The sequence below is a fragment of the Streptomyces sp. SID8374 genome (assembly GCF_009865135.1).
Lineage (GTDB): Bacteria > Actinomycetota > Actinomycetes > Streptomycetales > Streptomycetaceae > Streptomyces.
This window is the reverse complement of sequence record NZ_WWGH01000001.1, coordinates 3,370,642-3,428,312: the sequence shown is the minus strand read 5'-3', so window position 1 is coordinate 3,428,312 and position 57,671 is coordinate 3,370,642. Positions and strand designations below refer to the sequence as shown.

Sequence of the window (57,671 nt, the reverse complement as noted above, 5' to 3'; positions counted from 1 at the left end):
CGACATCGAGGAACTGGGCGGCAGCGCTGCGCAGGAGGAACGCGAGCGAGTACCAGGCGGCCCGCCTGCCCTGGCTGATGTCGCCGCCGTAGGCGGGGGCAGTAGGGGTGAGGTTGAGCCGGTAGCTGTGAGCCTCGTCGACAGCGGAGACCGGGCCTAGGAAGAAGAAGTCCGTGGGCAGGACGGCGCCCAGGGCCACCTGCTGCTGGTCGCCGGTGTTCATTCCTGTGGCGAGGTACCCGCCCCAGGGGCCCGCTGCGCGGCGCAATGAGAACAGGTCGCCGTTATTGTCGTTGATGATGTACCGCTCGCCCGGTCCGGAGTAGACGTGTGCTTCCTCCCAGGAGGCGAAGCGGAGGGTCAAGAGGTTCGCGGCTGCCCGGGACGAGACCGTGTTCGGAGTCCAGGCGAAGACCCCGTCGAAGTCGCGCGGAGCACTGGCCCGGAACCCGGCGGGTTCCCGCAGGTCAACGACGTCGTAGTCGTCGGCCTCGCAGGTCGGGCAGGTGCCCTCGCTGCTGGACGGCGTCTTCTCGACGTGGTTGCAGACGCGGCACAGGCCCACGACCCGGGGGTGTTCCAGTGGTTCCGCGACGGGCCTCACGCCCCTGGGCAGGGGCTCGAAATCGGTGATGCCGGTGACGGTGTAAACCTTGCCGTCCTTGACCACCTCGCTGCCCGGTGCGAACTGTGAGACGGACATGGCAATGTCACGGTCGATGGTGTTGCCGGGCGGCCACGGAAACCTCTTCTGCGGGACGTCCAGGTAGAGCTGCCGGACGCGGGTCGGGAAGCCGAACATGGGCAGCACGCCCGCATGCGCCAGCCGCTCGCTGAGCTCCTCGGCGCCTGCGGGCATAGCGGCCACCTCGGTGATGCGGCGCAGCAGCCTTTCCCGCCACTGGCTTCCGAGGAGGTCGGCGGACTGGAGCGGGGTGAAGGCGGTGAGGGCCTGTGCCGTCGCGGCCAGAACGCTGCTCTGCTGGTCGAGCCAGTCCCGTACGTCAGGCAGGGCGGCAGCCCAGTCCCTGGCCTTGCCGAACTCGCCGTGCACGCTGCCCGAGCCGCCATGGGTGTCGAGGCTGCGGAACGCGAGGCGCAGAACCTCGGCGGCCATGGCGCGTTCCAGGATCTCCGGACGCTCGAGGGTGAGATAGGGCGGGGGCGTGGGGTCGTTGGTGATGGACGACGGGTTCGCGAAATAGTGCTCGTCGTGGCTGCGTCCCCGGCAGACCGTGAGGGCGGCCGCCACGGGAGAGGAGCGGCGGCCCGCGCGTCCGACCCGCTGCTGGTAGTTGAAGCGGCTCGGCGGCATGTTGGCCATCAGGACTGCGGAGAGCGGCCCGATGTCTACGCCGGCTTCCATCGTGGTGGTGACCGACAGAAGGTCGATCCCGTGCACGAGCGGAACCTCAGGCGGGTCGTTGAGGAAGACCTGCTGAAAGCGGGCCTGGCGTGACTGGGCATCGAGGCGATCGGTCTGCCCCGTCAGCTCGGCGCAGTTCAGGCGGAAGGCGGCGCGGCCGCTGGCGGCCTTCCAGGCGTAGTAGTCGCTCGCCTCGGGGTTTGCGTCGGGCGCCGAATGGATGAGGAGCTGGCTGCGGCACCGCGTGCAGGTTCCGGCGCTCGGCGTGAGGTGACGGCGTCCGCAGTGGGTGCACGTCCAGGAGTGGCCAGGAGAGGGCTGTACAGCCGTCTTCCTCGGGTCGATGAGGTAGTCGCGTACGGTGCCGCTGCCCCAGGCGGCTTCCGCCGCAGCCTGTACGTCGTCGGGATGCATGCCCTGACGTTCGGCGACGCCTGCCCAGAATTCCTTGAGCCGTGGCGGGGGCTTGTCCCTGCCTTCGCGGAGACTGGTGAAGCGGCGAAGTTCGGCGAGGATCCGAAGGCTCGCTCGGCCGAGGCCGTCGCGGTCCGGTGTGGCTGGCGCAGGGGTGACCGAGCCCAGGCCGAGCGACTCGATGTCGCGGCCAGCGCCGGAGAACAAGGCTTCGAGGGTGTTCTCCAGGAGGCCGTCTTCAGAGCTGAGGGCGGCCTGCGCCGCGTCCGAGGTGTTCGCCTGGAGTACGGGAGGCTGCTGCTCCCAGTCGAAGAGCTCGTGCCAGGGCTGGTTCTGGACACGCTGCACACTCGGTTTTGGGCCGGCGGGGTTGACTCCTAGGGAGAGCAGGCGCGTGTTGACGTGCACCTTGGCCAGGGAGTCGAGCGTCGGAGGGGAGGAGAGCCGTTCTCCCGCTGCGGCTGCGGCGTGTTCGTCGCCGTCCATCAGTGCCAGACGCAGGGCACTCAGATCGTTCTTGTTCCGCGTGCGGAGGCGCTCGATGGCGTCGGCAATGTCTGGCGACTGTGCTCCTCCCGCATCACGGACGGCGGCGACGTCCTCGGCGATGGCGGCGGACTTTCCGAGTTCGTCCAGGGCGAGGAGACGGACGAGGTCCTGGTAGTGGCGCAGCTCCATGCCCGCAGAGAGCTTCGCGGCGTCCTGCCGACTGTCGGTGAAGACGATCAGCTTGCGTTCGGCGGGGTCGGTGAACTGCTCAGCCAGCTCGTCCGACAGCACCTGGTTGATCTTCTCAAAACCGGTCCTCATCGTCCGTACGGGCGAGGTCAGCCGTACGGGGTCCGTGATGGGCCTGCGCGTGCGGTCCTTGGCGTAGCGGCGCTCCCAGTCGGCTCCGCAGCAGGGGCTGCGGGTGGGGAAAGGCGGGAGGGAGGAGAGGGCGAGCCTGGACTGGCCGGACTTCTTGTCTGCAGGAGTGCTTACGTGGAAGGTCCAGCCGGTGAAACCGGCTTCCCGGTTGCGCAGGTGTCCGCTGGCCGGATCGTAGACGCTGCGCCGGAAGGCGAAGGTGACACTGCCCTTGTCCGCGCTCCACTCGGCGTCGTCGTCAGCGCGCTGGGGCTTCGTGGACGGCCAATAGACGACGTAGTTGGCCGCCGTGCGCTCCTTGCCCGTCTGGTCGGGAACCCGGGAGAGGTCGGGGCTGTCGGGGAGCAGGACAGAATTGAAGAGATTGCCTCCGGTGGCGTTCTGAGGGGCATAGCCGCCGAACATCGCCTCACCGCAGGACTGGCAGTAGAGCAGCTCCAGGACACGGGCGCCGCAGTCGCAGGACGCGCGCGGGACGGAGTAGATCCTGCCGACGAGTCGTTCGGAGTGCATGAGCAGGGTGGGAACCTCAGGGCACTGGCGGTCAGTGCAGGCCCACATTCCCGCGACGTTGCGGAAGAAGAGGTGGATACGGATCCGGGGCAGACTACTGGCTCCGGCAGCCGCCGCAGCGCGGATGGCGGTCGCCGTGCCGTGCAGGGCCAGGTCGGCTTCCTCCTTGCTGTTGGCAGGGAAGAGCTTCCTGGCTAGGGAGGCGGCGGCCATCGACGGAACGGAGGGCGCGCTCGATCCGGCGCCAAGCGCGCTGGCCAGCGCGTCCGCCGCGCGGGTCGTGGCGAGCAGCTGGGCGGCCTCAACTGGATCGGGTTTCGTACGGGAGTACTCCGCCAGCTGGGCGGCCGCCGCAGAGATGTTCTCGGGGCCCTGGGCGCGGGGCGCGGCCTCTCCGGGGATGAAGTGGAAGGAGCCTTCGTCCGCGGCGAAGAACTCCTGGAGGAAGAGGCGGTCCGTATCGCGGGTCTCGTCCAGCGAGGCGGATGCGGCGAGGATGCGGAGCTTCTCGGGGCGTCGGCTCAGGCCGAGCCGGTGCACGAGATTGCGGATCAGGTACGCGGTCTCGGTGCCCTGCGTCCCGCGGTACATGTGGAGCTCGTCCAACACCAGGGTGAACCGGGCGTCGTCGTACGAGTCCAGCCACTGTTCGGTGCTGCGGAAGAAGTCCTCGTCGCGGCTGCGCTGGAGCATCACGTTGAGCATGGAGTAGTTCGTGATCAAGATGTCGGGGGACGCGTGGTACATGTCCCACCGGCTGCGCATCTCCGCTCCGTCCAGGCGGGGGGCGAAGTAGCGAACGTCCTCCTTGCCACTCTCCTCGGCGGCCTTGCGGGCTCGCTCGCTGCGGGCGGCGGTGGTCTTTAGGTAGGTGCGTAGCTCGTCGACGGCGAAGCGCTGGTCCGGGCCTCCGGTGACGGGGGTGCTGCCGGTGAAGCGCCCGAAGTAGAAGCGGTGGCCCTGCCGGTGCTCTTCAAGCCACTCGCGGACCAGGTCGCTGTCCAGGGCGCGCCTGAGCCTGACGAGCTGGTCGTCGACGAGTGCGTTCATCGGGTAGAGGATCATCGCCCGGACCGCAGGGGCGTGCCCGGTCTCGCCCTCCCGCTGCGGGCGGTAGTCCGTAGAAGCCCGCTCCCACCACCGGTTGAGTACGGCGGGGGCCCCCTTCCAATCCACTGACTCGCGCAGCAGATCGGCCAAAATAGGCAGAAGGAACGCTTCGGTCTTCCCGGATCCGGTGCCCGCAGTGATCACCGCGTTCCGCCCGGCGGCCATCGTGCTCGCCAGAGCCCGTTCCTGGTGGGTGTAGAGCTGCATGCCCTCCTCGAAGAGCCCGCGCTCTGCGAATCCCGCCAGTTCGGCGGGGGCACCGGCGGCCTTGGCCGACTCGGCGATGTTGTGCCCCGTGAGGGCGTACTCGGGCCGGAGCTCGACGAACGGGTCGGCGAAGACACCGCCGGGCTGATCGAGCAGGGCCCGGCGCTCGGCCTGGAGGGCGTCGTCGCGGAGCCGGAAGGCTGTGTCGTAGTAGCGCAGGTAGGCGTCGACCAGGGCTTTGTGGGTGGCGAAGGCGTCCAGGCCGGACAGGGGCATGCTCATGCGGACTCCAGGCGGCGGTGCAGAGTGTGGGCGATGCGCTCGGCGATGAAGAAGGGGACTCCGTCGTAGTGCTCCGTGTTCGCCGTAAGCAGGCTCGCGAGCCCTGTGCATAGGACGGCTGTGCGTTCCTGAGCCAAGGGCAGGGAAGTCTTGCGATCGGCGGTCAGGCGTCCCAGAGCATTGCGTCCTGCCTGCCCCCGAACGGGATGATCAGCCTTCCACCGCAGGGGGAGTACTGACGGACGGAGGGCGTGGTGGATGCCGACCCTGCGGTCGACGCTATGCCAGGTCCGCTCCGGGGGAGGGACGCGGGTATGGAGGCCCGGCGCCGCCTGGCGGGGAGGCTCGCGCAGGAGCGCGTAGCGGTCCATCCGGCCGAACTGCTTGTACTTGTACAGGCCGGGTACGGGCCTGCGGCCGAGGAGACCCACGGGGCGGAACCGGCCGGTGAGGGGATCGAGCAGTTCGGCCACGTTGTCGGGTGCCGGTGGGGCCATCTCCGTCCCCGGGGCGAACGCGCTGAGGGACCGGGAAGCAGACTCAGCCGCGCAAGGGACGACCGTAGCGCTGACACCTGCGGCGAACTCGTGGAGGCGGGACGGCTCCGTGTACTGCAGCCACAGGGCCGCTGGCAGCGGTATACCGGACCGCTCATGCTGTTGCGGCATGGCCACCGCCCCGTGCTTCCTGTAGAAGTCCGGGTCGGCGGGCCGGGCGCCGGTGAGCACGGCGGTCTGGGTGTTCCCGGGCAGGTCGGTGACCTCGCAGGGGTTCGTGCGCCACTGGTCGCCGCGCCAGTTGACGGTGACGATGCCGAGCGCCTCGATGCGGCTGAGCCACTGGGTGACGGGTTTCCTCTCGTGGCCGCTGGCCCATGACGCGTCACGGATGAGCGTGCGAAGGGATCCGGTGCCTTGCTCCGCCATCCAGGAAATGAAGAAGTCCGGCTCAAACACGCGTGAATCCCCCTCGCGGGAACTGACTCAGGGCGGCTTCCCTGTAGTGCTTCCACAAGGTGGCGTGGGGGGACCCTGTCAGGCCGAACAGAGCGATCTTGCTCCAGAAGTCCTTGGCGGCCCGGCTCAGGGTTCCGAAGTCCGGATCCTGTGACCGCAGCAACGTGACGGCAGGTGTTCCGGTCTCGGAAATGACCACCAGCCACACGGCCTCGGGAGGGACGGGTACGCGTGCTGTCCCGCCGCCACCGAGGACCGGGGCGCGATCCTTCCACCACGCGGGCTCCTGCGGACGCCGGATAGTGAGGAAGTGTCCCCGCGCCGTAAGGAAGCGCGCGTCTCCGTCCAGCGGGACCGTAACGCTGCCGGAGGGCGTACCGGAAGCAGAGCCAACCGGATGGCCTGCCTGTGGCTCCGCCCCCTGCTCCAGGTAGAAGTCAGCCTCCGCGCCGCCGGCGGTGAGCACGTGTCGGCCTGGAGCCAAGTCTTTACCGCGCAACACCACCAGGCCGTCGGCGGGGACGAGCAGGGGCTGGCCGTCCAGAGTGACCAGTCCGGGCTCGCGGAACTCCTGGGGGACCATCACATCGGGCTCCCCGCCCAGCAGGAACAACGAACGGTGGTTCCATTCCTTCTGCACGCGCAGTCCGTTGCGCAGGCTCAGTCGGTGGCCCGGGACATGGCGGATGTTCTGAATACCGGATCGTGACAGAGCGGCTGTCAGCACCGACTCGTCGGTGAACTGCAGCTCGGGAGTGATGTGCCAGCCCTGAAGCGGGGCGGCTCCAGGCTGGTACCACCGATGGCCCGTATCAGTCAGGAGCCTCTGAAGCCGACTCTGGCCGGATTTGGTGAACAGGAATGTGTAGGGCTCGAAGACGGTTAGTACGTCCGTATCCGTCCAGCCTCCGGCGACCGGGTCTTCGCGCAGGGCCAGGACATCGCGGCCACGTTCGATCCGTACGGCCGTCTTCGCCCCTCGTGCGGTGAACCCGTGCTGGAGAGCCTGTGCCACAACAGGTATCGCCCCTGAGAGCGCATACGCCTGATCCGAGGCACCCGAAGCGAGTTCCAGCGTTCCGCCGGGGTGCTGGAGGGAGTCGCGGGCCACACCGCCCACGGCCTCCGCGTGCCAGCGCACCTCCCACCCCATGAAGTCCTCTTCGAGCACCACTCGCAGGGACACAGGGAGCAGGCCACCGTCGATACAGCCGTGCGCGGCCGTCCCGTCCCAGCCCTCCAGCAGCGTGGCCAGCAAAGGCTCCAGGAGACGGCTCTCGGTCTGGGAATCAAGCGCCTGGCGAAGCCTCTGGGACAGGCCCTTTGGGTTGATGACGCTCCACCCCTTGAGCTTCTCCAGCAGCCACGCACCGTCCGTCGGCTGCCCGGGGGACACATGGGATGCCTGGAAGAACCGGATCAGGGCCGTGTGATCGGAGGCCCTGACCAGCGCCTGGGACTGGGCGTAGCCAATCTTCCGGGGCGTGGGGTTCTCTTTGATCGTGCTGAGACCACGCCCCCCGGCCTGCTCCCGGAGCCATTCGTCCAGGTAGCCCCACTGGTCAACGACGGCGCTGTAGTAGTTCTCAAGTGGCTTCCGGTGCCGATCTCCGCCCCAGGGGGGCTGGAGCACTTCAGCGAGGCGCGCGTAGTACGCGGGAGCCCCGGCTCCCCGTTCGTTCCGCCGCATGTTTGCAGCTGCCAGGACTGCCGCCGCGAGGAGCGGCAGGCAGGGGGGTGGATCCTCGCGCTTCCCAAGCCTCCAGGTTTGGCAGCGGTCGACGACTGGCGTGTACGGGTTCCCGTGCCAGGCGAGTGCGGAGCTCACTGCGGTGCCGAGCTCTTCGACCTCATCTTCCCCTCGGAGAGTGAGTAGCTCCGCTTTGTCGATGAAGAAAAGGACCGGAGTACCCCTCCGGTGCTCGCCGAAGAACACACTGGCCAGGCGGGCCTGCCACCATTCGAATGCAGCCCAGTAACTCAGAGGGTGATTGCCGGACCGCGCACTCATCGGCCTGCTCCGTGACGGGGGCTGGCCCCAGCGGCTGAACCTGCCGCCCGGCTTCGCGCAGGCAGCACAACAACCTTGCGCACGTGCATGAACAGCCCCCCACCTCACGAAATCATGCTGATGAGCAGACAGCACGCCACATATTTATCATCTCGCAGCTGTCGGTTCATAGTTACCGGGTTTCTGGGTGGGAGGTGACGCCAGGCTGCTTTGTGATTGTTCAAAAGGCCTGCGGATGTCACCGCACCGATGGATGATAGAAGGATTTCCTTAGCTCTGGCTTTCCGGCTCGGCAGTCAGCAAGAAGTCACGCCATCCTTGAGAGGTGCATCCAGTCAACGGCCCGTCACAGCAGCCTGACGTCGACCGACAGGGTCGCCAGGCCCGCAGGGCCGTACAGGTGGAGCACGATGCCCGAGGGCTCTTCGCCCATGGCGATGCCGTGGACCGGGGCGCCGGTCAGGACGGTGTGGACGAGGTGGCCCGTCCTCGGGTCCCAGATCCGGACACCGCTGGCGCCTCCTGAGACGAGCAGCGTGCGGTCGTCGGGTGCGGGCAGGCCGGTCAGGGCGAAGGTGTCCTGGGACTCCCAGGCGGTGATCCGGGTCCGGGTGGCCACGTCCCAGACACCGATGTGTGTCCCGTTCGACATCACCAGGAGCGGGTCGCCATCGCCCTGCAGGATGTACAAGACGCTGCCGTGCCCCCCTCTGTGATCCCAGCGCGGCAGCGCACCGGTACGGCGTCCCGATGCCACTTCGATGAGTACGACCTCCTGGCCGACGCCCGCCACGACGACAACATCGCCGGAGGACGAGGGAGGCAGGGCTCCCAGCAGCTGGACGGGGGATTCGCCGATTTCGGCGCTGAGCGGGACCGTACTCGCGGTGGACTGCTCGGCCTCGGGGTCCAGGACCACTGATGTGAGGTCTCTGATGTGGCCCGTGGCACCCATGGAAACGGACATCGGCAGGCCTGCGGCCGTCCAGGCGACACATGAGGACAGGATGGACCGGGACAGATCCTTCCGACTCGTCATCACCATCTGTCCCGAGATGAGATCCCAAATGGACAGGTCGCCGTTCGGGTCGCTGACTGCCACTCGTGTCCCAGCGGGGACGAGCGGCAGGACCTGACTGACGAGCCCGGTCCCGATGCGCTTCAGGAGGGTTCCCGTCGTGGCGCTGTGGACGTCGAGCCCGCTTCGGGTGGCGAGGACGAGGACATCCCCACCCGTAGCTTCAACGGTGGCGGACAGAAGCGACCTGCATACAGACCACGTGGGGGCACGCCGCCGGTACTGCTCCAACGAGGGTCCCCGGTACACCGACTCCGTCAACCCGTCCTCGTAGAGCGGCCCGTCGAAGCCAGGATCCCAGATCCTGATGCCCTGCGGACCAGCCGACACCACTCGCGGACCGGCGGGATCTTCAAGGACCGCGAGGGCGTCCACGGACCTGATGTCAGCATCGAACGAACGGGCTGAATCCGTGCCGACGCCCTGCAGCACGAGGCGGCCGCGTGCGACGTAGGCGAATGCCGTCCCTTCGGGTCCCGCCACCGCCGTGCTGCCGCCTTCCCGGGTACGCGCCACCAGCTGAGCGGTGAAGGGGTTCCACACTTGCAGGGGTACCAGGGGATTGGGGGACTCGGCGATCAGCAGGTCGTCGTCAGCGTTGTCCGGCCGGGCGACACCCACCACGCCCGACACCTGACCGCCTCCGAAGGAAGGCCCCACTGTCATGCCCGACACCGGGTCCCACAGACGGATTCCGTCCTCGCAGCAGACGGCGACCAGGGCCTCGCCGCTCCTCCGGCGGACCACCGCCGTCAGCCGGAGGAAGGGTGCCCGTCCGCGGTCGTACTCCCGGGTGATGTCGTGCGGGAACCCGGGAGCCTCGAACAGCTTGTTCGCACGCGGCCTCCACACGAAGGCACCGCGGCTGGTCAGGACGCACAGCCTCCACAACGCGGGACCATCTGCCAGGACATGCACGTCATGGGCGCGGGGAAGCGGCGTCTGCGCGATGGGCTGCCCGGAGACCGGGTCGTAGATCCACACATCATGCTGCCCCAGCGTGACCAGGAAGGTGCGCCCGCCGGTCGCCAGGATGGTGCGTAGGCGGTGCACCGGCCCCGTGTCCAGGTCCGCGACATGTTGGCCCGTCCTGGCATCCCAGATCCGGACACCACCGGCCTCTGCCGCGACGGCGACCAGCTGGCGCCCGTCCAGCGTCGGCACCACACATAGGGCGTTCGTCTGCCCCGGCGCGGGCGCCAGTACGTTCACGCGCGCTGCCCACCGCCCCCAAGTCGGCCTCACGGGCAGGCCGCCCAGCGTGCTGGCCCACATTTCGTCCGTCCCGCCGGGTCCCCGTACGCCGCAGTGGAAGGCGATGCTGCCCAAACGCGAGGCGTTGTCGGTGCTGGCATCGGCGTACGGCTCGATCAGGGCCGCCGCCGTCAGGTTCCGCCGCTCAGGATCCCCGGCGGGAAGGGGCAGCGCGAGGCGGGCACGCAGGGTCCCGGAGGTCTCCTGGGCGAGGAGATCTAACGGCACCTCACGGTCGGTCAGGAGGCCACCGGCTGCGGCGTGGTGCAGGAAGTGCCTGCGGACGTACGGATGCGCCAGGTGCGGCCGGGCGCGCTCCACCAGCCCTGCGAGGGCGCGAGTGATGGCGACCTGCGCCGCCGTGTGCGTGCAAGGCCCGTCCACAGTCGCCGCTGGGGCCGGACGCCAGTCGTGGCCGGTCAGCAGTAGGTCGGTCAGCCGCTGGTGCACGGGGCGGTAGACGATACGGGCATCCTCTTCGGCGGTGGCGAGGTAGCCGGTGAGACGGCCGGACCGGAGCGTGCGGATCGCGTGGTCGGCCGCGTCAAGGTCAGCGTAGCCCGGACCGTACGCTGCGGAGGCCAGCGCGGCCGTGACGGCAGGCCAGACCTCCGCCCACGGCAGTCCGGCCCCCGGTGCGAAAGCCGTCGCGCGCAACGCGGTGACCAGCAAGCCAGCGCTGACTCCCGTAGCGGTGGCTACCGCCTGAACATCCTCGCGCAGGAGGCCGATAGTGCCGTCGGCGAGGCGCCTCAGCCAGCCCGCCTCGTCGAGGTTCTGGCGGACCGCAGCCGTCCTCAGCTGGTCGGCGGCGATCCGGGCGTCGAGGAAGGAAGGCGCGACCGCTTCCGCGATGTGGCGTGCTGCCGCCTCGGCGGCCTCCGGCGCCCCGCGATATGGGCTGGACTGCGGGGCGCACAGCAGGGTGGCGGTGTAGACGGCGATGTCAGCGGAGCAGTCGGGGCCGTCAGTACGCAGGATCTGTACGGCCGCGTCCTCCGTGCGCAGTGCGTCGGCCAGCTTTCGGAGCAGATGGTCTGCCCATTCGTCGTGCAGGGCCGTCCCGGACGAGTACAAGGTGGTGGGGGAGCTGCGGACGCCGATCACGAGGCGGACGGCCCGTTCGGTGCCATCGGCGGTGGTCAGCCGGGACAGCGGGACGATGAGGTCGCCTACGCAGGCGAGCGGGTCCTCGGCCTCGTCCAGTGCGTCGATGACGACATTGACGGGGCTGGCGGCGCCGGAGGAAGACCGCTCGGCCAGCAGACGTAGCAGGGTCTGCAAGGGGAGTTCGCGGCCGTCGGGAGCGCCGCCGAGCGCGGAGAGCAGTTCTTCGACCACCACTCGCGCGGTTTTGTTCCGGGCCAGGACGGCGACGTCGACGGCGCCGGGGCACGGTCGCAATCTATCCGGGATGCCCGCCATCACGGCCGTGTACTTCGGGTCGGCCTCGAAGCCCGCGTCGGCCAGGGTCACCAGTCGCGCCAGGAGAGCCGACTTTCCCGAGCCTGCGGCTCCGGTCACCACGAGAACACCAGCGCCCTCGCGGACGAAGTCGACCACGCGCGCCATCGGCTCGGCCCGCCCGCTGAAGTACCATCCGGGATCGTCAGCCCCGGCCCGTCCCGAGGCCCGCTCCAGCCAGAAATCCTCCAGCGAGCCGGAACCCAGCATGAGCTGACGCAGCGCCGGACTCGTCGTACTCTCCAACGGCTTGTAGCGCGGGTTGGGCAGGCAGGCGCTCCGGGCGCGGCCCGGCGAGTGAGGCACGATCCACTCGGCGCTGACCAACTCCTTCTCCACGCCCTCTTCGTTCAGGCCCACCTGGTGCAGGAGCTGCTCCCACTCCGCGAACGACAGGTGGGAGCTGGTGTAGCCGGAGGCCTCGTCCCGCATCCGCTCGCAGGCCAGGGCGACGCGCCGGGTGAAGGAGCCCACCAGAGGCTTCTCGAAGTGGTCGCCGGCGGTGATGACGGCGGTTCCCTTGTGTCTGTGGCGCTCATCGGACAGGTCCTGGAACAGGCTGCCGAGCTCGGCGCGGAGGGTACCGGAGTGGCACGAGTCGACGAGCACCATGACGTGCTCGGACCGGCTGTCCAGGACCGCGCTAATGAGCTCACTCGTGGGGAACGCGGTCGCCAGCAGCCGTTCTTTTTCCGTCTTCGGAAGCATCAGGTAGTGGCGCTGCGCGAGGCGGCGCATCCCGTGGCCGGTGATGTAGACGACTACGGCTTCCTTGTAGCTGGCCGCTGCCAGGTTCTGGCCGTGTAGGAAGGCGCGCAGATCGTCCACGGACCGCAGCGAGTGTTCCGCCCGCACCACCTCGAAGCGCCGGTCGTCCCCGAGTTCAGGATCCGCCAGCCACCCGGTAATCCGTTCCACCTGGGCGGCGATGCCCTCTTTGAAGCCTTCTTGCCCGTCCTCGTAGCCATCGACCGCGATGACAACCAGCCGCCTGCGGACGATGCCGTCCAGTTCTTCCGCGCTCAATCCGTTCCCCCCGCTCGGCGACGTCAGCCTAACCCGGTCTGTACGGACCGTCGCGGGTGCTGGATACGATCAGCCAACTGCCAGTCAGAGGACGGCGAACGGGGGAAGCATGGGCGCGCTACAGATCGTCGGGGTGCACGGAATCAAGCAGGGCTCGGACGCGACGACGGCAGGGTTGAGTGCCAGCTGGCAGGCGACGATCGACGAGACGCTAGCTGCTGCTCCGGCCAGCGGGGCTGAGGTCGGGGCCGTGGTCACCGTCCCGTCTTACCAAGCAATTTTCCCGCAGACACCCACCCGGCATGTACGACTCGGCGGCCCGGGGGCGGGGCTCCTGTCGGATGACAGGCCCATCGATGAGGAGGAAGAGGACTTCATCCTCAGGGCACTGGCCGCCTACGCTCCCTCCGCCGTTGAGGAGGAATCGCCCGAGGCGGGCCTGACCCTCGGGGAAGGCCCACTCACAACCCGGATCGTGCGCCGGATCCAGGCCGTGGACCGGAAGATGGGCAAGGGAGTGACGGGCCGCCTCCTGTGGTTCGTCCGCGAGGCCCACACCTACCTGCACAAGGAGGAGACGGCCGTCCTCGTACGCGCAGCGGTCGCCGAGGCCCTGACCGAGACGGGCGCGCGTATGGTCGTCGCCCACTCCCTGGGCAGTGTTGTGGTCTACGACATGCTCCGTCGCGGTGAGGCACCGTACGTGACCATGCTGGTGACGTGCGGATCCCCGCTGGGCTGGCTGGCCGGCCGCAAGGGCATCCACTCGGAGGGCGAGCCGCTCACGGTCCCCGTCGGCGTGGAGTGGACGAACCTCTACGCCTCGAAGGACTTCGTGACCGGATGCGTCGGCCTGTCCCACCTCGCGGTAAGTGTCACAGACATCGAGGTGAACAACGGCGCGTTCCCGCCCTCCCACGACGTCCACCGCTACCTCGACAAGCCAGCGCTCGCCGAGGCCATTGCCAAGGCAGGTATTGCCTGAACAGGGACTGGCGCAACCGCTGTTCACTGAGCCTCTTTCATCCTGAATAGTTGCAGGTAAGCAGCTTGTGGACGGCTTGGACGATGGTGCCGATGCGGCGGGTGGAGCATCGGGCCCAGCGGAGAATCCGCCAGGACTTCAGCTGGGCGAAGGCGCGTTCGCCGGGAGCTCTGAGCCGGGCGTGGTCGCGGTTGAACTGCTGGTAGTGCTGGGGCTGTTCGCGCCGGTTCTTGTACGGGGTGCGAACGGTGGCGCCGGCGCCCTGGTAGGCACGGTCGGCCAGGACGAGGATCTGCCGGGTCAGGCAGGCCTGGACGATGCTGTGGGCCCGGGCTGCGGTCAGATCATGGGTGCGGCCCGGTGTCGCACGCGAGAACCACAGCGGTGTACCGTCGGGACGGGCGATGACCTGCACGTTCATACCGTGGCGACGATGCTTCATCGAGTAGTACGGCTCGTCGGCCGCGATCCGGTCGATGGGAATCAGCGTGCCGTCAACAATGATGTGGTCGCCTTCACCCGGTGAGCGCTTCATGGAGACCGGGCGTCCAGCCGGCCAGCACGTCCAGCGTCTCGTCGACGTAGCGCCAGGCGGTGGCCTGGGATATCCCGAAACTCGCTCTGAGCTGCGAGAACGTCTCGTTCTTGCGTAGGTGGACCAGGGTGAGAAGTGCCTGCTTGAAGCAGCCAAGCTTGCGCCAGAGGGTGTTACGAGTCTGGCGGTGCTCGTGCAGCAGCCAGGCGACATGCTCGACCAGCTCGTGCGGAACGTCGAGCGTGGCAGGATACGGAACCAACAGGGCCCCTTCGGTCGCCGGTGTGCTGAGTGGAATCACCACGCCAACGACCAGGGGCCCTGCCTCGTCACCGCACCCGCTGACCAGCCCATTTCACCCTCCAGCACAGGATGAAAGATGCTCACTGGAAGGGCAAACCTGACAGTTCGTCATAGTGGCTCGTCCGGTTGGACGACGCCATCCTTCACCCGGGGACCGCGCCCGCCGTCTGCAGGGCGCATCACAGACCTGTTCAACGACCGGCCGCTGTAGCGTCCCGCCGGGCTCCGGAGGCTCGCGACCGCCGGAGCAGTTGCTCAATCTCGCCTGCGGCCCGGGCCGGATCTTCGTGCTCCCAGACTCGGATCACCCTCCACCCCGCTGCGAGCAACTTCTCGTTGGTCTCGGCGTCTCTGGCCCGGTTGCCGTCGATCTTCTCTCGCCAGAAGTCCGCGTTCTTGACCGCCGGGCGGTAGTGGTCGGGGCAGCCATGCCAGAAACAGCCGTCAACGAAGACTGCGATGCGGTCACCAGGAAAGACCAAGTCCGCCTTGCGGCGGATCTCGACGAGCGGCCTGGCATTGACTCGATAGCGCAGTCCGCGCTGATAGAGCAGCTTCCGCAACGCCAGCTCGGGTCCGGTGTCCTTGCTGCGGTTAGCACGCATGGCAGCCCGGACCTCAGGCGAGGAGGCGGTTGACTCGAGCGGGAGTGTCTCCACCGCCAACAGTCCTCTGTCCCCCGCGCGTTGCCACGCCTCCGCCAGATTCTCGCCTCTGGACGCGTGCTCAACCGCAGACGTAGCTCTCCTGAGTCTTGCCATCCTTCGACCAGCGCAGATACGCCCGGATGCGCCGTGTCCGCCGGTACAATCGCAGGCTGATCGAAGCCCGCGCGAGACGGCCGTCTCCTAGCGCGACATTACGTCGGGCGCGCCCTCCGGCCGCGCGGTCCTGCTCCACCGCTGGTGCCACGGCACCGGCGCGCCGCTTGTACGCCCGCTCCGGGGGAAGCTGTTCTTTCCAGTGTCCCCCGGCCCGTTTTTCCTGCATGATCTCAGTGTCCAGCCGCTGAGAGGGCGTCGGCGACGGCATTGGCGAAGAACTCACCGAGAACGACCGGGACGGCGTTGCCGAGCTGGCGCATCTGCTCCCCACGAGGGCCGGAGCCCAGCCATTCATCGGCAAATGTCATCGCCCGAGCCGTCTCCCGAACTGTCATGTAGCGGTGATGATGGGTCCACCCGCCTGGTGATGTGCGATCCGCATAACCAGTGTCGAGCAGCACGACGGACTCTCCACCGGGCACACCGTGCACGCCAGCCTTGACCGTTTTGGCAGGCCTGTCGAGCTCGTTCGGTGTGTGCCCTTGGTAGATACGCGCGCCCGGCCAGCCGATGTGGTCGACGACTCCGATCTCCTTGCCGAAGTCGAACTTCTCGTCGAGACGGGTGAGGTCCACTGGCGGAAGCGCCGGGAGTTTGACATCGGTGCCGTAGCCCTGGATGGCGTCACGCAGCGTGCGCCATGGCCTGATCTTGGGGTCTTCTTCCTTGGTCGGCTTCGGCAGCTTGGCCCGAGCCCACGCACGCGCCCGTTCTTTCGCTCGCGGAGTCACGTCCGAGTGGCGCTGCCAGTACGGTCCGTCCTCATCAAGCATCGAGCGCCACAGAGCGGTATCCGAGAACTGAGGCGTGTTGACGTACTTCTCAAATGCCTCGATATCAACCGGAATGTCGGCACGGAAGGCCACGAGCACGATGCGGTTCCGGATCTGGGGCACCCCGTAGTCCGCCGCGTTCACAGGCACCATCACGACCTTGTAATGGTCGGGATCAGTGTCGTTTTCGGGGAGCCCGCCGATGATGCCCCTCAGGTGCTCATTGTGCGATTCCCAGCTGACCTCGTCGTCCCGCTTCTCGAAGGGGAGCGTCAGCTCGTTCTGGATGTACTGGAAGTAGTCCGCAAAGGAGGGCCGCCGCAGACCGCGAACGTTCTCACAGATGACCGCCTTGGGCCGGATCTCACGGACGGCCTTGAACATGGCCGGGAACATGTTGCGCTTGTCCTCGTCACCCTTGGCGACGCCGCCGGCACTGAACGGCTGGCACGGCGGACCGCCGGCGAGGACATCCACCTTCCCCTGGAATGCCGTCATGTCAAGGTCCCGGACATCCCCGGGGTAAAGCGGCGCGGGCCGCCCGGGACTGGGAGGCTCGAGCTTCGCATCCTCGACCCGCTCGACCCCGTCCGCGCCCAGCGTCTTCCGGGCGCTCGCCACGAGCGTCTCGCACGCGCGCTTGTTGAACTCGTTGAACAGGAGCGGGCGGAAGCCCGCCTGGTGGACCGCCATGGCAAGGCCACCCCCGCCCGCGAACAGCTCAACACTCGTCCGCAGCTTCTTCGTCTTTTTGGGCTGGTCAACCATGGGAGAACCATACCGCGGAGTTGGTGATCATGGGGCTGTTTCACTCGAATGAGTCGCCAGGGAGTGAGCAAGACCATAGGGTTCGTGGTGATCCATGACCCCAAAGGAGCAGGGTAAATATCTTTCGGCGCTGAAGGCTGCCAGCCCGATTCGCAGCCGCGCCAGAACAGCGACGGCCCCTCCGGCACAGACACACCCTTGTAGATCAGGAAGCCATGCCCTCCGAGTACACGCCCGCTTCGTTCGACCCGCTGTCGACCGAACAAATCGCGAACACCGTCTGCGAGACCTTCGAGCGCCAGCCTCTGGTTTCCATGACTACGGAGATCCCGAGGTTCGAGGGGTCCGGGCTGTACGCGCTCTACTACCGTGGGGTCGACGTAGCCCTGTACCTGCCCCTAGCGGGCCTTCAGATCCCCGTGTACGTAGGGCAAGCAACCACCAACAGCGCCACCGGTGCAAGGGTCCGGGAGCGGTTTCCTCTCCATAGCCGCCTCAAGCAGCACCGGATCTCGATCATCGAAGGCGGCCTGCCCATCGATGAGTTCCGATTCCGGGCGCTGCTGCTACCGGACGTGCACGCGAATCTGGGTGAAAACGGCCTGCGCGTCGGCTACCAGCCTGTGTGGAACAGCATCCTCACCGGTTTCGGCAGCAAGGAACAAGGGGCGACGACCCGGCAGAGCCGGAAGAGTAAGTGGGACACAGTGCATGATGGGCGTCGGCGCACCCACGGGGGCGTCGTCCATGACGTCGAAGCCCTCGTCTTGGCGGTCAAGGCACACATCGAGCGGCGGGTCGACGGATACGACGCTCTTCCGTGGTTGCACCCGAGCACCGAGACGTTCCTGGACCGCGACGCCCCCTGAGAGCGGCGCCCTTCGACGGTGATCAACGGCTGAGTTGGTCTCCGAGCCATGAGGCCGTACTGGATGACCTCGCCCACGATGCCCCAGAGAAGGTCGCCCAGCTCGTGCCACCATCGCGGCTGTATCTGGCTGCTGTCCCCAGACTGCCCCCACACATCTGCGGGGTACGCCAGCTGCGGCGTCGGGCCGACGCACCCCGCAGCAGGACATCACCCGACGCCCTTCAGGCGTGGCGGCAAGGAGCCCCGGGTCGAGCGGCGCGTCGCCCCGGATTCCTCCCCCCTGCCCAGGGGCCCTACGAGTGCCGCGAATTCGAGGCTCGGCAACATCGTGTGATCACTGGGCCACCGACCAGGCGCTCGGTGTTGGACGCGTCTCACGAGGTGGGGCAGAAAATCGAACCGAGCTCTCTAGGCTCGATGCTTAGCACAGCGGTCGCCATGGCGGTGAGGGGCTCTCAGCCCCCAGGTGAACGAAGAGCCTCATCGCCACCATGCTCCTTCCTGACTGTCCAGATCAGGGGGGAACCGCCCTTGATTGTCAGTGCCGTGGTGTAAGCCTTGGTTGAGCTGACAGATACCCGCTGGATCATGCTGGCGAATTTATCGAGGAGGAACACTTTGTCGACCGACGCCGAGCGGGCGCCCCTTGAGGAGATCGACCTCACGCCCTCGCCGCAGTTGCTGGAGGCGTTGGGGGACATCCCCTACAAGCCCTGGCAGTGCATGGCCGAGCTGATCGACAACTCTTTCGACGACTTCCTGACCGACCCGGACCTCACACGCGGGGAGCCGCGGGAGGTATGGATCACCCTTCCGAAGCCGACCGACGAGGACCTCTTCGTCGGTGTGATCGACAACGGCCGCGGCATGAGCCGCGAGATGCTCCAGAACGCGCTCCGAGCCGGCTACAGCGGCAAGCGCCGCTACGGCAGCCTGGGGCTGTTCGGCATGGGCTTCAACATCGCCACCGCGCGGCTTGGGAATCTGACCCAGGTACGGACGACCCGCGCGGGAGACCCCGACTGGCTGGTTGTGGAGATCGACCTGCGGCGGCTCGCTCGCAATGACAGCTACAAGTCGCTTCTTCGCCGTGAGCCGAAGGACGATCCCGCGCTGCACGGCACGGAGGTCGTCGTCCGCCGTCTCCGGGACGAGATCGCCGAAGACCTCAAGCGCCCGCGCCGGCACGCGGCGATCCGCGCCGACCTCGGACGCGTGTACTCCTACCTGCTCCGCAGTGAGAACCCCGTGCCCGGAGTCCCCGACGGCCCCATGGCTGGGCGCGGCTTCAAGCTCAAGGTCAACGGCAAGAACGTGTCACCCCGGCTCCCCTGCGTATGGTCGACATCACGAACAGTCACCAGGCAGGGCCGCGAGATCCCGGCGATCAAACCCGTGGACGTCCGTCTGGCGCCCGCCCTCGCCTGCATGGACTGTGGTCACTGGCAGAACCCGGACCTCGAGTTCGACCGTTGCGTTCAGTGCGAGAGCGAAGACCTGCAGCTGCGCGAGCGACGTATCCACGGCTGGATCGGCGTCCAGCGGTACCTTCACGAGAGCGACTTCGGCATCGACTTCCTTCGCAACGGCAGGAAGATCCGGGTCGGGGACCGCTCTTTGTTCTCGTGGGAGAATCCGGACGACGGCACCCTCGTCCCGGAGTACCCGGTGGAGGTTCCGGCCAACCAGGGACGCATCGTAGGCGAGATCCACCTCGACCATGTTCCGGTGGGCTATCAGAAGCTGGACTTCAACCGTGAGAGCCGCGAGTGGCGGTACGCGGTGACAGCCCTGCGAGGTGAGGGCCCGATGCGCCCGAAGAAGGCCGCCGCGCTTGGCTACCCGCCAAACACCTCCCACCTCGGCGAGATCTTCAAGGGGTATCAGGAGAACCGCCCCGGCGCGGATTGCCTCATCCCTGGCGACGGAAGCAAGGCGACGCACGAGGCGGCCCGCGACTGGGGCGCGAAGTTCCACGCTGGCCAGGCCGAGTACCTCTCGGACGAGATCTGGTTCACGGCCGTACTCGCCCACGACGAGGCTCGCGATAACGGTGGCCGAGCACCGAGCCCGTCCCCCGGCGCCACAAGGCCTCGCGGCTCGTTGTCCGGGCGCCCGGGCTTGACTCCTCTGGGCGCTGGGGGCCAGACGGATGCCGACAGTGAGGTGCAGCCCGTCCCTCCCGTGGCTGAGCCTGAGCCACAACCGGTGGAGACGGAGGAGCAGCGGTTCGCCCGGTACCGTGCTGACTCGACCCGGCTGTTCGACCTCGCGGGCGAGGTGAGCCTTCCTCGCTTGGGGCGGCGGATCGTGACGGTCTTTGATACCCACGTGCCCCTCCTTGATGATCAGGAACGTCAGGTTCCTTCCCTGGCCCGGATGGGGCGCGGAACCAGTCTTGAGGTCTACGTCTACAGCGAGCACCCTGTGTTCCGGGAGTACGGGCGCGACCCGCGCGACTACGCGCTGGTGGAGATCGCGCAGACGCTACACGCCTTCGAACCCGATGGGCAGAAGGTGACGGCGGTCCTCGCTGACGTCACCCGGCAGTTTCCGGACCAGCGGGTCACCGAGGCCGCGCTGCGTGAGAGGGCCGAGGCCATGACCGGCCGAGTCCGGGGCCTGATGGAGCCGATCGTCCCGCTGAAGGCAGCCGAGTTGTGGGCTGCCCTCCCTGAGGACGCTCGCCTCCGTGCCGAGCGTGAAGCGGGTCGGGCCGACGCCTCCCTCGACTGGCCGACGGTGGTCAAGGAGGGCGCGTTCGTGGCGTACCTCGACACGGCCGGCATCGCGACGCTCGTACGAGTTTTCCCGGGCGATTTCCTCGACGGCGCGGTGTTCAAGACCTCCTGGGTCGGCTGGTCGGACAACGAGATCAAGGACCGCCAGGTCGCGCAGGCTGTGCGACCGCTTGAGGTCGTGAGTGAGTTCCTGGCCGAACCGGGGACGAAGACCCGGCTGGAGCTGGCGCTGGCCAGGATCACCTTCGACATGCTCGACCACAACATCGTCCGCTCGGAGTGAATCTGTGACGATCTCCTTCATGGCCCCGGATTTCCTTCGCGCCCTTGGGCCGTCAGGATTCACTCGCCAGGTGGAGCGCCTCGCGCTCCACCTGGGTTTCACCGACGTGGTCAACATCGACGGGTCCTACGACCAAGGAGGGGACATCCTCGCGCTCCGGGAGGGAAAGCGCTGGGTCTTCCAGGCGAAGTGGAAGGCGGGGGCGGCCGTGCCGTCCGGCGCGATCGACGAGGTGCTCCACGCCAAGGCTTACTACGGCGCGGACCACGCCGTAGTCGTGACGAACAGCCGCTTCGGACCTACCACCCGCAAGCGCCGCGAGAGTCTCGCGGCAGCCGGGATGCGCGTGGAGCTGTGGTCTGGTCACGAACTCATGGACTTGTACGCGGACGACGGGTTCGCTGCCCGGCGCCTTCCTCCCCATACCCTGCGGGCTTACCAGGAGCAGGCGCTCCAGGCCGTCCTCGCCGACCTCGACAGCTCGGACCGCGCACTGCTCGTGCTGGCCACCGGCCTGGGGAAGACGGTGGTCGGCGGCGAGGTGATCGCTCACCATCTCAGTCAGAATCCCCGCGACAAGGTCCTGGTCGTCGCCCCGGCCAAGGACCTGGTGGACCAGTTGGAACGCGCGCTCTGGCAGCACCTGCCCAAGGACGTCCGCACGCAACTCCTGACCGGAGATCACCGCCCCGACGACCTGCGAGGGGTGACGTGCGCCACTGTGGCGAGCGCCCTCGGTTACGCGCGGGCCGGCTACAGGCCCGCTCTGGTGATGGTCGATGAGGCCCACCACGTGGCCGAGGACGGGCAGCTCGCCGAACTGCTCGACGTCCTCTCTGCCAGCCGCCAATTCGGAGTGACGGCGACGCCGTGGCGGGGCGACCGCTTCGACATTCGCCATCGGTTCGGCGAGCCGAGCTTCACTCTCGGTATCGAGGACGGCATGCGACTCGGCTACCTGTCCGAAGTGCGGTACAGGCTCTACGCCGACAGCATCGACTGGGACTTCGTCCGCTCAGCCAGCGAGCACAGCTACTCAATCAAGGACCTGAACGCTCGCCTCTTCCTACCCGAACGGGACGAGGCCGTCCGCGAACAACTCATGGCCGTCTGGGAGCGAACACCCCAGCCGCGTGCGATCGTGTTCTGCCGCACCGTCGAGCACGCCGAGCAGATGGCCGCCCTGCTCGGAGAAGTCCCCCAGTGGCGCGGAGCGCTCGCGGTCCACGCTCGACTGGACCGGCGCGAGCGGCAGGCGCGGCTGATGCGCTTCCGCAGCGGGCAGACGCCGATCCTCACGGCGGTCGACATCCTTAACGAGGGAGTCGACGTTCCAGACGTCAACGTCCTCTGCTTCGCGCGAGTCACGCACAGCCGTAGGATCTTCGTGCAACAGCTTGGGAGAGGCTTGAGGTTGCGCACCGGGAAGACGCACGTGGAGGTTCTGGACTTCGTCAGCGACATCCGTCGCGTTGCGGCCATCATGAACATTCGCCAACAGGTCGCGGACGACGAGCTGGAAATCCTGCGGCTGACGCAGCGCGGCACCAGCTTCGAGTTCGCGGACCAGCGCGCCGAGAGCCTGATGCGTGAATGGATCAAGGACGCGGCCAGCCTGGAGACCGCGCTCGACGAGAGTCGTTTGCAGTTCCCCAACCCCGCCGTTTTTGGAGGTTAAACCCGGATGAGCGAGATCGACGAGGAGATCCGAGGGGAGGTCCTCTCCGAGGTCTATCGCCAGATCGAGGAACTCGACTGGGACGGGCTGTCCTCACGTGAGCGCTCAAGGTGTTACGAACGATGGGTCAATGACCCATTGATCGGTGACAAGCTGGCCCGATTCATTCCCCGGGAGAAGGTCCGGGTGTGGATCAAGGACGGGCCGGTGAAGGAACTACCCCGGGTCCGCAACGGCATCGGCCCCAATGCGAAGTACGCTTCCCGCCGTTACCCGACGGCCGATCAGATCGCCCAGCAGGTTCTCGGCCTGGACTGGCGCGCCAACCTCGACACGCTAGGGATCAAGCCCACCCAGTGTGTCGTCAAAGGGCCCGGCTCCGACGAGCGGCTCATGATGTGGGCACCACTTCAGAACCTCCAGGACCTCGTCTGGGCCGGGATCAACGCCAAGGTGGACGATCGCCCTGAGCCTCTCCTCATCATCGGGCTGGCTCAAGGGCAGCGACTCAGCGAAGGGGAGCAGGCAAGGCACCGCCATGTCGCAGGGGTAGCAGGGCTTGAGCTGATACACACCACACTGAGGCTGACGCGCGTCTCTCCACACTGACCTTTCTCGGCAGTGCTTCACCGCGCTAGCGAGCAGGACATGTGCGCTGATCAAGCACAGGAGGGCACCGACAGCGGTCCCATCGCAGGCTCAAGGAGAAGGGTTCCGAGGCCGCCGACTCAGGGCGAACGTCCCTGGACACTCCCACCGAGGACGGCGCGAATCCTGGCTCTTGCCAAGCGCTCGGCAGGTATCGGCGTCGGTGAAGTTGAACGCCAGGGTGCTGTTTAGGAGACCCGGCCCGTATTCACCGACTCGTCCGCATCGAGCAGAAACTGCGTGCCTAGTCCGCCGCTCGGACCACGGGGTCCCAAGGCTGCACCGCTGATGTCCACGACTGTCGGGATCGGATCGTCACTACTTGAGGAATCTTGTAGCGGACTGCACGAGCGCGATCGTAGGGACCCCACAACAACCGCCACCCAGTGCACCTCTGCTTACACGGCTGGCCAGGAGCCGTTCAGCACGGTGGCCGCACGCTCGGCCACCAAACGGCCACCGCACCGCCCCAAACTGGTCGAGGTGAAGCCGCAGGAAGCAGCAAAAGGCCGGGTCACAGACTTACAAGAAGAAATCACCACGGGCTGCCGACCTTGTGCCTACGCATTGCAATGCGTAGGCACAAGGTGCTCGATTGGCCCGCATTCCAAGGTCAAGGAAACGAAGAAACCGCAGGCCAGAGGTCTGGCCTGCGGTTTACCTTGGAGCCGCCTTCGGGATTCGAACCCGAGACCTACGCATTACGAGTGCGTTGCTCTGGCCAACTGAGCTAAGGCGGCGTGCCCTGCTCGCACTATGGTGCGATCAGCAGCGGGCACAAGTCTACACAGTTTCCGGGGGTGCTCCGTACACGGCACCTCCGGAGGTGTTTGCGCTGGTCAGTGGGGGTCAGGTGCACTTCTTGCCGTTGGTGGGCGGGGTGCCCTCCAGGAGGTATGTGTTGATCGCCGTGTCGATGCAGTCGCTGCCCCGGCCGTACGCCGTGTGGCCGTCGCCGTCGTAGGTGAGCAGGGTGCCGGAGGAGAGCTGGGCGGCGAGGGCCTGGGCCCACTTGTACGGGGTGGCCGGGTCGCGGGTGGTGCCGACCACCACGATCGGGGTGGCGCCCTTCGCCTCGGTGCGGTGGGGGGTGCCCGTGGGCTTGGTGGGCCAGTACGTGCAGTTCAGGGAGGCCCAGGCGAAGCCCTTGCCGAAGACCGGGGAGGCCTTCTCGAAGTCGGGGACCGCCTTCTCCACCGCGTCGGGGCCGTCGAAGGCGGGCGGGAGGTCGAGGCAGTTCACGGCGGCGTTGGCGAACATCAGGTTCGCGTACTTGCCGTCCGGCTCGCGCTCGTAGTAGCTGTCCGCCAGTGAGAGGAGGCCCGAGCCGTCGCTGCGCTGGGCGCCCTCCAGCGCCTCGCGGAGCTGGGGCCAGGCCGCCTCGTCGTACATCGCCGCGATCACCCCGGTCGTGGCCAGGGACTCGCCGAGCTTGCGCTCGTCATCGCCCGTTGGGACGGGCTTCGCGTCCAGGTCCTGGAAGAGCTGCTTCAGCGCGGTCGCCGCGTCTGCCGTGGACGTGGTGCCCAGCGGGCAGTCCGGCTGCTTGACGCAGTCGGCGGCGAAGGACTGGAACGCCCCCTCGAAGCCCGCCGTCTGGTCGCGGTTCATGTCGATCGCCGGGAGGGAGGGGTCCATCGCGCCGTCCAGGACCAGGCGGCCGGCCCGCCGGGGGAAGAGGTCCGCGTACGTGGCGCCCAGGAACGTCCCGTACGACGCACCCACGTAGTTCAGCTTCTCGTCGCCCAGCAGGGAGCGCAGGACGTCCATGTCGCGGGCCGTGTCCACGGTGGAGACGTACGGGAGGATCTCGCCCGAGCGCTTCTCGCAGCCCGCCGCGAACTTCTCGAAGGCGGCCGTGAGCTTTTCGACCTCGGCTTCGTCATCCGGTGTCTGGTCGACCTGGGTGAAGGCGTCCATCTCCTTGCCCGTCAGGCACTCGACCGGTTCGCTGCGGGCCACGCCGCGCGGATCGATGGCCACCATGTCGTAGCGGGCCCGCACCTGGGCCGGGTAGCCGAGTGCCGCGTACCCCTGGAGATAGCCGATCGCGGAGCCGCCGGGGCCGCCCGGGTTCACCAGGAGCGAGCCGATCCGCTTGCCGGGGCCCGTGGCCTTCTTGCGGGAGACGGCCAGGTCGATGTCGCCGTCATCCGGCTTGTCGTAGTCCCGCGGTGCCTTCATCGTCGTGCACTCGAACCCCTCCACCCCGCAGTCGCGCCAGCTCAGCTTCTGCGTGTAGTACGCCGACAGCCCCTCCGGTGCCGCCGTGCCGGTGGCGGATGCGCTCGGCGACGAGCCGCCGCCGCTACAGCCGGAGGCGAGCAGGCCGGCAGTGCCGAGCCCGATGGCGAAGGTGCGGAGCAGGCGCCTGGTATCCATCCCGGGAGCGTATCCGGCGGGTGACGAGTCGTACGATTCCCGGCTCATTCGGGTGAACGGCGGTGGCCGGGAGCGGGACCGTATCGACCCCTAAGCGAGCGCCGCGGGGATTAGGGGTTGTTGGGCTTCCGGGCGCGGAGGATCATCGGCCCGGAGAGCCGGAGCCGCCCTTCGGGTCTCCGGGTTCAGTCGGCGCACGAAGGGTTTCACTGGAGATGTCGGACGGTGCGGGCACCAAGGACAAGTGGATCTGCCGATTCCATGACGCGCCACAGGCCCGCGTCCGGCTGGTCTGTCTTCCCCACGCCGGTGGATCGGCGAGCTTCTTCTTCAACACCTCCCGGGCGCTCTCGCCGGAGATCGAGGTGCTCGCCGTGCAGTATCCGGGCCGGATGGACCGGTACGCGGAACCGCTCGTCGACGACATGTCCCGCCTCGCGGACCTGGTGACCGACTCCCTGCTGCCCCTCACCGGCCGTCCGCTCGCGCTGTTCGGGCACAGCATGGGGGCCAGCCTCTCCTTCGAGGTGGCCCGCCGGCTGGAGCGGCGCGGTGTGCCGCCGTTCGCCCTGGTCGTCTCCGGGCGTCCCGCACCCCACCGGCTGCGGGAGGGCAGGCTCCACCTCGGCAGCGACGAGCAGCTGATCGCGGAGATCGCCCGGCTCAACGGCACGGTGCCCGCCTTCCTCGACGACGCGGAGCTGCTGGACATGTGGCTGCCGGTGATCCGTACGGACTACCAGGTCATCGAGAAGTACCGCTACGAGCCCGGCCCGCCGCTCACCGTGCCCATCACCGCGCATGTGGGGCTGAGCGATCCCAAGGCGCCGATCGAGGACGTACGGGCGTGGGAGGAGCACACGACCGGGGCGTTCGCGCTGCACACCCACCCGGGAGGCCACTTCTACCTGGGCGGTCCCGATTCCCCGCTGTTCCCGCACCTGGCCCGGCTCCCGGAGGCCGTGCCGGCCGTCCCGGCCGACCGGCCGGCGCCGCACCACGGATAGCCGGGCGCCGGTCCGCGAGGACGTTCGCGAGAATTTCCGGCGAAGGGGCGATTCTGCCCTTGGCTCGGCCGGTGGTGTCGGTGGTTTTCTCTGTGTTCATCTGCGTTCATTTACGGTGCGGCCGAGGGATTGGGTATTAATCCTGGGGCCGTTTCGGCCTACGCAGCCGGGGTATCGGAGGAATTCCCCCGGCCGTCGCCGCATAGGCGGTGAACAGTGCGGTGCCGGGTCCGCCTAAGGGGCCGTGCGGGGTGGGGCGGCCGGGGTGAACAGTGCGGTCGCGTCCGGGGTGGAGTGGTCGAGGATGCCCGCCCGGGTCAGCCTCACCCCGGCCTGGAAGCGGCTCGTGGCGTCCGTCGTCTCCATGATCTCCGCTATGTGTCTTCGGCAGGTGCGGACGGACATGCCGAGGCGTCGGGCGACCATCTCGTCCTTGTGGCCGAGGGCCATGAGCCGGACGATCGCCGCCTTCAGGTCGTCGATGACCGGCGCGGCGTCCTCGGTCGCGGGGAGGAAGGGCGTCGCGGCGGTCCACAGCCGCTCGAACGCCCCGCAGGCGAACGCCACCATGGTCGGGTCCCGGATCAGGGCCGCCTTGCCGCTGCACTCGCCGGTCGCCGGGTCCGGTGCCTCGGGCAGGAACACGGTCTCCTGGTCGTAGGCGACGAGCGGTGCGGTCAGCTCGGCGTCCGTGCGCACCTGGGCGCCGTGCCGGCTGAGTTCGCGGACCAGGGCCCTGGTGACGGTGTCGCCGCGCGCCGCGTGCTGGTAGAGCACCCGCATGCGTACACCGCGCTCCAGCAGGCTCAGCGCGGCCAGCCGGGCCGCCGGGAGGGTGGCCGCCGGGCGGGCCCCGCCGGGCTGGATGAGCAGCAGCTCCCGCTGGCAGTGGGCGTTCATCTCCTCCAGCCGGACGCGGAGTACGGCGGGGTCGGTGACCGTCTCGACCTGGGGGGTTCCCGCCGTGGCCGGACCGATCCGCCGGCTCGCCAGGCTGCGGGGCGCTGCCGCAGGTGCCGGAGGTGCCGGCGGGGCTGCCGCGGACGGCTGGGGCGTCTCCCGCTCGCGCAGGGGGGTGGTGGCCTCGGCGGGCCGCCTCGGCGAGAGGGCGGGGGAGCCGGGGGAGGACGTACGGGCACCCCGGGTCAGCCGGGTCAGCTTGTCGAGGCTGACGGGCACCAACTGGTCGGTCCCGAAGGCCGGTTCGAGCAGGCCCAGCACGCTGAGCACACGCTCCGCGCCGACCGACTCCTCGGGGCTGAGCCCGAGGTCCTTCGCCACTTCGCCGCGCCGGAAGCGGACCCTGCGCATGGCGGAACAGGGGAAAGAAGTGCTGTCGTGCCCGGTGATCGGATATTCGCCGTTCTGTTGCGCCCCCGTGGCTGCCGGCATCCGCTCGCTCCCTCGAGTGCCTGTGGGTTGTCGTCGGCAACATTAGCCCATCGAGATTTCTCAGTAGTCGTCTCGTTTCTTAATTCTTCGAGACGGGGCAGAGACTGGTGACGGCGGGCCCCGGAGAATAGGGAATTCCCCGGCAATACCCTGGCGCTACTCCTGGCGGTGGAGTGACGGGCAGATTACTGTCGGTTGCGCAACGGCTATGGTAAAGGATTTCTATAATCGGAATTTTGCCCATATCGCGGCACGATGATAATTCGCCGGAGGGGATCTGGGAAGCCCGTCGGGTGCGGGCTGCCTGGGAAATCGTCGAAAGCCATCGAATTTTTGCAATCCCCTTGACTTTTTTGCTTTTCCTTGACCGCTGCGAGTGGTCAGGCCACGTCCATCGCCGACGCGGTCAACTGGAGGTCCACCGGAAGGTCCTGACGCCGAGTGATGTTGAGCTTGCGGTACACCCGGGTGAGGTGCTGTTCGACCGTGCTGACGGTGATGTGCAGCCGCAGCGAGATCTCCCGGTTGGTGTATCCGCTCGCGGCGAGTGTCGCCACCCGGCGCTCGGAGTCGCTGAGCTTGGCGTCGGCGTCGGGCCGCTCGGATCTGTCGACCCCCTCGGATCTCTCGACCCGTTCGGTGTGCAGGGACAGCGGGTGCGGCCGGTGTGCCGTCCGGTCCTCCGGGCCGAGTTCGGGGACGATCTCGGCACACAGCGGCTCCGCCCCGCAGTCCCGCGCCAGGTTCAGCGCACGCCGGGTCACGGCGCTCGCCCGGACGGTCTCGCCCAGGGCACGCAGGACGCGGCCGAGGTCGGCCATCGTACGGGCGAGCTCCAGCAGGTCCCCGGAGCGGCCGAGTTCGTCGGCCGCCTCCCCGAGAAGTGCGGGCTGCTGCCTGGGATCGGAGATCAGCGCGCGTAGACGGAGCGAAATGCCGCGCACCCAGGGGCGTTTGGCGTCGGGCATGGCCAGCTGCTGCCGGATGAGCTGCTCGGCCTGGCGGGTGTCGCCGAGCCGGATCAGCGCCTCCGCCGCGTCCGAGCGCCACGGCAGCAGGGTGGGGCGGTCCATCCCCCAGTGCTGGGCCAGCCGGCCCGCTTCGAGGAAGTCGGCCAGTGCGGCGTGGAGTTGGTGGTTCGCCGCGTGGTACAGGCCCCGGGCCCGCAGATAGAACAGGCCGTGCACGCTTCTCAGCAGCGTGTCGGCGACCGGCTGCTGGAGCTGGCGGGCGACGGACGCGTGCTTGCCCATCAGGGTCCGCGCCCGGATCAGGGTCGCCGTCGGGCCGCCCGCGAACGCGCTGTTGCCGCGCTCGGGGAGGTGGGCCAGTGCGCTCAGCGCGTGCCCCTCCGCCGCCTGGAGGTCGCCGAGGCGCAGCAGGACGTCCGCCCGCAGCGCGGTGAACAGGGCCTGCCAGGCCGGGGCGCCGTGACGTTCCGCCGCCTCGATCAGCTGCCGACACCGGTGTGCGGCCAGCTTCGGCTGACGGGAGTGGGTGAGGACCCGTACGGCCTGCACGATCGGGTCGAGGGTCGCCTCGGAGAGGGCGGTCGTCTCCAGGAACCGGTCGGCGACCGCGGTCTCGACGCGGCTCTCCGTCTCGGGCAGGTCCCAGGTGTGCGCCCGCGGAGGCCGCTCCTCGCTCCGCGGCGAGGGGATGGACGGGGCGCCGGACGGGCTCCGGTCGAGTACGTCCGTGCCGGGGGTGCCGTTGGCGGTGCGCGGGGCCTCGGCGCCGTACCCGGCCGTGGCGTGGACGACCCGGGAGCGCAGCTCGGCCGCCTCCGCGATGCGGCCCTGGCCCACCAGCAGGGTCGTGACGGGCGTCAGGCACTCGGCCGGCAGCAGTCCGGAGCGCAGCGCTTCGAGCGGGGCGGACAGGTGCCGCTCCGCCGTGCCGGGGTCGACCCGCCAGGTGATCGCGGCGAGCCGGGTCTTGATCTCGGCCCGCCGGCGCTCCTCGTGGCTCAGTTCGTGGGCGAGTTCGAGCGCGGCGGTGGCGTGCGCCGCCTCCTCGTCCATGAGCAGGTGCTCGGCCGCCGCGCGCAGCACGTCCACGGCCCAGTCGGCGCCGTCGAGGGACGCGCCGTGCCGGGCCGCGGCGATCAGGTGCCTGGCCACGGTGGGGACGGTCCGGCCGCCGCCCCCGTGCAGGAGCTCCGCGCTGCGCAGGTGCAGCCCGGCCAGCACGTGCGGCGGGGTGTGGTCCAGCACGGTGGCCTCGGCCGCCGGGTGCCGGAAGCGGTGTCCCCGCAGGATGCCGGAGGCCGCGAGCGAGGCGACCGCCCTGGCGACGGTGAACGCCGGGGCGTCGATGAGCTGCCCGGTCCGCTCGGGTGTGTAGGAGTCGCCGAGTACGGCGAGGGCCGCGCCCAGTGACGTAGCGTGCGGGCCGCTGAGCCGCAGGCAGGTGAGGACGGCCTGGCTGAACAGGCCGCCGGGCGCCGGAAGCACCGTACCGCCGTCGAGGTCCGCCGGGTCGGCCGAGCGGTGCTCCTCCAGCAGGGCGCGGAGCAGCAGCGGGTTGCCGCCGCTGATGGCGTGCAGTTCGTTCGCGAGCCCTTCGCTCCCTCCGGGCCAGGAGGTGTCGGCCAGTACGTCGGCCGTGCCCGCCGGGCTCAGCCGCCGCAGCAGCACCCGCTGGACGTTGCTGCGGCGCAGCAGTTCGGTCTCGAAGGCGGCGTCCTGCCGGTCGTCGCGCAACGGTGTGGTGAGCACGAGCAGCAGCCGTGCCGAGCGCAGATGGCGGACGATGTGCTGGAGGTAGCAGAGCGAGGCGACGTCGGCGTGGTGCAGGTCGTCGACGGCGATCACCACCGGTGTGGTGGCGCTGAGCCGGTGCAGCGCCGCCTGGAACTCCCGCATCGCCCCGACCCGGGGCCGCCCCTCCGGCGCGACCGTCACTTCGGGGAGCGCGCCGTCCGGCGCGTCCCCGGCGAGCTGCCGGACGAGGCCGAGCGGCAGCTCCCGTTCGGCGCTGGAGCCGAAGCCGCGGAGCACCAACGCCCCGGCGTCGTCGGCCCATTCGGTGACGGTGTCGATCAGTTCACTCTTGCCGCACCCCGCAGCTCCCTCGATGAGGACGATGCCCGCTGTTCCGGCGACACAATCCGCCAGCGCCGAGCGCAGCGTCCTTGATTCCGGATCCCTTTCGACCAGTACCACTTTGTCCCCCGGCACTTCCTGGACAGATCCTGCTGACCGGCCTTCCTCCGCCGTTGGCGTCGTTGTCCGCGGCGGGGCGACCGTGTGGCGTACGTGGAACGCATCTGCGTACATCACTACTCCCGGGAGTTTGGCGCATCATCGGCCGATCCTCTAGTGGTCACTAGTTGCACCGCACCGAACAATCCGCCTCCCGCCGCGATGAGCAGGCACAACTCACGTACGGTGGGCCGGGCTCCGTTGTCGCGGCGTGGGCCGTGGCCGGAAATCGAGGGTCTGGGGGGCGGCGGGCGCGAGCCCTAAGATGGCCGCCACGACCGCGAGACGAGGGGGTGGTGCCGTGGGTCACCGTGAGGATTTGCTGGAGGGTGCCAAGCGCTGCCTGCTGGAGAAGGGGTTCGCGCGGACGAGCGCCCGGGACATCGTGGCGGCGTCGGGGACGAACCTCGCGTCCATCGGCTACCACTACGGTTCGAAGGACGCCCTGCTCACCGAGGCGTACGTCCAGGCGATCCAGGACTGGGGCGACGAGTTCGGTCCCGGCACGGCCATCAGCGCCGACCTGGAGTCGATGCCCGCCACCATCGAGAGGTTCGAGATGGTGTGGAACCGGATCATCGAGTTGTTCCCGGCGCGCAAGCCGCTGTGGGCGCTGAACGTCGAGGTCGCGGTGCACGCCGCGGTGCTTCCCGAGGTACGGGAGGGCCTGGCCAGGGTGCAGCCGCGGGGCTGGTCGGCGCTGGTGGCGTTGTTCCACGGGGTCGACGAGAGCGAGATCGACGAGGAGACGGCGGCCACGGTCGGCAGCTTCTACGCGGCGCTGCTCAACGGGGTGATGACACTCTGGCTCTTCTCGCCGGAGACGGCGCCCTCGGGCCGGGATCTCGCCGACGCGATGCGGGCCACGCTCCACCTGCACGGCGGTGACGCTGTCGGCCTGCGCGGCAGTGACGCCGCCGTGAAGTGACGGCGGGGGCCGCGCGCCGCGTGGCCCCCCGGGTGGAACGGCCGAACGGCCGTGCTCCGCGCGTACGTTGACGTACGCCGCGAGCTTCTACGGCTCGTCGCGGACCAGCCCGGCGTCGCGCAGTTCGCTCACCCAGATGTCCATGTCGCTGCGGGTGTTCTCGGGGGCGGTGCCCCACAGCTCGGCCAGCATCCTGGACGCCTCGCCCACATGGCCGTCGTGCTGGCGCAGGGCGATCCACATGGCCGCCGCCACCGGGCTGCACCGGAACGTCGTGTCTCTCGCCTCGGTGAGGAGCACCAGACAGCCGTCCTCGGCGACCTGCGTCGTCACGCCGTGCTCGGGTCGAACCGGCACTGTGTCCTCCGTGGTCGATAGCCGATCAGCGACGGCCGGAGCCGGTGTGCGCGCATGACCGTGTACGTAGCGATTACGTGGAAGGGGATGGGGCGCTTCGCTGGGCCCGGGTGCCGATGACCGGGGTCTCGTGCCGTGGTTAGACGAAAGTATAGTACGGACGTATAGGTTCCGGGGGGCCTTGTCGAAACGGAACGAGGCAAGTCACCCCGGAGGTAATTCCCCTCCCTCGCAACGCCGTTGGGGCGGCCCCCGAACCCGCTGCTCAGCGCGCGGGGGAGAGCGCGGCGAGATGGCCGCGCAGCACGTCGAGGACCGCGGCGGCGTGCTCGTCCAGGTAGAAGTGGCCGCCGGGGAACACCCGCAGGGCGAAGGGGCCCGTGGTGTGCTCCCGCCACGCCTGCGCCTCGTCGAGGGTGACGTAGGGGTCCTCGTCGCCGAGCAGCGTGAACACCGGGGCCGTCAGCGGCGGTCCGGGACGGTAGCGGTACGTCTCCGCCGCCCGGTAGTCGCCGCGTACGGCGGGCAGGATCATCCGCAGGATCTCGGGGTCGCGGAGCACGGCGGAGGCCGTTCCGTTCAGACCGGTGAGGTCGGCGACGAGCCGGTCGTCGTCCGCGGTGTGCGCGGACTCGTCCCTGACCCGGGAGGGCGCGCGGCGGCCCGAGGCGAACAGGGCGGTCGGCGCGCGGCCCGCGCGCTCCAGCCGACGGGCCACCTCGAAGGCGACCATGGCCCCCATGCTGTGCCCGAACAGCGTCAGCGGCACGTCGGACCAGGGGAGCAGTTCGGCCGTGATCAGGTCGGCCAGCGTCTCGATGTCCTCGACGCACGGCTCCGACCGGCGGTCCTGGCGGCCGGGGTACTGCACGGCCAGGACGTCCGCCGCCGGTGCCAGCGACCCCGACAGGGGGAAGTAGTACGTCGCCGAGCCTCCCGCGTGCGGGAAGCAGACGAGCCGGGCCGGCGCCCGGGGCACGGGGTGGAACCTGCGTATCCAGGGGCTGTTCTCTCGGATGCCCGCCGTCATCTCTCCTCGGCTCTCTTCACTCGTCCCGCCGGCCGGCCGACCGGTTCTGGGCCCGGTGGCCCGGTCGTACCAGGTCGCCGCCCGGTTGTTCCGTGCCCGATTGAATCCGCCGCCCGGTGGTCGCCGCCTCCCCTAAGTCCGGCCGCGGACCCCTAAGGTCGGCCGCCCGTCCCCGGACCGGCACGGCCGCCGTGCGGTCCACGGGCGGCGGCGGCGCCCCGACCCTTAGGGGCCGTACGGGGCACCGCGCGGCGGAGCCGAACTCCGTGGACGGTCGCGGCGCCGCGCGGGCCCGGGGGCCTCGATGCCCGGTCGACCACCGGAGTGTGAAGGGATTTCCGCCACGGAACCTTAGGGGTTTTGGCACGGGTGGGACAGCCCGCAGCCTGTGTGGGCCGGTCCAGGGCCGGAAGCGGACCTCTCCTACGGGAGGGCCGGCGGGTCTCCCCGACGGGGAGGTCCCGAGCAGCGCCGACGTGCTGAAGGGCAGGAAGCCGGATGTCGACCGAACTTCGGACGGGCAGTGCGCTGGTCTTTCCCGGAATGGGTCCGTTGCCGTTCCGGGAGGCGGCCAGGTTCATGCTCGTCAACCCGGTGGCCCGCCGCCTGGTCGCGCAGGCCGACGACGTACTCGGCTACTCGCTGATCGATCGGTACCGCGATGCCGAGGGCGACTACTCGGAGTACGCGCAGGTCGCGTTCTTCCTCAACTGCCTGGCGCTCGCCGAGTGGGCCGAGGACGTCTACGAGATGGCGCCCGGACTCTGCGCCGGCCCCAGCTTCGGCGGGAAGGCCGCGGCCGTGCACACCGGCGTGCTCGGCTTCCCGGACGCGGTGCTGCTGACCGCGCGCTGGGCCCGGCTCCTGGAGGAGTGGTTCGCCGAGCACCACCGCGACATCGTGACCCACTCCTTCACCCGCGTCCCGCCCGACGTGCTGGAGAAGATCCTCGGGGAACTCGACGAGCACGGCGAGTGGTCCGAGATCGCCTGCCACGTCGACGAGGACTTCACCATGGTCTCGCTGCGCGAAGGCAGGCTGGAGTGGCTGGAGAAGCGGGTGCGCTCCGTCGGCGGACTCCCGCTCTACACGATGCGCCCGCCGCAGCACGCGAGCCTCTTCGCCCCCCTGCGCGAGCGCGCCGAGGCGGAGCTGTTCGACGGGCTCACCTTCGCCGACCCCCGGCTGCCGATCGTCGCCGACCAGGACGGGTCGCTGCTGACCACCGGTGCGCAGGTGCGCACCATGCTCCTGGACTGCGTCACCCGCCAGGTCCGCTGGCCCGACGTCGTCGCGTCGCTGCGGCTGCGCGGCGTACGGCGGCTCTATGTCGCGGGTCCCGACAGCCTGTTCGGCCGGGTCCCCGTCACCACACGGAACTTCGAGGTCGTCGCGCTCAGCCCGCGGCTGGCGCTCCAGCCCCGGCGCAGGCAGCTCGCTGCGTAGCGCCGCTCCTCCGGTCCCGCACCGGAACTCCGGTGGGACGCGCCCTCGGCCGGCGCCGCGTCCCGGACACGCCCCACGGGTCGGCCGCGAACTGTCGAAGGCGAGAGGTACCCATGACCATCCTGGACCGGGACGAACTGAACTTCAGCTATCTGCATCTGACGGGTTCCGCCTGGCAGGAGCCTGTACGCCACACCCTCGAGGAGCGTCTCTCCGGGCTGGCCGAGAACGGCTGCACCGCCATGGGCATGAGCATCGAGGAGCTGGACGCCCTGGTCGCCGAGCACTCGGCGGACAAGATCCGCGGCCTTCTCGACGAGTACGGTGTCCGGTTCAGCGAGCTGGAGGTCCTGTTCGGCTGGAACTCCGGCCCGGACGAGATCGCCGCCGCCCTGGAGGGCGAGAAGCACTTCTTCTCCCGCGCCCTGGAGTTCGGCATCCCGCTGGTCAAGTCCTGCGCCGTCTACCCGCCGGGTACGGACATGCCGGCGGTCGGCGTCCTCGCCGAGCGCTTCGGTGCCCTCTGCGACCGGGCCGCCGCCCAGGGCCTCGATGTCGCGCTGGAGTCCATCGCCGTCCTGCCCGGCTTCACCTACAAGGTGGCCGCCGATGTCGTCCGCGGTGCCGACCGCTCCAACGGCCGTCTCCTCATCGACATGTGGCACCTGTTCCGCGACCCGGACGGCCCGGCGGCGATCGAGGAGCTGACCGCCGCGCAGATCGCCGGGGTCGAGTTCGGCGACGGCCCGCTGGCCGCGTCGGAGGACATCATGGACGAGGTGCTCAACCGCCGGCGGCTGCCCGGCGACGGCGAGTTCGACATCACGGGGCTGCTGCACACCCTGGTCGCCAAGGGCGTCGACCTCACCCCGTCGGTGGAGATCCTCTCGACGGAGCTGCGCGGTCTGACCGTCGCCGAGAACGTCGCCCGCACCCGCGCCGCCGTCCGCGCCGCCGTCGAGGCCGCGCGCGCCGCGCTCTAGGGGCGGACGGCAGTTTGCCGACAGGCCCTGGGCCTCGAACGAGAGCCCCCTCACCGCCACCGAACTCCGCCAGAGAGCTGAAGAGAGGCAACCCCATGTCGGATACCGCCGCCGAGGCATGCCCCGTACGGCAGCCCCGCCTGTTCCCGCTGGAGCGGACCGGCTGTCCGCTGGACCCCGCGCCGGAGTACGCCGAACTGCGGGAGAAGGAGCCCGTGCCGTGGGTCAAGCTGCGGTTCAACGGCCGTGAGGCCTGGCTGCTCACCCGCTACGACGACGTACGGCAGATGCTCAAGGACCCCCGCTTCAGCTCCGACATGGCGGACCCCGGCTACCCGCTCCAGTTCCACTTCCCGATGGAGCTGCTGGGCAAGGTCAAGCCGGCGCTGCTGCACATGGACCCGCCGGAGCACACCGCGCACCGCATGATGCTGATGCCGGAGCTGAGCGTGAAGCGCGTCGAGGCGATGCGCCCGCGCACCCAGGAGATCGTCGACGAGTGCATCGACGCCATGCTGGAGCACGGCGGCCCCGTGGACCTGGTGTCCATGCTGTCGATGCCGGTGCCCTCGCTCGCCATGTGCGAACTGGTCGGTGTGCCCGTCGAGTACGTCGACCTCTTCCACCGCTGGGTGACGCTGCTGGTCACCCAGGGCAGCGCGGAGGAGCACGCCTCGGCCAACGCCGAGGTCGAGATGCTGCTGTACAAGCTCATCGCCGAGCGCCAGGAGAACCCCGGCGACGACCTGATCAGCAGCCTGCTCCAGCGCAACGAGAAGGAGGGCGAACTGGAGCCCGCCGACATCAGCGCACTGGTCCGGGCCATGATCGCCGCCGGTCACGAGTCGACCGTCAACGGCATCTCGATCGGCTCCCTCGTCCTGCTCCACCACCCCGAGCAGGCCGACTGGCTCCGTGCGCACCCGGAGATGTCCGGCCAGGCGGTCGACGAGCTCTCCCGCTACTCCTCCATCTCCGACCACGGCACCGTCCGGGTCGCCCTGGAGGACGTGGAGATCGGCGGCCAGCTGATCCGCAAGGGCGAGGGCGTCATCTGCTCCCTGTCCGCCGCCAACCACGACCCGGCGGTCTTCGAGGAGCCCAACAAGCTGGACCTGACCCGCCGCGAGTCGCGCCGCAACGTCGCGTTCGGCTTCGGCAGGCACCAGTGCGCCGGGCAGATGCTCGTCCGGATGCAGCTGGAGGTCGTCTTCACGACCCTGCTGCGCCGCATCCCGACCCTGCGGCTCGACGCCGAACTCGACGAGCTGCCCTTCAAGGCGAAGGCGCTCATCGACGGCCTCCACGAACTCCCGGTGACCTGGTAAAGGAGCGGTTCCATGCGTGTGATCGTCGACAAAGAGCGCTGTGTGGCGGCGGGAGCGTGTGTCATCACCTCTCCCGCCGTGTTCGACCAGGACGACGAGGACGGCAAGGTGGTGCTCCTGATCGGGACACCGGACGAGAAGCTGCGCGACGAGGTCGTGGAGTCCGTCAACGTCTGCCCCGTCGCCGCGCTCAGCATCGCCGAGTAGCGCGGACCCCCGCGCACCCGGACCACCGACCGGGCGTCCGGCCGCCGGCCACCGAGCAGTACCCCCACGGGATCAGGAACCCCCGCCACGATCCCGTGGGACCGGCCCGCGCCGGACGCCCCCTTCTTCGGCAGCTGCCGCGCGGCGGCGCGACCGCCGCGCGCCGTCCTCACCCGAAAGCGATGTTGGACACGTGGAGAATCCGAACAGAACCGACTCGGGAGCGCCGCTCGGGAAGGGCGCGACGGTCCATTCCCTGCTCGACGAGGCCGTCGCCGAGGTGCCGGACCGCCAGTGCCTGCGCGACAGCCGCACCCGGCTGACGTACCGTCAAATACATTCCCTCAGCCACGCCTTCGCGGCCTGGCTGGACCGCGCGGGCGTACGCGCGGGTGACCGCCTCCTCGTCCAGCTGGCGAGCGGCCACGAGCTGGTCGCCATGATGTACGGGGCCTCCCGGGCCGGTGTTGTCCTCGTCCCCGTCAACCCGGCGATGAAGGAGTACCACCTCAGGTCGGTGATCGGGGACGCGGAACCCGCCCTGGTCATCGCGAGCGGCACCGCCACCACCCTCCTGGAGTCCCTCGCCCCGGTCCCCGTGCACGACCTGGCGGAGCTGTGGCCCGAGGTGACGGCGCTCGCCGCCCGGGACCCGGAGCCCGCCGCCGGCCGGCACACCGGCCCCGACGACATCGCCTTCCTGGTGTACACCTCCGGCAGCACCGCCGCCCCCAAGGCCGTCATCTGCCCGCACGCCCAGGTCACCTTCGCCTCCCGGGCCATCCAGCAGGTGCTCGGCTACCGGCCCGACGACGTGGTCTTCTGCCGCTTCCCGCTCTCCTGGGACTACGGCCTCTACAAGGTGCTGCTCGCCTGCCTCGGCCGCAGCGAACTGGTCCTGGCGGGCGACGAGTCCGACCTCGTCCTGCTGCGCCGTATGCGGGAGACCGGCGCCACCGTCGTCCCCATCGTGCCCTCCCTCGCCACGATGATCGGCTCGCTGGCCCGGCGCGACCGCGAGGACCCGCCGCCGGTCCGGCTGTTCACCAACACCGGTGCCGCGCTCCCCGCCCACGCGATCGCCACCCTGCGCGAGGCGTTCCCCGGCGTCCGGGTGGTCCGCCAGTTCGGCCAGACCGAGTGCAAGCGCGTCTCGGTCATGCCGCCCGAGGAGGACGGCGAGCGCCCCGACTCCGTCGGCCTGCCGCTGCCCGGGACCCGCGTCCTCCTCCTCGACCCGGACGGCCGTCCGGTGCCCCAGGGCGAGGTCGGGGAGATCGTCGCCGTCGGCCCGCACGTCATGCCCGGCTACTGGCGGCGGCCCGAACTCACGGAGGCCACCTTCGGAGCCGACCCGGAGACCGGCGAACGGCGCCTGCACACCGGGGACTACGGCCGCTTCGACGCCGACGGCTACCTCTACTTCGAGGGCCGGCGCGACGACATGTTCAAGCGCAAGGGCATCCGGATGAGCACGGTCGAGATCGAGGCCGCCGCCATGGACATCCCCGGTGTACGCACCGCCACCGCCCTCCCGCCGACCGGCACCCGGGACCTGCTGATCTTCGCCGAGACCGAACTGCCGCCGCACACCGTGCTCAAGGAGCTGGCGCAGCGGCTGGAGCAGGCGAAGGTGCCCGCGCAGTGCCGCACCCTCACCGAACTGCCGCTCAGCCTGCACGGGAAGAACGCCCGGCAGGCCCTGGCCGAGATGGTCGACGCGGAGACCGACGGTTCCGGGGCCGACGGCTCCACCACCCACGGGGAAGGCCGATGAGCCGCTACGAGGAACTGGCCGAACGATTCGGCACACCGCTGTACGTCTACGACCTGGACGAGATCGAGGCGGCCGGGCGGGACCTGACCGGCGCGCTCCCCGAGGAGGTCACCCTCTTCTACGCGCTGAAGGCCAACCCGCACCCCGACCTCGTCCGGGCCCTGCGCGAGAACGACCGCCCCTGCCGCCCCGAGATCAGCTCCACGGGCGAACTGGCCGCCGCCCTGGCCGCCGGGTTCCAGGGCGCGGACTGCCTCTACACCGGCCCCGGCAAGACCCCCGCCGAACTGCGCGAGGTGATCGGGCTCGGGGTGCGCATGTTCTCCACCGACTCCGTCACCGACGTCCGGCACGTCGGCGAGGCGGCGCTCGCCCACGGGGTGACCGCCGACTGCCTGCTGCGCGTCAACAGCGTCGCCGCGAGCGCCACCAGCAGCATCCGGATGACCGGCACCCCTTCGCAGTTCGGCTTCGACAGCGAGACCCTGGCGGAGGTGCTGCCGCTCCTGCGCGCCGTCCCGGGCGTCCGCATCAGCGGGATGCACTTCTTCCCGCTGAGCAACGCCAAGGACGAGGACAGCCTGATCGGCGAGTTCGAGCACACCATCGCGCTCGCCGCCGGGCTCAGCGCGGAGCTCGGCCTCCCGCTGCGCTTCCTCGACATCGGCGGCGGCTTCACCGTGCCGTACGCGGTCCCCGGCGACCGGGGCTCCTACCCCCGGCTGCGCGCCGCGCTCACCGCCGCACTCGACACCCACTTCCCCGACCGGCACACCGAGGGCCCCGAGATCGCCTGCGAGTCCGGGCGCTACCTGGTGGGGGCGAGCGGCACCCTGCTGGCCCGCGTCAGCAACGTCAAGGTCAGCCGCGGCCGCAAGTTCGTCATCCTCGACGCCGGGATCAACACCTTCGGCGGCATGTCCGGTCTCGGCCGGCTGCTCCCGGTCTCCGTACGCCTGGACGCGGACGCGCCCGTCGAACCGGCCAGCCTGGTCGGCCCGCTCTGCACGCCCGGCGACATCCTCGGCCGGGAGATCGACCTGCCGGTGCTGGAGAGCGGCGACCTCGTCACCATCCCCAACGCCGGGGCCTACGGTCCCACCGCGAGCCTGCTGATGTTCCTCGGCAGGCCCGCGCCCACCGAGGTCGTCGTCCGGGGCGACGAGGTGGTCTCCGTGTCGCGGATCGAGACGCGACGCGCCTACGACACCGTCACCGGGACGCGGCCGCTGACCACCGCCGGGGCGGCACCGTGAACACCACCCCTCTCGCGCCCCCGCCGCACACCCCGGCCGCCGCCCGGCGGCGCGGCACCGTCGTCGTCACCTCCATGGCGTCCGACTCGCACACCTGGAACCTGGTCTACCTCCAGCTGCTGATCGAGGAACTCGGCTACGAGGTCGTCAACCTGGGCCCCTGCGTCCCCGACGACCTGCTCGTCGGCGCCTGCCGCGACCTGGCCCCCGAGCTGGTCGTGATCAGCAGCGTCAACGGCCACGGGCACCAGGACGGGCTGCGGGTCATCGCCGCGCTGCGCGCCGCCGACGGGCTGTCCGCGACCCCCGTGGTGATCGGCGGGAAGCTCGGCGTCACCGGCCGGCAGAGCCCCGAGGAGCTGGCGGCGCTGACGGCCGCCGGATTCGACGCGGTCTTCGACGACGCCTCCACCGGCATCGCCGACTTCAGCCGGTTCGTGAGCACGGTCGGGCCGGCCGCGCTCCGCCCGGCCGAACGGGCCGGAGTACCGGCGTGAGCCACGGGGCGGCGCCCGCGGAGGTCCCCGGCCTCCCGCAGGGGCCCGGCCACGCCGAGCCCTCCGCGCGCCGCCCGGACCCCGTGGACTTCGGGGCGTTCGTCCGCGCCCACGGCGGCCACGGCTCCCTGGTGGTGCAGCCCCGCATGGGCTTCGGCGACCCGCTGCGGATGCGGGAGGGCCTGATCGCCACCAAGGGGGCCGACGCCGTCACCGTCGGCACGATCACCCTCGACAGCTTCACCCGGGTCGGCGAACTGGCCTCCGTCGAGGCCGCGCTGCGCGACGGGTCGGGGCTCAACGGCTACCCCGTCGTCACCTATCCGCCCCGGGTCACCGAACGGGTCCTCGACGGCGTCCGGGCCCCGGACTTCCCCGTCCAGGTCCGCCACGGCTCCGCCGTACCCGGCGACATCTTCACCGCCCTCAGGTCGACGTACCTCAACGCGACCGAGGGCGGCCCCGTCTCGTACTGCCTGCCCTACGGGCGCACCCCGCTGCACGATTCCGTACGCAACTGGGAGCGCTGCACCCAGGATTTCGCCCGGCTGCGCGACATGGGGGTGGAGCCGCACCTGGAGACCTTCGGCGGCTGCATGCTCGGCCAGCTCTGCCCGCCCAGCGAACTCGTCGCGATCAGCCTCGTCGAAGCCCTCTTCTTCTGCCAGCACGGGGTGCGCAGCGTCTCGCTCAGCTACGCCCAGCAGACCCACCCCGGCCAGGACCGCGAGGCGATCGCCGCCCTGCGCCGCCTCTGCCGCGAGCTGCTGCCCACCGACAACTGGCACGTCGTCGTCTACGCCTACATGGGGGTCTACCCGCAGACCGACGCGGGCGCCTACCTGCTCCTCGACGAGGCCGCCGAACTCGCCGTCGACTCCGGCTCGGAGCGCCTCATCGTCAAGACCGTCGCCGAATCGCGCCGCATCCCCACGATCGAGGAGAACGTGGCGGCGCTGGAGTCGGCCGCCAGGAAGGCCCGCCCCGGGCGTGTACCGCCCGCCGCCGACGCGGATGCCGCTCCGGATCTCGCGGACTCGCAGACGTACCAGGAGGCCAGAGCGCTGGTCGAGGCCGTACTCGACCTGTCCTCCGACATCGGGTCCGCGCTGCGCCTGGCCTTCGCGCGGGGGCTGTTCGACATCCCGTACTGCCTGCACCCCGACAACCACGGGCGCACCCGCTCCTACATCGACGGGGACGGACGGCTGCGCTGGGCCGCCGTCGGCGGGCTCCCGTTCGGCGGGCTGGTCCGCGCCGGACGCACCCGTGACGTCTCCTCCTCGGGGCTGCTGGCCGATCTGTCCTACGTCCGCAGGACGTTCGACGAGAGGGCCGCGGCCGCCGGGGGGCGCCTGGAGCGGGCGGGCCCCCGCCACGGCGACAACGACGGGGGGAGTCCGGCCCGGTGGAAGAACCCATGAAGAGTTCCAGGGGTGCCCGCAGGGGCCGTTCCCGCGACTCATAGGGGTGCTCAAGGGGCTGCGTACGCCCACCCCTTCCTCTCTAACGTGGCCCGCGGAGCCTGTTTCCTCGGCCCTTCCCTCTGGCCTTTCCGGCCTCCTTGGTTTTCCTGGTGAGTTTCGTCCCGTGGCGGACGACGATGGTGTGGAGTGCAGATGACTGAGTCGGGAAACTTCGTCTCCGGCCCCGACGGCGCGCCGGCCGGCGGCACCGGCCCGCACGAGGCGCTCGTGCGGGAACTGTCGGCGCTGCCCACCACCGAGCAGACCCACGTGCTGCTCGGCCTGGTGCGGGAGCACACCCTGGAGGTGCTGCGGGCGACCCGCCCCGGGACCACCGCCGTGGACACCGGGCGGCCCTTCCGTGAACTGGGCCTCGACTCGGTCGCCCTGGTGGAGCTGCACACCCGGCTCTCCGCCGCGACCGGCCTCTCCCTGCCGCCGACCGTCGCCTTCGACCACCCCTCGCCCGCCGAACTCGCCGCCCATCTGCGTACGGAGGCGCTGGAGCTGCCCGAGCGGGACGGGCCCGCGCCGCGCCCCGGCCGCCACTCGGACGACCCGATCGCCGTCGTCGGCATCGGCTGCCGCTACCCCGGCGGGGTGGCCTCCCCCGAGGACCTGTGGCGGCTGGTCGACGACGGCACCCACATCCGCGACGCCTTCCCCGACGACCGGGGCTGGGACCTGGACCGGCTCTTCGACGAGGACCCGGCGACCCCCGGCACGACCTATGCGCGGCACGGCGGATTCCTGCCCGGCGCCGCCGACTTCGACGCGGACTTCTTCGGCATCAGCCCCCGTGAGGCCCTGGCGATGGACCCGCAGCAGCGGCTGGTCCTGGAGGCGGTGTGGGAGGCGGTGGAGCGGGCGGGCATCGACGCGGCCACCCTGCGCGGCAGCGGTACGGGCGTGTTCGTCGCCGCCGAGCCGCAGGAGTACGCGATGCGGCTGCACGAGGCGCCCGACGGCCTCGACGGCTACCTCCTCAGCGGCAACGCGCCCAGCGTCGTCTCCGGACGCGTCGCCTACACCCTCGGCCTCGAAGGCCCGGCGCTGACCGTGGACACCGCCTGCTCGGGCTCCCTGGTCGGGCTGCACCTGGCCGTACGGTCCCTGCGCAGCGGCGAGTGCGGCCTCGCCCTGGCCGGCGGCGTCGCCGTCATGGGCAGCCCCGGAACGTTCACCGCGTTCAGCAGGCAGCGCGGTCTGGCCCCCGACGGCACGGTGAAGGCGTTCGCGGCCGCCGCCGACGGGACCGCCTTCGCCGAGGGCGTCGGCGTGTTCGTCCTGGAGCGGCTCTCCGACGCGCAGGCCAACGGCCACCCCGTCCTCGCCGTCGTCCGCGGCACCGCCGTCAACCAGGACGGCGCCTCCAACGGCCTGACCGCGCCCAGCGGCCGGGCCCAGCGGCAGGTCATCCGCCAGGCCCTCGCCGACGCCGGACTCGCCGCCACCGACGTGGACGCCGTGGAGGCCCACGGCACCGGCACCACCCTCGGCGACCCGATCGAGGCGCAGGCGCTGCTGGCCACCTACGGGCAGGACCGGCCGGAGGACGGCCCGGTCTGGCTCGGCTCGGTGAAGTCCAACATCGGGCACACCCAGGCCGCGGCGGGCTCCGCCGGACTCATCAAGATGATCATGGCGATGCGGTACGGGAGGCTCCCGGCGACCCTGCACGTCGACGCCGCCACCCCGGCGGTCGACTGGTCGGCGGGCGACGTCCGGCTGCTGACGAGACCTGTCGACTGGACCCCCGGCGACCGTCCGCGCCGCGCCGGGGTCTCCTCCTTCGGGGTCAGCGGCACCAACGCCCACCTCATCGTCGAGGAACCCCCGGCCGCCGAGCGGGCACCCGCCGACCCCGACGGGGCGCCCGCCGACGCCGGAACCCTCGTACCGCTGACGCTCTCGGCCAGGAACGACACCGCGCTGCGGGCCCAGGCGCGCCGCCTCCTCGACCGGGTCGAGGGCGACCCCGCGCTGCGCACCGCCGACCTCGGCCACTCGCTCGCCACCACCCGCACCGCACTCGGCCACCGCGCCGTCGTCCTCGCCGGTGACCGCGACAGCGTCCTGGCCGGGCTGCGCGCCGTCGCCGACGGGCAGGACGCCCCCGGCGTGCACACCGCGGCCGTCACCGGCGGCAGGCTCGCGTTCCTGTTCTCCGGGCAGGGCAGCCAGCGCCTCGCCATGGGCCGCCGCCTGTACGAGACCTACCCCGTCTTCGCCAAGGCCCTCGACGACGCCATCGGCTACCTCGACCTCCAACTCGACCGGTCGCTGGGGGACGTCCTGTTCGCGGAGGAGGGCTCGCCCCTGGCGGCCCTGCTGGACCGCACCGTCTACGCGCAGGCCGCCCTCTTCGCCGTCGAGACCGCGCTGTTCCGGCTGCTGGAGGCGTGGGGGGTACGCCCCGACTACGTGGCCGGCCACTCCATCGGCGAGCTGACCGCCGCACACGTCGCGGGCATCCTCTCCCTGGACGACGCGGCGACCCTGGTCGCCGCCCGCGGCCGGCTCATGGACGCGCTGCCCGAGGGCGGCGCCATGATCGCCGTCGAGGCCTCCGAGGAGACGGTGGCGCCGCTCCTCGCCGACTGCGGCGACCGGGCGGGCATCGCCGCCGTCAACGGCCCCACCTCCCTCGTCCTCTCCGGCGAGGAGGAGACCGTCACCGCGATCGCCGCGCTGCTGGCCGACGCCGGGCACCGTACGAAGCGGCTGCGGGTCTCGCACGCCTTCCACTCGCCGCTGATGGAGCCCATGCTCGCGGAGTTCCGGCAGGTCGCCGAGATCCTCAGCTACGCACCTCCGGCCATCCCCGTGGTCTCCCACCTGACCGGACGGCTCGCCACCACGGACGAACTCTGCTCCCCCGAGCACTGGGTGCGCCACGTCCGCGAGGCCGTACGGTTCCGCGACGGGATGCGCTGGCTCGCCGCGCAGGGCGTCGACACCTTCCTCGAACTCGGCCCGGACCCCGTCCTCAGCGCCATGGGACGCGACTGCGTCACCGACACCACCCCGGGGGCGGCGACCGGCCCCGCGTTCGTGTCCGCCCTGCGCCGGGGCCACGACGAGCCGCGGCAGCTGCTGTCCGCGCTGGCGGTGGCGTACACGCGCGGTACCGCACCCGACTGGCGCGCCTTCTTCGCCGCGTACGACGCCCACCGCGTCGACCTGCCCACCTACGCCTTCCAGCGCGAGCGGTACTGGCTGAGCGCTCCGGGCTCCGCCGCCGACGCCACCGCTTTCGGCCAGGTCGACGCCGCCCACCCGCTGCTCGGCGCGGTCGTCGGCCTCGCCGACTCGGATGCCGTCGTCCTCACCGGCCGGATCTCCCTGCGCTCCCACCCCTGGCTCGCCGACCACACCATCGCGGGCCATGTGCTGCTCCCGGGCACCGCTTTCGTCGATCTCGCGGCGCACGCCGGGGAGCAGACCGGCTGCGAGCGGATCGACGAACTCCTCATGGAGGCGCCGCTCGTGCTGCCCGCCACCGGGGGCGTCGCCCTCCAGATCGTGGCCGAGGCACCCGACGCGGCCGGTAACCGGGCCGTCGCCTGCTACGCGCGGGACGAGGACGCCCCCGCCGACGCCCCCTGGACCCGGCACGCCACCGGCCGGCTCGCCCCCCGGACACCGGACGGCGGACCGGCCGCGTTCGCCACCGGCCCCTGGCCGCCGCGCGGCGCCGAACCCGTCGACATCTCCGGCCTCTACGACGACCTGGCCGCCCAGGGCTACGCCTACGGCCCGGCCTTCCACGGCCTGCGCGCCGTGTGGCGCACCCCCGACGGCACCGTCCTCGCCGAGGCCGCCCTGCCCTCGTCCGACGACCGGGGCGTGTCCCCCAGGGGCTTCGGCCTCCACCCGGCCCTGCTGGACGCCGTGCTGCACGCCACCGACTTCGCCACCGAGGAGCCCCAGGACGAGCGGATCAGGCTGCCGTTCGCCTGGAACGGCGTCACCGTGCACGCGACCGGCGCCGACACCCTGCGGGTACGGATCACCGCCACCGGTGCCGAGCGGGTGGCGCTGGAGCTGGCCGACCCCACCGGGGCGCCCGTCGCGTCCGTCGACGCGTTCCTGGTCCGCCCGGTCGACGCCGCCCACCTCGGCGCCGCCCGCCCCGACGCCCTCTTCCACGTCACCTGGACCCCCCTGCCCGCACCCGGGGCCACCCCTGCCGAGGGGACCCCGGCCGCCGAACTGCACCGGTGCGCCCGGCCGTCCGCCGACGATGTGCCCGGCGCCGTGCGTGCCGTCCTGTCCGACGCCCTCGCGGCCGTACGGTCCTGGGCCGACGACGAACGCGCGACCGGGCGGCTCGTCGTCCTGACGAGCGGCGCGGTCACCGCCCGGCCCGGCGATGTGACGGACCTCGCCCAGGCGCCGGTCTGGGGCCTGGTGCGCTCGGCGCAGGCGGAGAACCCCGGCCGGTTCACCCTCCTCGACACCGACGGCTCCCTCGACCCCGCCGAGGCGCTGCGGATCGCCGCCGCCACCACGGAACCCGAACTCGCCCTGCGGGACGGCCAATTCCTCGTCCCCCGGCTCGCCAGGGCCGAGCGGGCACCGGAGCCGGGCCGTACCCCGTGGCGGCCCGACGGCACCGTCCTGATCACCGGCGGCACCGGCGGCGTCGGCGCCGCACTCGCCCGCCACCTGGTGACCGTGCACGGCGTACGCGGTCTGCTGCTCACGGGCCGCCGGGGCCTGGAAGCCCCCGGAGCGGCCGCGCTGCGCGACGAACTCACCGCCCTGGGCGCCGAGGTGACCGTCACCGCCTGCGACGCCGCCGACCGTACGGCGCTGGCCGCCGCGCTCGCCGCGATCCCCGCCGAGCTGCCGCTGACCGCCGTGGTGCACGCGGCGGGCGTCCTCGACGACGGGCTCGTCGCCTCCCTCGACGACACCCGGCTGGACACCGTCCTGCGGCCCAAGGCGGACGGCGCGTGGCACCTGCACGAGCTGACCCGCGACAGCGACCTGTCCGCGTTCGTCCTCTTCTCCTCGACGGCGACCCTCCTCGACGGCGCGGGACAGGGCAACTACGCGGCCGCCAACGTCTTCCTCGACGCGCTCGCCGCCCACCGCACCGCCGCCGGACTGCCCGCGACCTCCCTCGCCTGGGGCCTGTGGACCGGCACCGGCGGCATGGGCGGCCGACTCGACGAGGCGGCGCTGCGCCGCATCGAACGCCTGGGCCTCCAGCCGCTGACCGCAGCCGAGAACCTCGCCCTCCTCGACCGGGTCCTGACCACGCCGGACACCTCGGCGGTCGTCCCCGTACGGTTCGACCTGCGCTCCCTCCAGGCCCGCTCCGGCGGCGACCTCCCGGCGCTGCTGCGCGGCCTGGTCAGGCCCGCCAGGCGCGCTGTCGGCACTGACGGGGCCGACGGCGTCGAGGTGGCGCGCTCCCTCGCCCACAGGCTCGCGGGGCTGACCCGCGCCGAACGCGGGGAGGCACTCCTCGACCTCGTACGCGGGCAGGTCGCCGCCGTCCTCGGGCACGACGGCGCCGAACGCATCGCCCCGGCCCGCGCCTTCAACGAGATGGGCTTCGACTCGCTCGCCGCCGTCGAGTTGCGCAACCGGCTCAGCACCGCCACCGGCATCCCGCTGACCGCCACCCTCGTCTTCGACCACCCCACCCCCGGCGCGCTCGCCGACCACCTCGCCGGACGCCTCGGCGCCACCACCGAGGACGGCGACCGGGCCCGTACCCCGGCCACCACCGCCGTCGCCGACGACGAGCCCATCGCGATCGTCGCCATGGCCTGCCGCTACCCCGGCGGCGTCGCCTCGCCCGAGGACCTGTGGCGCCTGGTGGACGAGGGCAGGGACGCCGTCTCCGGGTTCCCCACCGACCGGGGCTGGGACTCCGACCTCTACGACCCCGAGCCGGGCAAGCCCGGGAAAACCCTCTCCGACCAGGGCGGATTCCTCTATCAGGCAGCCGGTTTCGACGCGGAGTTCTTCGGCATCAGTCCGCGCGAGGCCCAGGCCATGGACCCGCAGCAGCGGCTCCTGCTCGAAGTCTCCTGGGAGACGTTCGAACGCGCCGGTCTCGACCCGCACTCCCTGCGCGGCAGCGACACCGGCGTCTTCGCCGGGGTGATGTACCACGACTGGGGCCTGCGCCTGGGCCCGCTGCCCGAGCACATCGCGGGCTACCACGGCAACGGCAGCCTCGCCAGCGTGGTCTCGGGCCGGGTCGCCTACGCGCTCGGCGTCGAGGGCCCCGCCGTCACCGTCGACACCGCCTGCTCGTCGTCGCTGGTCGCCCTGCACTGGGCGGCCCAGGCCCTGCGCCGGGGCGACTGCACCCTCGCCCTCGCGGGCGGCGTCACCGTCATGTCGACACCGGACACCTTCGTCGACATGAGCAGGCAGCGCGGCCTCGCCGCCGACGGCCGGTGCAAGTCCTTCGGCGCCGACGCCGACGGCACCGGCTGGAGCGAGGGCGTCGGCATGCTGCTCCTGGAGCGGCTGTCCGACGCCGAACGCAACGGCCACCGCGTCCTCGGAGTCGTACGCGGCTCCGCCGTCAACTCCGACGGTGCGTCCAACGGTCTGACCGCGCCGAACGGTCCTTCGCAGCAGCGGGTGATCCGCCGTGCGCTGGAGAGCGCGGGGCTGGCGCCGGGTGATGTGGACGCCGTGGAAGGGCACGGTACGGGGACCCGCCTCGGCGACCCGATCGAGGCGCAGGCGCTGCTGGCCACGTACGGCCAGGACCGCCCGGCCGACCAGCCGCTGCGGCTGGGCTCCATCAAGTCCAACATCGGCCACAGCCAGGCCGCCGCCGGAGTCGCCGGCGTCATCAAGATGGTCGAGGCGATCCGGCACGGCGTCCTGCCCCGGACGCTGCACGTGGACGAGCCGTCACCGCAGGTCGACTGGGAGTCCGGCGCCGTCGAACTGCTGACCGAGCCCACGGACTGGCCCGTGGCGGACAGGCCCCGCCGCGCGGCGGTGTCGTCGTTCGGCATCAGCGGCACCAACGCACACGTCATCATCGAGGAGCCGCCCGCCCGAGACGCCGGTCCGCAGGAGGCCCCGGCCCCCGCCCTCGCACCGGCGGCCCTGGCCTGGCCGCTGTCCGCCAGGACCCCGCAGGCGCTGCGCGCCCAGGCCGAGCGGCTCCGCGCCCACCTGGACACCCTCACCGACGACCGCCTCGCCGTCGCGGGCCACGCCCTGGCAACCGCCCGCGCCGGACTCGACCACCGCGCCGTCGCCCTCGGCGCGGACCGGAGCGAACTGGCCGCCGCCCTCGACGCACTGGCCCTCGGGCAGGGCGCGGTGGTGGACGAGGTACGGGAAGGCAAGACGGCGTTCCTGTTCACGGGTCAGGGTGCGCAGCGGCTGGGGACGGGCCGTGAGTTGTACGAGGCGTTCCCGGTGTTCGCGGAGGCGTTCGACGCCGTACTCGCCGAGGTGGATGGCCACTTGGGTCGTTCGTTGCGGGATGTGGTGTGGGGTGCGGACGGGGAGGCGTTGAACCGTACGGGGGTGGCGCAGCCGGCGTTGTTCGCGGTGGAGGTGGCGCTGTTCCGCTTGGTGGAGTCGTGGGGCGTACGTCCGGACTTCCTGGCGGGTCACTCGGTGGGGGAGATCGCGGCCGCGCATGTGGCGGGTGTGCTGTCGCTGGCAGATGCGGCTCAACTGGTGGTGACGCGAGGCCGGTTGATGGAGGCGTTGCCTGAGGGCGGCGCGATGGTGGCTCTGGAGGCGACGGAGGCCGAGGTCGAACCGCTGTTGTCGTCCGACTCGGTGAGTATCGCTGCGGTGAACGGGCCGCGCTCCGTGGTGATTTCGGGTGCCGAGGTCGCGGTGACGAAGATCGCGGACGCGTTCACTGCGCAGGGGCGGAAGTCGTCGCGCTTGCGGGTGTCACACGCTTTCCATTCGCCGTTGATGGAGCCGATGCTTGCGGAGTTCGAGGAGGTCGTCTCGGGTCTGTCGTTCAGCGCCCCGAGGATTCCGCTGGTGTCGGGTGTCTCGGGTGAGGTGTCGCCGGACGTGGCGACAGCTGCGTACTGGGTGCGGCACGTACGCGAGGCGGTGCGGTTCGCGGACTGCGTCAGCCACCTCGAAGCGCGGGGCGTTCTCTCGTACCTGGAGATCGGTCCCGACGGTGTGCTGAGCGGGATGGGTGCTCAGTCCGTCACCGATGGCTCCGATGCCGCCTTCGTCCCGGCGCTGCGCCGCGAACGCGCCGAGCTGCGCGAGCTGGTGGTGGCGCTCGGCCGGCTCCACACGCGCGGGGTCCCGGTCGCCTGGTCCGCCTTCCTCGGTGTCCCCGCACGCTTCACGGAGCTGGCCACCGAACTGCCCACGTACGCCTTCCAGCACCAGCGGTACTGGCTGGACGGGGGCAGCGGCGTCGGCGGCGGTCTCGACTCCGTAGGCCTCGAACCGGTGGGGCACCCGCTGCTGAGCGCGGCCGTCGTCGTCCCCGAGACCGGTGGCGTCGTCCTGACCGGACGGCTCTCCGTGGACACCCAGCCCTGGCTGGCCGACCACGGTGTGCTCGGCGGCGTCCTGCTGCCCGGGACCGGCTTCGTGGAGCTGGCCGTACGCGCCGGTGACCGGGTGGGCTGCGGCCGCGTCGAGGAACTCCTGCTCGAGGCGCCCCTGACCGTGCCCGGGCGGGGCGGGCTCGCCCTGCGGGTCTCCGTCGGCGGCGCCGACGCGTCCGGCGCTCGCTCGGTGAGCATCCACTCGCGCGGCGGCACCGACCCGGACGGGCCCTGGACCCGGCACGCCCACGGCACGCTCACCACGGAACCGGCCGCCCCCGCCTTCGACCTCACCCAGTGGCCTCCGCCCGGGGCGACGCCCGTCGACGTGGGCGGCGCCTACGAGCGGCTGCGCGGCCGGGGGTACGCCTACGGGCCCGCGTTCCAGGGACTGCGGGCGGCCTGGCGTCGCGGCACCGACGTGTACGCGGAGGTGGCGCTCGCCGAACCGGCGCGGACGGAGGCGGCCTCCTTCGGCCTGCACCCCGCGCTGCTGGACGCCGCCATGCACGCCGACCTGCTCACGGACCCCGCGCCCGACGCCCCGACCCTGCTGCCGTTCTCCTGGAACGGCGTGACCCTGCACGCGGCCGGTACGGCGACGCTGCGGGTGCACATCCAGCGGGTCAAGGGCGATGAGGTGTCGGCCATCATGGTCGCCGACGACAGCGGCGCCCCGGTCGCCACCGTCGAGTCGCTGGTCTCCCGGCCGGTCTCCGCCGAGCAGATCGCCGCGGCTGCCTCGGGGACGTCCGGCGCCCTGCACCGCGTCGCCTGGCAGCGTGCCGTGCCCGCGCCCGACGCGGCGGGCGAGCCCGGCGCTCCCGTGATCCTGCACTGCCCGGCCGCGCCCGACGGCACCGATGTGCCCGACGCGGTGCGCGCCGTCGCGCACCAAGTGCTCGGCGAGGTGCAGGCGTTCCTCGCCGACCCCGCGTCGGACGGGCGGAGGCTGGCCGTGGTGACCCGGCGGGCCGTGTCCGCGCTGCCCGGCGAGGATGTCGACCTGGCGCAGGCGCCGGTGTGGGGCCTGGTGCGGGCGGCGCAGGCCGAGCACCCCGGCCGGTTCACCCTGGTCGACATCGCCACGGACGCTCCCGCTGGTGCTGCTGCCGACGCCGATGTTTTGGCCGGGCTCGCCTCCGGTGAGCCCGAAGTGGCCGTGCGCGCCGGGGAGTTGTGGGTGCCCCGGCTGGCGTCCGCCGTCCAGCCGGCCGAGCCGCTCCCCGCCCCCTGGGACACGGCCGGTACCGTCCTGGTCACCGGCGGCACCAGCGGCCTCGGCGCGCTCGTCGCCCGCCGCCTCGTCACCGAGCACGGCGTGCGGCACCTGCTGCTGCTCGGCCGGCGCGGCGCCGCGACACCGGGCGCCGACGCGCTCGTCGAGGAGCTGACCGCGCTGGGCGCCCGGGTCGAGGTCGCCGCGTGCGACATCGCCGACCGGGACCGGCTCGCCGCCGTCCTCGCCGCCATCGACCCCGACCGTCCGCTGCGCGGCGTCGTGCACGCCGCCGCCACCGCCGACGGCGGCCTCGTCGAGAGCCTGGCGCCCGAGCGGTTCGACGCCGTCCTGCGCCCCAAGGTGGACGGCGCGTGGCTGCTCCACGACCTCACCCGGGACCACGACCTCACCGCGTTCGTCCTCTTCTCGTCGGCGGGCGGCCTCGTCCTCGCCGCAGGACAGGCCGACTACGCGGCGGCCAACGTCTTCCTCGACGCGCTCGCCGTCCACCGCGCCGCGGCCGGGCTGCCCGCCACCTCCCTGGCGTACGGCATGTGGGAGGTCAGCACCGGACTCGGCGGCGACCTCACCGAGGCCGACCTCGACCGGATGCGGCGCCTCGGCCTGCCCGCGCTGCCCGCCGACCGTGCGCTGGCCCTGTTCGACGCGGCGCTCGGCACCGGGGAGCCGGTGGTCGTCCCGCTCGCCGTGGACACCGCCGCCCTCGCCGCCCGCGACCGCGCCCACGACGCACTGCCCGCACTGCTGCGCGGCCGCACCCGGGGCCCCGCCCGCCGTACCGTACGGGAGCGGACCGGCGACCCCGACCTGCGGCAGCGCCTCGCGGGCGCCACGGCCGAGGAGCGGGCCCGTATCCTGCTCGGCCTGGTCCGGGCGCAGGTCGCGAGCGTCCTCGGCCACACCTCGCAGGACGCGGTCGGTCCCGACACCGCCTTCCGCGACCAGGGCTTCGACTCCCTCGCCGCCGTCGAACTGCGCAACCTGCTCATGGGCGCCACCGGACTGCGGCTGCCGGCCACCCTCGTCTTCGACTACCCCAACGCCACCGCGGTGACCGGCTACCTGGACACCGCGCTCGCCGGAACGACGACGGCGGCGGCGCCCGCCGTCGCCCCCGCCGCACGGGTGGCCTCCGACGATGACGACGACCCGATCGCGATCGTCGCGATCGGCTGCCGCTTCCCCGGCGGGGTCCGCTCCGCCGAGGAGCTGTGGGACCTGGTCGCCGACGGCCGGGACGCCATCGCCGGGTTCCCCACCGACCGGGGCTGGGACGGCGACGCCCTGTTCGACCCGGAGCCGGGACTGCCGGGCCGGACGTACGTCCGCGAGGGCGGATTCCTTTACGACGCCGCCGAGTTCGACCCCGAGTTCTTCGGCATCATGCCGCGCGAGGCCCTCGCCATGGACCCGCAGCAGCGGCTCCTGCTCCAGTCCGCGTGGGAGGCGTTCGAGCGCGCGGGCATCGACCCGGCGACGCTGCGCGGCAGCCGGACCGGCGTCTACGCGGGCGTGATGTACCACGAGTACGGCAGCCGGGTCACCGACGTTCCGGACGACCTGGCGGGCTACCTGGGCAACGGCAGCGCGGGCAGCATCGCGTCCGGCCGCGTCGCCTACGCCCTCGGCCTCGAAGGTCCCGCCGTCACCGTCGACACGGCCTGCTCGTCCTCCCTGGTCAGCCTGCACATGGCCTGCCAGGCGCTGCGCTCGGGCGAGATCGACCTCGCCCTCGCGGGCGGTGTGACGGTCATGCCGACCCCCGAGATCTTCGTCGACTTCAGCAGGCAGCGCGGCCTCGCCGCCGACGGCCGCTCCAAGGCGTTCGCCGGCGCGGCCGACGGCACCAGCTGGGCCGAGGGCGTGGGCCTGCTGCTGATCGAGCGCCTCTCGGACGCCGAACGCCACGGCCACCCCGTACTCGCGGTGGTCAAGGGCAGCGCCATCAACCAGGACGGTGCGTCGAACGGTCTGACCGCGCCGAACGGTCCTTCGCAGCAGCGGGTGATCCGTCGTGCGCTGGAGAGTGCGGGGCTGGCGCCGGGTGATGTGGACGCCGTGGAAGGGCACGGTACGGGGACCCGGCTGGGCGACCCGATCGAGGCGCAGGCGCTGCTGGCCACGTACGGCCAGGACCGCCCGGCTGACCAGCCGCTGTGGCTGGGCTCCATCAAGTCCAACATCGGCCACGCGCAGGCCGCCGCCGGAGTCGCCGGCGTCATCAAGATGGTCGAGGCGATCCGGCACGGCGTCCTGCCCCGGACGCTGCACGTGGACGAGCCGTCACCGCAGGTCGACTGGGAGTCCGGCGCCGTCGAACTGCTGACCGAGCCCACGGACTGGCCCGTGGCGGACAGGCCCCGCCGCGCGGCGGTGTCGTCGTTCGGCATCAGCGGCACCAACGCACACGTCATCATCGAGGAGCCGCCCGCCCGAGACGCCGGTCCGCAGGAGGCCCCGGCCCCCGCCCTCGCACCGGCGGCCCTGGCCTGGCCGCTGTCCGCCAGGACCCCGCAGGCGCTGCGCGCCCAGGCCGAGCGGCTCCGCGCCCACCTGGACACCCTCACCGACGACCGCCTCGCCGTCGCGGGCCACGCCCTGGCAACCGCCCGCGCCGGACTCGACCACCGCGCCGTCGCCCTCGGCGCGGACCGGAGCGAACTGGCCGCCGCCCTCGACGCACTGGCCCTCGGGCAGGGCGCGGTGGTGGACGAGGTACGGGAAGGCAAGACGGCGTTCCTGTTCACGGGTCAGGGTGCGCAGCGGCTGGGGACGGGCCGTGAGTTGTACGAGGCGTTCCCGGTGTTCGCGGAGGCGTTCGACGCCGTACTCGCCGAGGTGGATGGCCACTTGGGTCGTTCGTTGCGGGATGTGGTGTGGGGTGCGGACGGGGAGGCGTTGAACCGTACGGGGGTGGCGCAGCCGGCGTTGTTCGCGGTGGAGGTGGCGCTGTTCCGCTTGGTGGAGTCGTGGGGCGTACGTCCGGACTTCCTGGCGGGTCACTCGGTGGGGGAGATCGCGGCCGCGCATGTGGCGGGTGTGCTGTCGCTGGCAGATGCGGCTCAACTGGTGGTGACGCGAGGCCGGTTGATGGAGGCGTTGCCTGAGGGCGGCGCGATGGTGGCTCTGGAGGCGACGGAGGCCGAGGTCGAACCGCTGTTGTCGTCCGACTCGGTGAGTATCGCTGCGGTGAACGGGCCGCGCTCCGTGGTGATTTCGGGTGCCGAGGTCGCGGTGACGAAGATCGCGGACGCGTTCACTGCGCAGGGGCGGAAGTCGTCGCGCTTGCGGGTGTCACACGCTTTCCATTCGCCGTTGATGGAGCCGATGCTTGCGGAGTTCGAGGAGGTCGTCTCGGGTCTGTCGTTCAGCGCCCCGAGGATTCCGCTGGTGTCGGGTGTCTCGGGTGAGGTGTCGCCGGACGTGGCGACAGCTGCGTACTGGGTGCGGCACGTACGCGAGGCGGTGCGGTTCGCGGACTGCGTCAGCCACCTCGAAGCGCGGGGCGTTCTCTCGTACCTGGAGATCGGTCCCGACGGTGTGCTGAGCGGGATGGGTGCTCAGTCCGTCACCGATGGCTCCGATGCCGCCTTCGTCCCGGCGCTGCGCCGCGAACGCGCCGAGCTGCGCGAGCTGGTGGTGGCGCTCGGCCGGCTCCACACGCGCGGGGTCCCGGTCGCCTGGTCCGCCTTCCTCGGTGTCCCCGCACGCTTCACGGAGCTGGCCACCGAACTGCCCACGTACGCCTTCCAGCACCAGCGGTACTGGCTGGACGGGGGCAGCGGCGTCGGCGGCGGTCTCGACTCCGTAGGCCTCGAACCGGTGGGGCACCCGCTGCTGAGCGCGGCCGTCGTCGTCCCCGAGACCGGTGGCGTCGTCCTGACCGGACGGCTCTCCGTGGACACCCAGCCCTGGCTGGCCGACCACGGTGTGCTCGGCGGCGTCCTGCTGCCCGGGACCGGCTTCGTGGAGCTGGCCGTACGCGCCGGTGACCGGGTGGGCTGCGGCCGCGTCGAGGAACTCCTGCTCGAGGCGCCCCTGACCGTGCCCGGGCGGGGCGGGCTCGCCCTGCGGGTCTCCGTCGGCGGCGCCGACGCGTCCGGCGCTCGCTCGGTGAGCATCCACTCGCGCGGCGGCACCGACCCGGACGGGCCCTGGACCCGGCACGCCCACGGCACGCTCACCACGGAACCGGCCGCCCCCGCCTTCGACCTCACCCAGTGGCCTCCGCCCGGGGCGACGCCCGTCGACGTGGGCGGCGCCTACGAGCGGCTGCGCGGCCGGGGGTACGCCTACGGGCCCGCGTTCCAGGGACTGCGGGCGGCCTGGCGTCGCGGCACCGACGTGTACGCGGAGGTGGCGCTCGCCGAACCGGCGCGGACGGAGGCGGCCTCCTTCGGCCTGCACCCCGCGCTGCTGGACGCCGCCATGCACGCCGACCTGCTCACGGACCCCGCGCCCGACGCCCCGACCCTGCTGCCGTTCTCCTGGAACGGCGTGACCCTGCACGCGGCCGGTACGGCGACGCTGCGGGTGCACATCCAGCGGGTCAAGGGCGATGAGGTGTCGGCCATCATGGTCGCCGACGACAGCGGCGCCCCGGTCGCCACCGTCGAGTCGCTGGTCTCCCGGCCGGTCTCCGCCGAGCAGATCGCCGCGGCTGCCTCGGGGACGTCCGGCGCCCTGCACCGCGTCGCCTGGCAGCGTGCCGTGCCCGCGCCCGACGCGGCGGGCGAGCCCGGCGCTCCCGTGATCCTGCACTGCCCGGCCGCGCCCGACGGCACCGATGTGCCCGACGCGGTGCGCGCCGTCGCGCACCAAGTGCTCGGCGAGGTGCAGGCGTTCCTCGCCGACCCCGCGTCGGACGGGCGGAGGCTGGCCGTGGTGACCCGGCGGGCCGTGTCCGCGCTGCCCGGCGAGGATGTCGACCTGGCGCAGGCGCCGGTGTGGGGCCTGGTGCGGGCGGCGCAGGCCGAGCACCCCGGCCGGTTCACCCTGGTCGACATCGCCACGGACGCTCCCGCTGGTGCTGCTGCCGACGCCGATGTTTTGGCCGGGCTCGCCTCCGGTGAGCCCGAAGTGGCCGTGCGCGCCGGGGAGTTGTGGGTGCCCCGGCTGGCGTCCGCCGTCCAGCCGGCCGAGCCGCTCCCCGCCCCCTGGGACACGGCCGGTACCGTCCTGGTCACCGGCGGCACCAGCGGCCTCGGCGCGCTCGTCGCCCGCCGCCTCGTCACCGAGCACGGCGTGCGGCACCTGCTGCTGCTCGGCCGGCGCGGCGCCGCGACACCGGGCGCCGACGCGCTCGTCGAGGAGCTGACCGCGCTGGGCGCCCGGGTCGAGGTCGCCGCGTGCGACATCGCCGACCGGGACCGGCTCGCCGCCGTCCTCGCCGCCATCGACCCCGACCGTCCGCTGCGCGGCGTCGTGCACGCCGCCGCCACCGCCGACGGCGGCCTCGTCGAGAGCCTGGCGCCCGAGCGGTTCGACGCCGTCCTGCGCCCCAAGGTGGACGGCGCGTGGCTGCTCCACGACCTCACCCGGGACCACGACCTCACCGCGTTCGTCCTCTTCTCGTCGGCGGGCGGCCTCGTCCTCGCCGCAGGACAGGCCGACTACGCGGCGGCCAACGTCTTCCTCGACGCGCTCGCCGTCCACCGCGCCGCGGCCGGGCT

General features: G+C 71.0%; 27 protein-coding genes, 1 tRNA gene and 1 pseudogene (2 of these 29 only partly in view). 16 read left to right on the top strand and 13 right to left on the bottom strand.

Translation table 11 applies throughout. The features are described 5' to 3' along the window. The 4 genes from GTY67_RS34965 to GTY67_RS14960 all read right to left on the bottom strand — a co-directional run. A protein-coding gene (locus GTY67_RS34965; RefSeq protein WP_161279026.1) for a DEAD/DEAH box helicase crosses the window boundary here: on the bottom strand, window positions 1-4,762 show its 5' portion. 611 nt of this gene lie to the left of the window's left edge; the window shows 4,762 of its 5,373 coding nt (coding positions 1-4,762); its start codon is at window positions 4,760-4,762; the stop codon falls past the left edge of the window. Continuing rightward, entirely contained in the window at window positions 4,759-5,688 is a 930-nt protein-coding gene (locus tag GTY67_RS14970; protein ID WP_161279025.1) for a hypothetical protein, read from the bottom strand. Before GTY67_RS14970 ends, GTY67_RS34965 begins: the two co-directional genes overlap by 4 nt. Window positions 5,689-5,710: 22 nt before the next feature. Beyond that, on the bottom strand, window positions 5,711-7,654 hold the full coding sequence (locus tag GTY67_RS14965; RefSeq protein ID WP_161279024.1) for a hypothetical protein: 1,944 nt from the start codon (window positions 7,652-7,654) through the stop codon (window positions 5,711-5,713). Window positions 7,655-8,075: 421 nt separating this feature from the next. Next, window positions 8,076-12,551 carry a WD40 repeat domain-containing protein gene (locus tag GTY67_RS14960; RefSeq protein ID WP_161279023.1) on the bottom strand — a complete coding sequence of 1,492 codons (4,476 nt, stop codon included), beginning with the start codon at window positions 12,549-12,551 and terminating at the stop codon, window positions 8,076-8,078. 109 nt (window positions 12,552-12,660) lie between these two features. Here GTY67_RS14960 and GTY67_RS14955 point away from each other — a divergent pair, with 109 nt between their 5' ends. Further along, complete coding sequence (locus GTY67_RS14955) at window positions 12,661-13,536, top strand: hypothetical protein (RefSeq protein ID WP_161279022.1); 876 nt, start codon at window positions 12,661-12,663, stop codon at window positions 13,534-13,536. 37 nt (window positions 13,537-13,573) lie between these two features. On the opposite strand, the pseudogene GTY67_RS14950 reads toward GTY67_RS14955, so the two are convergent. The 3 genes and pseudogenes from GTY67_RS14950 to dcm all read right to left on the bottom strand — a co-directional run bounded on the left by GTY67_RS14950 (window position 13,574) and on the right by dcm (window position 16,739). Then, window positions 13,574-14,375 (bottom strand): annotated as a pseudogene (locus GTY67_RS14950) (transposase family protein). 190 nt (window positions 14,376-14,565) lie between these two features. Continuing rightward, window positions 14,566-15,033, bottom strand: coding sequence for a very short patch repair endonuclease (locus tag GTY67_RS14945; RefSeq protein ID WP_343238682.1), 468 nt, complete (start codon window positions 15,031-15,033; stop codon window positions 14,566-14,568). Window positions 15,034-15,368: 335 nt separating this feature from the next. After that, window positions 15,369-16,739, bottom strand: coding sequence for a DNA (cytosine-5-)-methyltransferase (gene dcm / locus GTY67_RS14940; protein WP_161279020.1), 1,371 nt, complete (start codon window positions 16,737-16,739; stop codon window positions 15,369-15,371). A gap of 215 nt (window positions 16,740-16,954) precedes the next feature. Between dcm and GTY67_RS14935 the strand changes: the two genes are divergently transcribed. From GTY67_RS14935 to GTY67_RS14920, 4 genes are all read left to right on the top strand, one after another. Beyond that, window positions 16,955-17,608 (top strand): Eco29kI family restriction endonuclease, encoded by a 654-nt coding sequence (locus GTY67_RS14935; protein ID WP_161279019.1) that lies wholly within the window; start codon window positions 16,955-16,957, stop codon window positions 17,606-17,608. Window positions 17,609-18,228: 620 nt separating this feature from the next. Then, complete coding sequence (locus tag GTY67_RS14930) at window positions 18,229-20,634, top strand: ATP-binding protein (protein WP_161279018.1); 2,406 nt, start codon at window positions 18,229-18,231, stop codon at window positions 20,632-20,634. 4 nt (window positions 20,635-20,638) lie between these two features. Further along, the gene (locus tag GTY67_RS14925; RefSeq protein WP_343238681.1) at window positions 20,639-22,312 is read left to right on the top strand and encodes a DEAD/DEAH box helicase family protein; all 1,674 of its coding nucleotides are present in this window, start codon (window positions 20,639-20,641) and stop codon (window positions 22,310-22,312) included. Between the two features lie 6 nt (window positions 22,313-22,318). Beyond that, on the top strand, window positions 22,319-22,921 hold the full coding sequence (locus tag GTY67_RS14920) for a hypothetical protein (protein ID WP_161279017.1): 603 nt from the start codon (window positions 22,319-22,321) through the stop codon (window positions 22,919-22,921). 702 nt (window positions 22,922-23,623) lie between these two features. On the opposite strand, the gene GTY67_RS14915 is transcribed toward GTY67_RS14920, so the two are convergent. Together GTY67_RS14915 and GTY67_RS14910 are read right to left on the bottom strand one after the other, a co-directional pair. Next, window positions 23,624-23,700, bottom strand: a tRNA-Thr gene (locus GTY67_RS14915). Window positions 23,701-23,809: 109 nt separating this feature from the next. Beyond that, window positions 23,810-25,342, bottom strand: a complete 1,533-nt coding sequence (locus GTY67_RS14910) for an alpha/beta hydrolase (protein WP_161279016.1) — start codon at window positions 25,340-25,342, stop codon at window positions 23,810-23,812. 215 nt (window positions 25,343-25,557) lie between these two features. Between GTY67_RS14910 and GTY67_RS14905 the strand changes: the two genes are divergently transcribed. Next, complete coding sequence (locus GTY67_RS14905) at window positions 25,558-26,349, top strand: alpha/beta fold hydrolase (protein ID WP_161279015.1); 792 nt, start codon at window positions 25,558-25,560, stop codon at window positions 26,347-26,349. A 234-nt stretch (window positions 26,350-26,583) separates the two neighbouring features. Here the strand turns inward: GTY67_RS14905 and GTY67_RS14900 are convergent, their stop codons facing one another. Both GTY67_RS14900 and GTY67_RS14895 read right to left on the bottom strand, forming a co-directional pair. Beyond that, window positions 26,584-27,660 carry a hypothetical protein gene (locus GTY67_RS14900; RefSeq protein ID WP_161279014.1) on the bottom strand — a complete coding sequence of 359 codons (1,077 nt, stop codon included), beginning with the start codon at window positions 27,658-27,660 and terminating at the stop codon, window positions 26,584-26,586. A 461-nt stretch (window positions 27,661-28,121) separates the two neighbouring features. Continuing rightward, window positions 28,122-30,908, bottom strand: coding sequence for an AAA family ATPase (locus GTY67_RS14895; protein WP_343238680.1), 2,787 nt, complete (start codon window positions 30,906-30,908; stop codon window positions 28,122-28,124). A 340-nt stretch (window positions 30,909-31,248) separates the two neighbouring features. On the opposite strand from GTY67_RS14895, the gene GTY67_RS14890 reads away from it, so the two are divergent. Beyond that, complete coding sequence (locus GTY67_RS14890; protein ID WP_161279012.1) at window positions 31,249-31,875, top strand: TetR/AcrR family transcriptional regulator; 627 nt, start codon at window positions 31,249-31,251, stop codon at window positions 31,873-31,875. An 87-nt stretch (window positions 31,876-31,962) separates the two neighbouring features. On the opposite strand, the gene GTY67_RS14885 is transcribed toward GTY67_RS14890, so the two are convergent. Together GTY67_RS14885 and GTY67_RS14880 are read right to left on the bottom strand one after the other, a co-directional pair. Further along, complete coding sequence (locus tag GTY67_RS14885) at window positions 31,963-32,232, bottom strand: PqqD family peptide modification chaperone (RefSeq protein WP_093690277.1); 270 nt, start codon at window positions 32,230-32,232, stop codon at window positions 31,963-31,965. Window positions 32,233-32,497: 265 nt separating this feature from the next. Continuing rightward, window positions 32,498-33,262: a thioesterase II family protein gene (locus tag GTY67_RS14880; RefSeq protein WP_093690279.1), complete on the bottom strand. Its 765-nt coding sequence runs from the start codon at window positions 33,260-33,262 to the stop codon at window positions 32,498-32,500. A gap of 498 nt (window positions 33,263-33,760) precedes the next feature. Between GTY67_RS14880 and GTY67_RS14875 the strand changes: the two genes are divergently transcribed. From GTY67_RS14875 to GTY67_RS14835, 9 genes are all read left to right on the top strand, one after another. Further along, the gene (locus tag GTY67_RS14875; protein ID WP_237502618.1) at window positions 33,761-34,708 is read left to right on the top strand and encodes an ACP S-malonyltransferase; all 948 of its coding nucleotides are present in this window, start codon (window positions 33,761-33,763) and stop codon (window positions 34,706-34,708) included. Window positions 34,709-34,821: 113 nt separating this feature from the next. Further along, on the top strand, window positions 34,822-35,691 hold the full coding sequence (locus GTY67_RS14870; protein WP_161279011.1) for a sugar phosphate isomerase/epimerase family protein: 870 nt from the start codon (window positions 34,822-34,824) through the stop codon (window positions 35,689-35,691). A 95-nt stretch (window positions 35,692-35,786) separates the two neighbouring features. After that, complete coding sequence (locus GTY67_RS14865) at window positions 35,787-37,019, top strand: cytochrome P450 (protein ID WP_093690283.1); 1,233 nt, start codon at window positions 35,787-35,789, stop codon at window positions 37,017-37,019. Window positions 37,020-37,031: 12 nt separating this feature from the next. After that, window positions 37,032-37,226: a ferredoxin gene (locus GTY67_RS14860; RefSeq protein WP_093690285.1), complete on the top strand. Its 195-nt coding sequence runs from the start codon at window positions 37,032-37,034 to the stop codon at window positions 37,224-37,226. Between the two features lie 193 nt (window positions 37,227-37,419). Beyond that, complete coding sequence (locus tag GTY67_RS14855; protein ID WP_161279010.1) at window positions 37,420-39,003, top strand: AMP-binding protein; 1,584 nt, start codon at window positions 37,420-37,422, stop codon at window positions 39,001-39,003. Next, window positions 39,000-40,259: a type III PLP-dependent enzyme gene (locus tag GTY67_RS14850; protein WP_161279009.1), complete on the top strand. Its 1,260-nt coding sequence runs from the start codon at window positions 39,000-39,002 to the stop codon at window positions 40,257-40,259. The genes GTY67_RS14855 and GTY67_RS14850 overlap by 4 nt, the downstream gene beginning before the upstream one ends. After that, window positions 40,256-40,756 (top strand): cobalamin-dependent protein, encoded by a 501-nt coding sequence (locus GTY67_RS14845; protein WP_343238679.1) that lies wholly within the window; start codon window positions 40,256-40,258, stop codon window positions 40,754-40,756. Before GTY67_RS14850 ends, GTY67_RS14845 begins: the two co-directional genes overlap by 4 nt. 83 nt (window positions 40,757-40,839) lie before the next feature. Then, the gene (locus GTY67_RS14840) at window positions 40,840-42,180 is read left to right on the top strand and encodes a methylaspartate mutase (RefSeq protein WP_343238750.1); all 1,341 of its coding nucleotides are present in this window, start codon (window positions 40,840-40,842) and stop codon (window positions 42,178-42,180) included. A gap of 195 nt (window positions 42,181-42,375) precedes the next feature. Further along, a protein-coding gene (locus GTY67_RS14835) for a type I polyketide synthase (RefSeq protein WP_161279007.1) crosses the window boundary here: on the top strand, window positions 42,376-57,671 show its 5' portion. 6,319 nt of this gene lie beyond the right edge of the window; the window shows 15,296 of its 21,615 coding nt (coding positions 1-15,296); its start codon is at window positions 42,376-42,378; its stop codon lies beyond the right edge, outside the window.

Coding starts and splice junctions, on each gene's coding strand:
- GTY67_RS14970 (WP_161279025.1), bottom strand. CDS start 5,688: ATGGCGGAGCAAGGCACCGGATCCCTTCGCACGCTCATCCGTGACGCG.
- GTY67_RS14955 (WP_161279022.1), top strand. CDS start 12,661: ATGGGCGCGCTACAGATCGTCGGGGTGCACGGAATCAAGCAGGGCTCG.
- dcm (WP_161279020.1), bottom strand. CDS start 16,739: ATGGTTGACCAGCCCAAAAAGACGAAGAAGCTGCGGACGAGTGTTGAG.
- GTY67_RS14935 (WP_161279019.1), top strand. CDS start 16,955: ATGCCCTCCGAGTACACGCCCGCTTCGTTCGACCCGCTGTCGACCGAA.
- GTY67_RS14920 (WP_161279017.1), top strand. CDS start 22,319: ATGAGCGAGATCGACGAGGAGATCCGAGGGGAGGTCCTCTCCGAGGTC.
- GTY67_RS14910 (WP_161279016.1), bottom strand. CDS start 25,342: ATGGATACCAGGCGCCTGCTCCGCACCTTCGCCATCGGGCTCGGCACT.
- GTY67_RS14905 (WP_161279015.1), top strand. CDS start 25,558: ATGTCGGACGGTGCGGGCACCAAGGACAAGTGGATCTGCCGATTCCAT.
- GTY67_RS14900 (WP_161279014.1), bottom strand. CDS start 27,660: ATGCGCAGGGTCCGCTTCCGGCGCGGCGAAGTGGCGAAGGACCTCGGG.
- GTY67_RS14880 (WP_093690279.1), bottom strand. CDS start 33,262: ATGACGGCGGGCATCCGAGAGAACAGCCCCTGGATACGCAGGTTCCAC.
- GTY67_RS14875 (WP_237502618.1), top strand. CDS start 33,761: ATGTCGACCGAACTTCGGACGGGCAGTGCGCTGGTCTTTCCCGGAATG.
- GTY67_RS14870 (WP_161279011.1), top strand. CDS start 34,822: ATGACCATCCTGGACCGGGACGAACTGAACTTCAGCTATCTGCATCTG.
- GTY67_RS14865 (WP_093690283.1), top strand. CDS start 35,787: ATGTCGGATACCGCCGCCGAGGCATGCCCCGTACGGCAGCCCCGCCTG.
- GTY67_RS14860 (WP_093690285.1), top strand. CDS start 37,032: ATGCGTGTGATCGTCGACAAAGAGCGCTGTGTGGCGGCGGGAGCGTGT.
- GTY67_RS14850 (WP_161279009.1), top strand. CDS start 39,000: ATGAGCCGCTACGAGGAACTGGCCGAACGATTCGGCACACCGCTGTAC.